This is a genomic window from Corynebacterium sp. HMSC059E07 (assembly GCF_001814395.1).
In the GTDB taxonomy this organism is placed as follows: domain Bacteria; phylum Actinomycetota; class Actinomycetes; order Mycobacteriales; family Mycobacteriaceae; genus Corynebacterium; species Corynebacterium hesseae.
Genome location: NZ_KV816335.1, coordinates 1 through 56,721 on the forward strand (window position 1 = coordinate 1; position 56,721 = coordinate 56,721).

At 62.9% G+C, this 56,721-nt stretch carries 52 protein-coding genes and 1 pseudogene (1 of these 53 only partly in view); 26 read left to right on the top strand and 27 right to left on the bottom strand.

What is annotated here, in order from left to right:
* Positions 1-168: 168 nt before the first annotated feature.
* Positions 169-621 (top strand): hypothetical protein, encoded by a 453-nt coding sequence (locus HMPREF2967_RS11095; RefSeq protein ID WP_158014721.1) that lies wholly within the window; start codon positions 169-171, stop codon positions 619-621.
* Positions 622-686: 65 nt separating this feature from the next.
* Complete coding sequence (locus HMPREF2967_RS11100) at positions 687-2,360, top strand: relaxase/mobilization nuclease domain-containing protein (protein ID WP_158014727.1); 1,674 nt, start codon at positions 687-689, stop codon at positions 2,358-2,360.
* Positions 2,361-2,485: 125 nt separating this feature from the next.
* On the opposite strand, the gene HMPREF2967_RS11105 is transcribed toward HMPREF2967_RS11100, so the two are convergent.
* Positions 2,486-3,658: a tyrosine-type recombinase/integrase gene (locus HMPREF2967_RS11105; RefSeq protein WP_070686481.1), complete on the bottom strand. Its 1,173-nt coding sequence runs from the start codon at positions 3,656-3,658 to the stop codon at positions 2,486-2,488.
* Between the two features lie 308 nt (positions 3,659-3,966).
* Here HMPREF2967_RS11105 and HMPREF2967_RS11110 point away from each other — a divergent pair, with 308 nt between their 5' ends.
* Positions 3,967-5,592, top strand: a complete 1,626-nt coding sequence (locus tag HMPREF2967_RS11110; RefSeq protein ID WP_070686483.1) for a histidine-type phosphatase — start codon at positions 3,967-3,969, stop codon at positions 5,590-5,592.
* 35 nt (positions 5,593-5,627) lie between these two features.
* On the opposite strand, the gene HMPREF2967_RS11115 is transcribed toward HMPREF2967_RS11110, so the two are convergent.
* The 3 genes from HMPREF2967_RS11115 to HMPREF2967_RS13155 all read right to left on the bottom strand — a co-directional run bounded on the left by HMPREF2967_RS11115 (position 5,628) and on the right by HMPREF2967_RS13155 (position 7,772).
* Entirely contained in the window at positions 5,628-6,290 is a 663-nt protein-coding gene (locus HMPREF2967_RS11115; RefSeq protein ID WP_070564804.1) for a DUF1707 SHOCT-like domain-containing protein, read from the bottom strand.
* A 90-nt stretch (positions 6,291-6,380) separates the two neighbouring features.
* Positions 6,381-7,538, bottom strand: coding sequence for a non-hydrolyzing UDP-N-acetylglucosamine 2-epimerase (gene wecB, locus HMPREF2967_RS11120; protein ID WP_070686485.1), 1,158 nt, complete (start codon positions 7,536-7,538; stop codon positions 6,381-6,383).
* Between the two features lie 96 nt (positions 7,539-7,634).
* Positions 7,635-7,772: a hypothetical protein gene (locus HMPREF2967_RS13155; RefSeq protein WP_158014729.1), complete on the bottom strand. Its 138-nt coding sequence runs from the start codon at positions 7,770-7,772 to the stop codon at positions 7,635-7,637.
* A gap of 207 nt (positions 7,773-7,979) precedes the next feature.
* Between HMPREF2967_RS13155 and HMPREF2967_RS11125 the strand changes: the two genes are divergently transcribed.
* A complete protein-coding gene (locus tag HMPREF2967_RS11125; protein WP_070519625.1) occupies positions 7,980-8,255 on the top strand; it encodes a hypothetical protein in 276 nt (91 codons plus the stop codon).
* Positions 8,256-8,305: 50 nt separating this feature from the next.
* Here the strand turns inward: HMPREF2967_RS11125 and dnaG are convergent, their stop codons facing one another.
* Positions 8,306-10,234: a DNA primase gene (gene dnaG, locus HMPREF2967_RS11130; protein WP_070686487.1), complete on the bottom strand. Its 1,929-nt coding sequence runs from the start codon at positions 10,232-10,234 to the stop codon at positions 8,306-8,308.
* 157 nt (positions 10,235-10,391) lie between these two features.
* Between dnaG and HMPREF2967_RS11135 the strand changes: the two genes are divergently transcribed.
* Both HMPREF2967_RS11135 and HMPREF2967_RS11140 read left to right on the top strand, forming a co-directional pair.
* Positions 10,392-10,919, top strand: a complete 528-nt coding sequence (locus HMPREF2967_RS11135) for a guanyl-specific ribonuclease (RefSeq protein ID WP_070686489.1) — start codon at positions 10,392-10,394, stop codon at positions 10,917-10,919.
* A 3-nt stretch (positions 10,920-10,922) separates the two neighbouring features.
* Positions 10,923-11,156 (top strand): barstar family protein, encoded by a 234-nt coding sequence (locus HMPREF2967_RS11140; protein ID WP_070686491.1) that lies wholly within the window; start codon positions 10,923-10,925, stop codon positions 11,154-11,156.
* Positions 11,157-11,219: 63 nt separating this feature from the next.
* Here HMPREF2967_RS11140 and HMPREF2967_RS11145 read toward each other — a convergent pair whose 3' ends face one another.
* From HMPREF2967_RS11145 to HMPREF2967_RS11155, 3 genes are all read right to left on the bottom strand, one after another.
* Positions 11,220-14,531 carry a LamG-like jellyroll fold domain-containing protein gene (locus HMPREF2967_RS11145; RefSeq protein WP_070686493.1) on the bottom strand — a complete coding sequence of 1,104 codons (3,312 nt, stop codon included), beginning with the start codon at positions 14,529-14,531 and terminating at the stop codon, positions 11,220-11,222.
* Positions 14,532-14,784: 253 nt separating this feature from the next.
* Positions 14,785-16,059 carry a deoxyguanosinetriphosphate triphosphohydrolase gene (locus tag HMPREF2967_RS11150; protein ID WP_070686495.1) on the bottom strand — a complete coding sequence of 425 codons (1,275 nt, stop codon included), beginning with the start codon at positions 16,057-16,059 and terminating at the stop codon, positions 14,785-14,787.
* Positions 16,060-16,070: 11 nt separating this feature from the next.
* A complete protein-coding gene (locus tag HMPREF2967_RS11155; protein ID WP_070686497.1) occupies positions 16,071-16,655 on the bottom strand; it encodes a YdcF family protein in 585 nt (194 codons plus the stop codon).
* A gap of 44 nt (positions 16,656-16,699) precedes the next feature.
* Between HMPREF2967_RS11155 and HMPREF2967_RS11160 the strand changes: the two genes are divergently transcribed.
* Positions 16,700-18,748 carry a TPM domain-containing protein gene (locus HMPREF2967_RS11160; protein WP_070686498.1) on the top strand — a complete coding sequence of 683 codons (2,049 nt, stop codon included), beginning with the start codon at positions 16,700-16,702 and terminating at the stop codon, positions 18,746-18,748.
* A gap of 520 nt (positions 18,749-19,268) precedes the next feature.
* On the opposite strand, the gene HMPREF2967_RS11165 is transcribed toward HMPREF2967_RS11160, so the two are convergent.
* The 3 genes from HMPREF2967_RS11165 to HMPREF2967_RS11175 are packed head-to-tail and all read right to left on the bottom strand — an operon-like array spanning position 19,269 to position 21,585.
* A complete protein-coding gene (locus tag HMPREF2967_RS11165; protein WP_070686500.1) occupies positions 19,269-19,688 on the bottom strand; it encodes a hypothetical protein in 420 nt (139 codons plus the stop codon).
* Positions 19,688-20,206 carry a hypothetical protein gene (locus tag HMPREF2967_RS11170; protein ID WP_070564776.1) on the bottom strand — a complete coding sequence of 173 codons (519 nt, stop codon included), beginning with the start codon at positions 20,204-20,206 and terminating at the stop codon, positions 19,688-19,690. The genes HMPREF2967_RS11165 and HMPREF2967_RS11170 overlap by 1 nt, the downstream gene beginning before the upstream one ends.
* Entirely contained in the window at positions 20,206-21,585 is a 1,380-nt protein-coding gene (locus HMPREF2967_RS11175; protein ID WP_070686502.1) for a glycine--tRNA ligase, read from the bottom strand. Before HMPREF2967_RS11175 ends, HMPREF2967_RS11170 begins: the two co-directional genes overlap by 1 nt.
* A gap of 177 nt (positions 21,586-21,762) precedes the next feature.
* Between HMPREF2967_RS11175 and HMPREF2967_RS11180 the strand changes: the two genes are divergently transcribed.
* The 4 genes from HMPREF2967_RS11180 (at position 21,763) to HMPREF2967_RS11195 (ending at position 23,364) form a co-directional block, all read left to right on the top strand.
* Entirely contained in the window at positions 21,763-22,062 is a 300-nt protein-coding gene (locus HMPREF2967_RS11180; RefSeq protein WP_070686550.1) for an ArsR/SmtB family transcription factor, read from the top strand.
* 36 nt (positions 22,063-22,098) lie between these two features.
* A complete protein-coding gene (locus HMPREF2967_RS11185; protein WP_070686504.1) occupies positions 22,099-22,518 on the top strand; it encodes a Fur family transcriptional regulator in 420 nt (139 codons plus the stop codon).
* A gap of 198 nt (positions 22,519-22,716) precedes the next feature.
* Positions 22,717-23,166, top strand: coding sequence for a hypothetical protein (locus HMPREF2967_RS11190; RefSeq protein ID WP_070686506.1), 450 nt, complete (start codon positions 22,717-22,719; stop codon positions 23,164-23,166).
* A 3-nt stretch (positions 23,167-23,169) separates the two neighbouring features.
* Entirely contained in the window at positions 23,170-23,364 is a 195-nt protein-coding gene (locus HMPREF2967_RS11195; RefSeq protein WP_070686508.1) for a helix-turn-helix transcriptional regulator, read from the top strand.
* Between the two features lie 5 nt (positions 23,365-23,369).
* On the opposite strand, the gene HMPREF2967_RS11200 is transcribed toward HMPREF2967_RS11195, so the two are convergent.
* From HMPREF2967_RS11200 to hemW, 10 genes are all read right to left on the bottom strand, one after another.
* Positions 23,370-24,122, bottom strand: a complete 753-nt coding sequence (locus HMPREF2967_RS11200; protein WP_070686510.1) for an isoprenyl transferase — start codon at positions 24,120-24,122, stop codon at positions 23,370-23,372.
* Between the two features lie 10 nt (positions 24,123-24,132).
* The gene (gene recO / locus HMPREF2967_RS11205; protein ID WP_070686512.1) at positions 24,133-24,849 is read right to left on the bottom strand and encodes a DNA repair protein RecO; all 717 of its coding nucleotides are present in this window, start codon (positions 24,847-24,849) and stop codon (positions 24,133-24,135) included.
* Positions 24,850-25,845 carry a GTPase Era gene (gene era / locus HMPREF2967_RS11210; protein WP_369816042.1) on the bottom strand — a complete coding sequence of 332 codons (996 nt, stop codon included), beginning with the start codon at positions 25,843-25,845 and terminating at the stop codon, positions 24,850-24,852.
* 421 nt (positions 25,846-26,266) lie between these two features.
* Complete coding sequence (gene pdxY, locus HMPREF2967_RS11215; protein WP_070686514.1) at positions 26,267-27,115, bottom strand: pyridoxal kinase PdxY; 849 nt, start codon at positions 27,113-27,115, stop codon at positions 26,267-26,269.
* A 50-nt stretch (positions 27,116-27,165) separates the two neighbouring features.
* The gene (ybeY, locus tag HMPREF2967_RS11220) at positions 27,166-27,741 is read right to left on the bottom strand and encodes an rRNA maturation RNase YbeY (RefSeq protein ID WP_039676349.1); all 576 of its coding nucleotides are present in this window, start codon (positions 27,739-27,741) and stop codon (positions 27,166-27,168) included.
* Positions 27,738-28,703 carry a PhoH family protein gene (locus HMPREF2967_RS11225; protein WP_070686516.1) on the bottom strand — a complete coding sequence of 322 codons (966 nt, stop codon included), beginning with the start codon at positions 28,701-28,703 and terminating at the stop codon, positions 27,738-27,740. Before HMPREF2967_RS11225 ends, ybeY begins: the two co-directional genes overlap by 4 nt.
* Positions 28,704-28,713: 10 nt before the next feature.
* Positions 28,714-29,454, bottom strand: coding sequence for a 16S rRNA (uracil(1498)-N(3))-methyltransferase (locus HMPREF2967_RS11230; protein ID WP_070686518.1), 741 nt, complete (start codon positions 29,452-29,454; stop codon positions 28,714-28,716).
* Positions 29,454-30,599 carry a molecular chaperone DnaJ gene (gene dnaJ, locus HMPREF2967_RS11235; protein ID WP_070686520.1) on the bottom strand — a complete coding sequence of 382 codons (1,146 nt, stop codon included), beginning with the start codon at positions 30,597-30,599 and terminating at the stop codon, positions 29,454-29,456. Before dnaJ ends, HMPREF2967_RS11230 begins: the two co-directional genes overlap by 1 nt.
* Positions 30,600-30,653: 54 nt before the next feature.
* A complete protein-coding gene (hrcA, locus tag HMPREF2967_RS11240) occupies positions 30,654-31,688 on the bottom strand; it encodes a heat-inducible transcriptional repressor HrcA (RefSeq protein ID WP_070686522.1) in 1,035 nt (344 codons plus the stop codon).
* A 630-nt stretch (positions 31,689-32,318) separates the two neighbouring features.
* The gene (gene hemW, locus HMPREF2967_RS11245) at positions 32,319-33,455 is read right to left on the bottom strand and encodes a radical SAM family heme chaperone HemW (protein ID WP_070686524.1); all 1,137 of its coding nucleotides are present in this window, start codon (positions 33,453-33,455) and stop codon (positions 32,319-32,321) included.
* A gap of 142 nt (positions 33,456-33,597) precedes the next feature.
* On the opposite strand from hemW, the gene HMPREF2967_RS11250 reads away from it, so the two are divergent.
* Positions 33,598-34,971: a hemolysin family protein gene (locus HMPREF2967_RS11250; protein WP_070686526.1), complete on the top strand. Its 1,374-nt coding sequence runs from the start codon at positions 33,598-33,600 to the stop codon at positions 34,969-34,971.
* Positions 34,971-36,038, top strand: a complete 1,068-nt coding sequence (locus HMPREF2967_RS11255) for a CNNM domain-containing protein (RefSeq protein ID WP_070686528.1) — start codon at positions 34,971-34,973, stop codon at positions 36,036-36,038. The genes HMPREF2967_RS11250 and HMPREF2967_RS11255 overlap by 1 nt, the downstream gene beginning before the upstream one ends.
* A gap of 181 nt (positions 36,039-36,219) precedes the next feature.
* On the opposite strand, the gene HMPREF2967_RS11260 is transcribed toward HMPREF2967_RS11255, so the two are convergent.
* Both HMPREF2967_RS11260 and HMPREF2967_RS11265 read right to left on the bottom strand, forming a co-directional pair.
* On the bottom strand, positions 36,220-36,900 hold the full coding sequence (locus tag HMPREF2967_RS11260) for a hypothetical protein (protein WP_070519581.1): 681 nt from the start codon (positions 36,898-36,900) through the stop codon (positions 36,220-36,222).
* 125 nt (positions 36,901-37,025) lie between these two features.
* Positions 37,026-38,867: an AMP-dependent synthetase/ligase gene (locus HMPREF2967_RS11265; RefSeq protein WP_070530199.1), complete on the bottom strand. Its 1,842-nt coding sequence runs from the start codon at positions 38,865-38,867 to the stop codon at positions 37,026-37,028.
* A 93-nt stretch (positions 38,868-38,960) separates the two neighbouring features.
* On the opposite strand from HMPREF2967_RS11265, the gene malQ reads away from it, so the two are divergent.
* Positions 38,961-41,060 carry a 4-alpha-glucanotransferase gene (malQ, locus tag HMPREF2967_RS11270; RefSeq protein ID WP_198531053.1) on the top strand — a complete coding sequence of 700 codons (2,100 nt, stop codon included), beginning with the start codon at positions 38,961-38,963 and terminating at the stop codon, positions 41,058-41,060.
* Between the two features lie 63 nt (positions 41,061-41,123).
* Here malQ and HMPREF2967_RS13290 read toward each other — a convergent pair whose 3' ends face one another.
* Positions 41,124-41,279, bottom strand: a complete 156-nt coding sequence (locus tag HMPREF2967_RS13290; RefSeq protein WP_167595632.1) for a hypothetical protein — start codon at positions 41,277-41,279, stop codon at positions 41,124-41,126.
* Positions 41,272-41,430 (bottom strand): hypothetical protein, encoded by a 159-nt coding sequence (locus tag HMPREF2967_RS13295; protein WP_168164014.1) that lies wholly within the window; start codon positions 41,428-41,430, stop codon positions 41,272-41,274. The genes HMPREF2967_RS13290 and HMPREF2967_RS13295 overlap by 8 nt, the downstream gene beginning before the upstream one ends.
* A 23-nt stretch (positions 41,431-41,453) precedes the next feature.
* Between HMPREF2967_RS13295 and HMPREF2967_RS11275 the strand changes: the two genes are divergently transcribed.
* On the top strand, positions 41,454-42,725 hold the full coding sequence (locus tag HMPREF2967_RS11275) for a carboxylesterase family protein (protein ID WP_070561464.1): 1,272 nt from the start codon (positions 41,454-41,456) through the stop codon (positions 42,723-42,725).
* Here the strand turns inward: HMPREF2967_RS11275 and idi are convergent.
* Entirely contained in the window at positions 42,722-43,246 is a 525-nt protein-coding gene (gene idi, locus HMPREF2967_RS11280) for an isopentenyl-diphosphate Delta-isomerase (RefSeq protein ID WP_070519572.1), read from the bottom strand. The two genes, HMPREF2967_RS11275 and idi, sit on opposite strands and share 4 nt — an antisense overlap.
* Positions 43,243-43,779 (bottom strand): hypothetical protein, encoded by a 537-nt coding sequence (locus tag HMPREF2967_RS11285; RefSeq protein WP_070519571.1) that lies wholly within the window; start codon positions 43,777-43,779, stop codon positions 43,243-43,245. The genes idi and HMPREF2967_RS11285 overlap by 4 nt, the downstream gene beginning before the upstream one ends.
* A gap of 90 nt (positions 43,780-43,869) precedes the next feature.
* On the opposite strand from HMPREF2967_RS11285, the gene HMPREF2967_RS11290 reads away from it, so the two are divergent.
* The 11 genes and pseudogenes from HMPREF2967_RS11290 to HMPREF2967_RS11340 form a co-directional block, all read left to right on the top strand.
* On the top strand, positions 43,870-45,702 hold the full coding sequence (locus tag HMPREF2967_RS11290; protein ID WP_070686532.1) for an ABC transporter ATP-binding protein: 1,833 nt from the start codon (positions 43,870-43,872) through the stop codon (positions 45,700-45,702).
* Positions 45,703-45,712: 10 nt separating this feature from the next.
* Complete coding sequence (locus tag HMPREF2967_RS11295; RefSeq protein WP_070597419.1) at positions 45,713-46,810, top strand: MalY/PatB family protein; 1,098 nt, start codon at positions 45,713-45,715, stop codon at positions 46,808-46,810.
* Positions 46,811-46,848: 38 nt separating this feature from the next.
* Entirely contained in the window at positions 46,849-48,189 is a 1,341-nt protein-coding gene (gene brnQ, locus HMPREF2967_RS11300; protein WP_070561458.1) for a branched-chain amino acid transport system II carrier protein, read from the top strand.
* Positions 48,190-48,192: 3 nt separating this feature from the next.
* Positions 48,193-49,173 (top strand): LLM class flavin-dependent oxidoreductase, encoded by a 981-nt coding sequence (locus HMPREF2967_RS11305; protein WP_070561456.1) that lies wholly within the window; start codon positions 48,193-48,195, stop codon positions 49,171-49,173.
* 77 nt (positions 49,174-49,250) lie between these two features.
* Positions 49,251-50,006, top strand: coding sequence for a GntR family transcriptional regulator (locus HMPREF2967_RS11310; protein WP_070561454.1), 756 nt, complete (start codon positions 49,251-49,253; stop codon positions 50,004-50,006).
* Positions 50,003-51,421 carry an ABC transporter substrate-binding protein gene (locus HMPREF2967_RS11315; RefSeq protein WP_070561452.1) on the top strand — a complete coding sequence of 473 codons (1,419 nt, stop codon included), beginning with the start codon at positions 50,003-50,005 and terminating at the stop codon, positions 51,419-51,421. Before HMPREF2967_RS11310 ends, HMPREF2967_RS11315 begins: the two co-directional genes overlap by 4 nt.
* A complete protein-coding gene (locus HMPREF2967_RS11320; RefSeq protein WP_070564712.1) occupies positions 51,418-52,323 on the top strand; it encodes an ABC transporter permease in 906 nt (301 codons plus the stop codon). The genes HMPREF2967_RS11315 and HMPREF2967_RS11320 overlap by 4 nt, the downstream gene beginning before the upstream one ends.
* A complete protein-coding gene (locus HMPREF2967_RS11325) occupies positions 52,320-53,078 on the top strand; it encodes an ABC transporter permease (protein WP_070686554.1) in 759 nt (252 codons plus the stop codon). Before HMPREF2967_RS11320 ends, HMPREF2967_RS11325 begins: the two co-directional genes overlap by 4 nt.
* Positions 53,062-54,282: an ABC transporter ATP-binding protein gene (locus HMPREF2967_RS11330; RefSeq protein WP_070686534.1), complete on the top strand. Its 1,221-nt coding sequence runs from the start codon at positions 53,062-53,064 to the stop codon at positions 54,280-54,282. Before HMPREF2967_RS11325 ends, HMPREF2967_RS11330 begins: the two co-directional genes overlap by 17 nt.
* Positions 54,254-55,891: an FUSC family protein gene (locus HMPREF2967_RS11335; RefSeq protein ID WP_070686536.1), complete on the top strand. Its 1,638-nt coding sequence runs from the start codon at positions 54,254-54,256 to the stop codon at positions 55,889-55,891. The genes HMPREF2967_RS11330 and HMPREF2967_RS11335 overlap by 29 nt, the downstream gene beginning before the upstream one ends.
* Positions 55,892-56,131: 240 nt before the next feature.
* A pseudogene (locus HMPREF2967_RS11340) lies at positions 56,132-56,721 on the top strand (BCCT family transporter); it runs 1,191 nt beyond the window's last position.

Genomic DNA, 56,721 nt, shown 5'->3' on the forward strand with positions numbered 1-56,721 from the left:
CGCCCCCGACTATCACCAGTGCAGGACTAACGCGCCAGCGCTAGGACTGACGGTGATAGCTCGGGGAGTGCAAAGAAAGTCAGTCAAGGTCAGAGCGCGACAGTGCTTTGACCGCCTCGCCTCGGTAGAGGCGATACGAAGAGTAACGAGATGAAAGCAGATTTAGTTATGACAGACCAGAACTTAGATGCATGGCAATTTACTTGCCGACTGAATGCAGACCGCGCCGACTACGTACGCGCACTGTCTGACCGTTTGGAGATTTCGGCTGCTGAGACTGTGCGCCTAGCACTCGACTACGTATGCGACCGCGTACCTTCATCGCTGTTTGAAGAACTGCGAGAGTTACCGCCGGAGACTCGTAAAGAACTCGCGCGACTCACGCAGGAAGTTAACCGTATCGGGGTGAATGTCAATCAGGCGGTGCGTGCTATCAACACTCGCGCTGTAGACGAGATGTTCATCCGCGAAGCTGAAGAAGACGACGTAGACCGCGATGAGATTGAGCAGATGCGTGCGGAACTCGAAGATTTGAGAATCGTGCTCAAACGAGAGATGCAGGAAGTGTTTCTCGAATTGGTGGAACTCGGAGAGCGGGTGAAAAACGTATGTCGGTCGTGAAAAATCAGCGAACCCGAAGCGTAGGAGCGGCCACCGTATACGCGGTGTACGGCACGTACGAGAATATGCGTAATGGCGATGTGCGCGCCGCCGCCTACAGTGTTGTGAGCGCGACACCTGACGTGACACCGAAGCAGTTCATCAGCGAAACTGTCGCGGAGATTGCCCGGCACCCTGAGCGCGAAAATCAGGCGGAGTTGATAATTCAGTCCTTTCACCCGGATGAACTCGACAAAGATAACCCCTTCGATGTTCAACTCGCACATCTCGCCGGTCTGGAACTCGCCCGCCGTATCGCGCCGAACAGCGATGTTGTAGTAGCGACGCACATAGACAGCGAGAGCGGCCACTTGCACAACCACATCATCATTGCGAATCACGACAGAGTGACGGGCAAGACACCGCGTAATGCCCGTAATTTTTACGCTGTGAAGCGCTCCAACGATGCCGTGATGCGTGACCTTGGCCTTGAGGTCTACGAACCTGAGCCTGCACCAGAGCGACTGCATGACTACTCGCATCTACGCGGTGCGTCATTGCCAGAAATCACGAAAGATAATTGGCGTGCGGAGATGCAACAGCGCGTAGATGCCGTGCTAGCGGATGTGCGCGTAGCCGCTGCGCCCTCGGTCTCAGACGGCCTCGAAGTAGCGCAGGCTATCGCCGCCGACTATGCCGTTTCTTTCCGCGTCACAACGCACAAGAAGCAAGACCGCGACGATGTAACGGTCACTAGCTACGCCCTGGTCGATGATGAAGGTGGGCCGATCCGCTACGCGACTTCTCGCGGCTCGCGGTCTACCAAACGAGCAGGCTCGCGCCTTGGTGAGGATGACTACACCTTTGAAGCCGTGGAGGAGCGTATAAAACAGCTACAACAGCAGTACCAGCAGCAGTTAATTCAACAACAGCAACTCAAACAACAGGAGAGCTATCATGCCCAAGAAGCGCAAGAGGAACGTGCAACCACACCAGAACCCTCAGCAGTCACGGCCGGCGGTATCGAAGGTACCGGCGGAACCCAATCACTCCGAGAAAAGTACGCCGGAATCCTTGCCGACGAACCCGACACCGCCGAAACCTCAGCCGCAGCGTCAGGAGCCGGAGACGAACACGCCGACATTGTTCACCGAGACGGAACGCGACGAACTGTTTACGATGACGAAGAAGGACGCGCAGACGGTAGCCCGCGCTCGGATGAGCGAAACCTTCCCGGACGACCCGGACGAGAGCATCAAGCAGCAATTAGCAGCGGCGGAAGCGCTGTACAGCCGGAATCAGCGGGGCAGGCTAGCCGACAACGGCAGGCTACTGAGCGAAGCAGCCCGGCCGCAACGTGGTCGCCCTCCCCTCGACAAGCCGGTGCGCCCGCGCCGTGGTCGCCCGATGACTCGGTAGGGGATATGCGCCAGGTGGACTTTGACTTTCTCGAACAGCGCGTGATGGACGACGAATTTCGGCAATTCCAGCGCTCGGAGTTTGACGGTACTGACGCTGAGTACTTCGCGCACCTTCTCGATGACGACGCCGTCGTAGCCGCCAAACACAAGGATTACGCGCACGCACGTACGCGACTGTTCGACCCCGTAGGTGGTCAACGGGAGCGCATGCAGCGAACTGTAGGCGAGAACCGCCGCCGCGCGGCAGCCATTCAACGGCAGCGACAGCAGCGACAAAATCAGCAACAACAGCAGCAAAACGAGCAAAACGAGGAGCAACGCGACAAGCAGCGGGACTAGAAGCCGATGTTCTAGGGCCTTCTCACTGAGTCCGATTTGCGGCAAAGTCAGTACTTAAGTGCTGGCTTTGCCGAATTTGCCCGGGAGTCGGGAAACTCGCCTCAGCATTCGTTCTGAGGGTTTTGCTAGTTCCTGGCGGCACGGCGCGCCAGCTCTTCCATTCTACTCTGAACGGCCTTCTGGTAGACCATGGCGCTCTTAACATCTGAGTGCCCCAGCCACGCCATAATCTCTTTCAATGTGGCACCCGCTTGCGCAAAACGTGTACCGCTGTAATGCCTGAGAGAGTGAAAGTGCAGGTCTGGGCGCCCCGCTTTCTCACGCGCCTTCATCCAGTGGTACCTAACCCCTGCATACGTCCGCGTGGTCAGCCGCTCCCCTGGTCTAACTGTCTCCATGTGCTTAGCCACGTCCGCAGCGTCTTTGCCAAAGAAACTCACGACACGAACGCCAGCTTTCGACTTTGGTGCCTTGACTTCCTTTTGGCCTCCTTTGAGCCTGACTTCTGCCTTAGTCACGTGGATGCGTACAGCGTCCACCTCGCCCGTCTCAGGCGATAAAATCACTTCCACGTCTCCGGGTGTCAACGGCGCAATTTCACCCCACCTCAGGCCCGCCGCTGCCGCTATGAGCACCACGTGTTTCAAGTCCTCAGGCATCTCGTCGATGATGATTTGCAGCTCTGCATCGGTTGGAGCTTTCACTTTAACTTCGGTGCTGACCTTCGAACCGCCTGTGACTTTGCAGGGGTTTGACGGAATCAACTCGTCTTCCACAGCCGATTTGAAAACAGACTTCATAAAGTCGTATTGGCGTCCCACACTGGTCTTTTTGCCTGTGGAAATCTGCTCTGCGTACCAGGTACGTACCTCTTTGGGTGTAATACGTGCCAACGGCTTGTCGGCAAACTCTGCTAATCGATCGTCCAGATACCTGAGGTATTCTTCACGCGTCCTGCTCGCTAGTAACTGGCCGTCTCGGTTGGTTCTGGTCCGAATCCATCCCTCGGCATAAACCTTGAACGGGATTAACCCTTTGGCTTTCTCGGCTTCCTCGCGTGCCTGCTCCTCGGCTTCGCGTGCTGCCACCGCTGCCCGTTCATCTGGGTGCAGCCACTTATCTTGCGCAATGAGCACCCTTTCCTTCGCCAGCCACTCCTCGGCCTCGTCCTTGAGTCCGAACGTGTGCGGGGCTTTGATGCGCATTGACAGGTCGCTGTTCTCGGGGTGTGGGTAGCTCGCTTGGTAGTTCCCTGACGGCAACTTCTTGATGCTCCCCCAACGTGCTTTGCGTGCCATGACTTTCTCCTTCGTGCCATATACGTGCTATATCGCGTGGCATTAATTGACATTAGCGGGCATTAGTTGGCGGTGCAATCTGCCTCTGACCTGCTCAAAAGTGATTCTACCATAGATAGCTTAACTGGTTCGAGCCCAGTTGGAGGAGCAAAATCAACCGCCTGTTCGCAGGCGGTTTTTGCGTTTTGCAGTGAATCTGCGGAGCATTGCGCCGTGCTACAGTTCACGGTTTCGCAACCTCCGCGCAAAGTCCTTCTTCTACCGTGGGGTGGTCCCCTTTCCACCGTTTCTCACGAAGGACTTTTCTCATGCGTATTAGTGCTCTCGCCGTCGCTACTGCTGTTGCTTGTGCCGTAACCCCGGTGCCCGCGCTGGCGGCTGACGGCGCCACCTACTACTCCACCAAGCAGCACTATGAGCCGCAGGGCTCCGAGTATGCCTCGGCGCCGGAGGGCTTCCACCAGATTTATACGTCCACTGTGGGCCGCCACGGCTCCCGCGGGCTGTCCGGATTCAAGTACGACGACTTGGCGCAGCAGATGCTCACCTATGCCCAGGAGCATGGTCAGCTCACCGAGTTGGGTGAGAAGCTTATCCCACAGGTCGAGGCCATGATCACCGTGAACAAGGAACTGGCCGGCGGCATCGGTCAAGAGCCCGGTTACGGCAACTTGACGGTAGTGGGCCGTGAGGAGCTGCAGGGTGTGGGCGAGCGCAATGCCCAGCGCAACGCCGCACTGTTGGAGGATATTGACAAGGAGAACCTCAAGGTCAAGTACATCTCCTCCGGTGCGGACCGGGCCAATGACTCAGGGTGGAACTTTGGCCAGGCGTGGCTGGAAGAGGAGCCAGAGCTCGCAGACAACCTAGTAGACGGCATGGAGGACGGCCACGTCAACATTGAGGCGCGTACGGACCTCATGCACGCGCACAAGGACAAGAATGCGCCGTCCTATGAGAAGTATTCCGAGTGGAAGGACTCCGATGTACTGGAGGCCAAGGTGGATGAAGCCTACGCCAAGCCGGCCTCTCAGAACGCATCGCGCAGCCTTTTGCGCAAGATCTTCACCGAGGACTTCATCGCGGGCCTAGAGGATGGTTCCATCAGCTTTGTGGGGCGCGAGAACGAGGAGAAGACGGTGGAGGGCATCGTGGATGCGGCGCTGCAGTTCTACAACCTCTACATCATTGCTCCGGCCCTGGCACACGAGGACAAGGCGCCGGCCGAAGGCTGGATTTTTGACCAGTACATGGATGACGCTAGCGGCCCGACGTTTGCCTACCTGCTCGACGTGGAGGACTACTACGAGAAGGGACCGGCTATTGAGGGGCAGACGGTGTCCTACGACAACTACGAGCCACTGCTGAAGCACATGATCCAAGGCGTCAAGGACCGCGCAGCAGGCGGCGACGTGGCCGCCGAATATCGCTTCGGGCACGCGGAGACCATCATCCCGCTTGCAGCCCTGCTCAAGCTTCCGGGCTCTGAAAAGGGCACGCCTGCCGGCGAGTTGTACTCCTGGGAAAACTCCGACTGGCGTGGAGACACGGTCGCCCCCATGGGCGCGAACATCCAGTGGGATGCCTTCCAGAACGAGCGTGGGGACACCCTGGTGCGCATGCTCTACAACGAGAAGGAGATCGCCTTCCACGACGGCTGCGAGCCCATCGAAGAGGGCTCGACCTTCTACACCCTGGACGAGTTGGAGGCTTGCCTGCCGCTGGGGGCAACTTCAGATCACTCCAAGGCGCGCCTTGAGCAGCCGAAGCACCAGCAGGCCTCCCACTCCAGCTCCCTGTCCTCTAGCGCTACCATCTGGGGCATCATCGCCAGCTTGATCGGTTCTATTGCTCTCGCCGCGGGCGCGGTAGTCACCTTTGAGCCGCAGATTCGGGCTCTGGCTAAGCAGCTCGGCATTCCCCTGCCCTTCTAGCCGGTCTAGGCAGCCGAGCCACGTGTTGTAACGGCCTAGCGCTTGGTCACGTGCACGTCCACGCCCCCGAAGAGGCTGAAGCAGTTCACCACAATTTCGGGGGCGCTGGAGGGAAGGTCGGCGGGGTCGATTGCGCCGCCTTCAATGTGGATGTCGTGCCCGCCGAAGAGGTTGAAGCCGTTCACGCGAACGCGAAACCCTTCGGGCACCCACACGTCTACCCCGCCGAACGCAGCCACAGCCTGGATGGTGGTGACGTTCTCTTTGAAGGTGGCACCGCGCAGGTCCACGTCGGTGCCGCCGAAGATACCTAGCGTGGTGTGGTGGGAGGCAATCGGGGTGCCGCGGACAGTGGTACCGCCGAAGAGACCGATAGAAAGGCCCTGCGCGCCGTGAACGGAAGGATTGACCTGTGCTAGTGAGCTCTGCACCGGTGTTGCTGCCTCCTCGCTGACTTCGGTGGGCTCCTGTGCGGCACGCAGAGCCGGTGCGGACGTACCGAAGAGAATCTTGTCAGGGTCTTCCACCAAGTCCGCAAGGAGGTCAACAAGTTCGCCGCGCGTGGTGGCCGCCGCGCAGGCGGCGGAGCGTTCGTCAAACTCTGCAATCTTAAGCTGCCCCACCGAAAGGGCATCTGCCAAGACCTGTGAGGCCGTCAGTCGCTGCGTATCCGTGCACTTAATATCCCGTGTTCCCATGTCCCGTATTCTACGCAGCGTGCTGGGGTTTTACCGGGGTTGTGGGCCCAGACCGAGCCCCAGACGAGCCGGGGATGTGCCTGAAACTGCTTAGGACTCCGCGGAAGGATCGAAGTCCGGCAGGCGCTCCCCTACTTCTAGAAGCTCAGCAATAGCTGCCACGGCGCGCTCGGCAGCCTTGCCATCACCGTAGGGGTTTACGGCGTTGGCCATGGAGTGGTACGCGGCGTCGTCATCAAGCAACAGCTTGGCTTCCGCCACGATGAGGCTGCGGTTGGTTCCTACAAGCTTCACAGTGCCGGCAACAACAGCTTCAGGGCGCTCAGTGTTCTGTCGCATGACTAGGACCGGCTTACCCAGAGCCGGCGCTTCCTCCTGGACCCCGCCGGAATCCGTCAGGATGATGGTTGCGCGGTCAAGAAGCTTGGTGAACCGGTCATAAGGAAGTGGATTCGTGATGACGACATTGGGCAATGACTCCACTTCCGGAAGCACAGCTTCACGAACCTTTGGGTTCAGGTGCAGTGGAAGGACAAAGTTAATGTCCGAGTAGCTTTCCGCAAGGTCCTTGACCGCCCCGCCAATCTCCTTCATCGCTTCAAGGTTTTCACGGCGGTGGGTGGTGACCACCACGAGGCGCTTGCCAGATTCGGCTGCTTCCTGCAGGGCGGGATCCTCAAATTCGGTATCCCAGCTGGCGGCCTCCAGCAGTGCATCAATGACGGTGTTGCCGGTGACCGCAATGTCCTTGGAGCGCACATTCTCACGGCGCAGGTTTTCCATCGAGCCTGCAGTCGGCGCGAGGTGCAGCTCTGCCACCTGGCCAATGAGCTTTCGGTTGGCTTCCTCCGGGAACGGAGAGTGAATGTCACCGGTACGCAGACCGGCTTCGAGGTGAACGATCTTCACGCCTCGGTGGAAACCAGCCAGCGCTGCGGCCATCGCAGTCGAGGTATCACCCTGGGAAATGATGACATCAGGCTTTTCGGCATCAATGATCTCATCTAGCCCCATCAGCGCACGGGAAACAATCTCATTGAGCCCCTGACCAGGCTTCATAAGGTGAAGATCCAGCTTTGGCTCAATGCCAAACATGGTATTAACCTGCTCCAGCATTTCCTTGTGCTGACCAGTGGAGACGGCAACGGATTCGAAACGCTCATCCTTCTCCAGAGCCTTGATGACCGGTGCCACCTTGATGGCTTCAGGGCGGGTACCGTACACGGTCATTATCTTTGGCTTAGACATAGACTTCCTTTGTTGACTACTGGGAGAGAATCTCCATAAGAGTCTACAATGCCCTTGCTTCGCGCACATGGCCCGGAGGTATCGAGGAGATGAACGTTAGTCCTCGCTCACGGTGACTTCGCGCGGCTCTTCAAGGCAACTGGTGCGGGGTTCAGCTGCCGCCACGCTGGCTGTTAGCAGCGCTGACATGGCCACGGCTGCCGATACCGCATGCGTACGCTTCGAAGTCTTCACAGGTATTAAGTTAACTGAAGCGAATGCATTATGGGAAGAGTTCCTGTCATATCTATTCGGCATCCCTGTTCGCTCCGCTGCCAGAAGGCCACCTGCCCCGGACTGGTTTGGCAGGTAGGCTATTCATGAGAATTGCACGTTGCCCGTACGTTGTACGCAAACGCCGGCTGTTGCGCTGGCTTGAAGTAAGGGGATGACTAGTTTCCAATGATCCAATTTGTTGTGGGTGCTGCCGCCGGATACGTCTTTGGAACCAAGGCGGGGCGCAAGCGCTATCACCAAATTAAGGGTGCCTACGAGAAGGCCGTCAACTCCCCCGCCACCAAGGCCGCGGTGCGCTCCGCACGAAAGGCCGTGGCTAACCGTCTAGACCCGGAACCGCGCATGCGTGAGCTTAAGGATTACAACAAGGGGCGCCGCGGCAAGCGCGGCACCGCGGATGGTGTGCAACCGGATCGGATTTACGAGCCGGACGAAGATTAGCGCGTACGCTACAACGCGTGCGCGCGGCGGCGGATTAGCGGGGGCGTCGGTTAGCGCACGCCGCGGAAAGCGCGGTCGTTGAGCTCGCGGCGGGCTTGCTCGAGGGCGACGAGGTCCGCGAAGAGCGAGTTGTAGGATTCCTCGTCGTCGGAGGGGCGCATGCGGCCCAGCTGTGCCTTGAGTTGGGCTACCTGGTCGCCCACGCGTGCCTCTTGGAGGCGGGAGAGCACGGAATCGGCGTAGGCCTCAAGGTCGGTATCGGGATTGCCGGTCTCCCCCAGCTTGATGGGCTCCACGGCGAGCTCAGAGACGAAGTTGCGGGCCATGAGGTCCGGCATCTCACCTGCCACGCCGGCCAGCCATTCCACGCCGGGCTGTTCGGCACCGGCGGTCACGCCGCCGAGGGTCGAGATGGCGCGGCGGATGGTGCGGTAGGCCTCGTTGGAGTAGGCATCCTCCGTAATCCCGTCGAAGTAGCTGCCGGCGATCTGCGGGAATTGCAGGGCCAGCTTGAGGGCCTCGCGCTGCGGCCATAGGTGCGGCTCGCGGGGGCCGGGGATGTGCATAACGGGGGCGTTGGTCTGCGCGGGCACAGACGAGGTCTGCTCCAGGGAGGCAAAGCGCGGGCGCTGCTCCTTCTTCGGCTTGCGCGCCTCTTGGCGCACTTGGTGGAGTACTTCCTCCGGGTCGGGCCAACCCACCCAACCAGCAAGGCGGCGGGCGTACTCGCGCTGCAGGGGTTCATCGCGGATCTGGGCCACCACGGGCACCGCACGCCGCAGGGCCTGGAGGCGACCCTCCGCGGTATCGATGCTGAAGTCTGAGATGACGGAGCGGATGACGAACTCGAACATGGGGATGCGGTCCGCCACCAAGTCACGCACCGCGGCATCACCGCGCGCGAGGCGCAGATCGCACGGGTCCATGCCATCGGGGGCTACGGAGACGAAGGACTGGCCGGTGAACTTCTGCTCGCCCTCGAAGGCACGCATGGCGGCCTTCTGGCCGGCCTCGTCACCGTCGAAGGTGTAGATGAGCTCGCCGTGGAAGTAGGAATCATCCAACATCAAGCGGCGCAGCACCTGCAGGTGATCCGCACCGAAGGCGGTACCACAGGAGGCCACGGCGGTCTTCACGCCCGCGGCGTACATGGCCATGACATCCGTATAGCCCTCCACCACCACTGCTTGGTGCTGCTCCGCAATGTTGCGCTTGGCCAAATCCAGGCCGAAGAGCACCTTGGACTTGTGATAGAGCATGGTTTCGGAGGTGTTCATGTACTTGCCCAGCTTGTCGTCGTCGAAAAGCTTGCGCGCACCGAAGCCGATCACGTTGCCGGACAGGTCCTTGATGGGCCACAGCAGACGCCGGTGGAAGCGGTCGATGGGACCGCGCTTGCCCATCTTGGAGATGCCGGCGGCGTCGAGCTCCTCGAAGGAAAAGCCCATGCGCAGCAAGTGCTTGGTGGCGGTGTCCCAGCCCTCCGGGGCATAGCCGCATTCGAAGGCGTAGATGATTTCCTTGGAGAAGCCGCGGTCAAGGAGGAACTCACGAGCAGTGGCGGCCTGCGGGGTTTCCAGCTGCTGGCGGTAGAACTCGTGCGCGGCTTTGTTGGCGGCGATAAGCCGGCGGCGCGTGCCGGGCTTTTCATCGCGCGCACCGGTGGAGCCACCTTGGTAGTTGATGTGGTAGCCGATCTTCTGGGCTACTGCCTCGACGGCCTCCGGGAAGGAGACCTGCTCCATTTCCATGAGGAAGCTGAAGACATCCCCGCCCTTGCCGGTGGAGAAGCAGTGATAATAGCCGCGCTGCGGGCGCACGTGGAAGGACGGAGTCTTCTCATCCTTGAAGGGGCTCAAGCCCTTCAGCGAGTCATAGCCAGCGGGTTTGAGCTGAACGTACTCGCCCACGATTTCATCAATAGGCGCGCGTTCACGGATAGCTTGGATATCGCTGTCCGGAATTCTGCCTCGTGCCATGCGTACAGACTACCCCGCCCGCCGGAGCTACAGGTACCCACGGCTGGGTGGATCAGTGGCGCCAAGTCCCACATCCCCAAACAACCTGCAGTGGGGATTGGGAAAAGGCCTGGTCCGGATTTCTGGTTCAGGCCCTATACCTGCAATGATGGGGGCCATGTCCCAATCCTCCCCCTCCAAAAAATCGCTGCCGGCCATCATCGGTGGCGCGGTTCTAGTCCTCGTCGCGGGCTACTTCGGCATTGACCTCGGTGGCTCCGGCAATGGCGCGGACCAGAAGGCAGCGCCCTCATCCGCTGCGTCTGCTTCGTCCGCTGCATCCGGCGCATCCGGTGGCGGCGATAGGGATAAGGGGGACGTCGCAAAGCAGGCCGAGACAGACCTGCCTACCTGCGCCATGGACTCCCTGCCGCAGGAGGCCCACGAGACCGCCGAGGATATCCTGGCCGGCGGGCCCTATGACTACCCCGATAACGACAACGTGCGTTTCGGCAACTATGAGGGCGCGCTGCCGCAGCAGTCAAAGAATTACTACCGCGAATACACCGTGGAAACCCCGGGGATTGGGCACCGCGAGGCAAAGCGCATCGTCACCGGCGGCGGCAGTGAGACCGACCCGGATGTCTGGTACTACACCGACGACCACTACGACAGCTTCTGCAGTATCCCGGACGCGGAGGACTAAGGCATGCAACGCATTCTCATCACCGAACCCATCCGCACGCGCGAGGACTTCTATAGCGCGCTCGGCCGCCTGCACGGCTGCACGTCCGGTGCCCCGCGCAACCTCGACGCCCTGGCGGACTTCCTCCGCGAGCAGCACATCGTGGCGATTATCGCTGCGGACTTCGACATGGTGGAAGAAGATTTAGCGCAGGTGAGAACCGTGTTGGAGGACCAGGGCGTCGCGCTGGTGCGCTAGTGAGGTTGTGGGCCGGCTGCGGTGATGGGCCGGCGGGTGGTTAGCCCGCCGAGGCCTTAGGCCTTAGAGGCCGAGGGCGCGCTTGACGGTGTCGCGCACTTCCGGTGCGAGGTAGTTCAGCAGGCCGGCGATAACCGCGGTGGCGCCTGCGGCGCCGAAGAGGGCACCGAGGATGGCGGGGAGGACGCTTCCACGGCTCGAGTTGTTGCTCGAGTGGTCGCTCGAGCTGCTGGATCCGCTTGAGCTGTTATCGCTGCTGCTGTCGCTGTCGCTGCTGGAGTCGGTGTTGTCGTCCGTGCTGCCGGCGGTGACTTCCACGACGCGGGAGGCAAGGGCCTGGTTGCCGGCGGAGTCGGTCACGGCGTAGGTGACGGAGTAGACGCCCGGCTTGGCGGTGTCGATGTTTCCAACGACCTTCACCTTGTCGGTGAGGTCACCGTCCTTATTGTCCTTGGCGCTAACGCCGTCGAGGAGGTTGGCCTCGGCACCCTTGGTGATGGTGAGTTTGTCGCTGGGGACAGTGAGCTCAGGTGCCTTGTTATCCTTCTCCTGCTGCTCCGGCGCGGTGAAGACGCCGAACTGGCGCACGATGCCAGGCTTGGTGTCCTCCTTGGAGGAGGCATCGGCGGAGGTGGCGTACCAACCATAGGCCTGGCCGGCCTTGACGCCCTTGTAGGTGACGCTGGCGGGCCAGCCGGACTTGGCGGTGTCTTTGCCAATCTCCTTGCCGGTATCGGTCAGGGCGAGCATGGAGTTCGTCGCAAAGCTGGTCTTGCGGGTCTGGAACTGGATCGGCACACGGAACTCATCCTCGTGGCCGTTGTAGCGGTGGCGGTCGTCGTACTCGGTGGCATTGTGGTCGTCGAGAAGCGGCGAATACGTATCCACGACCATCTCCGAGTTCTTCAGGTCAAACTGCAGGAGGCGCAGGTAGCTGGAGCCAAAGCGCAGGCCGGTGTCGCCGTCATACTTGCCTAGCTCCGTCAGGCCCAGCTCATCGGAGCCGACCTCGTAGAACTGGTAATCCGCGAGCAGCTCCACCACGTGGTTGTTGGTGTGGCCGACATCCTTGCGGGTGACAATGGATACGCCGTGCTCGTGGCCGGCCAGCACCAGAGCCACGTTGGGGTTCTTTTGGATGACGTTCTCATAGACCATCACGCCGTCGTGGGAGAAGTCCGAGCCGCGGCCATCCGGGTTGGCGGAAGGCTTGAGGTAGGCGTGGGTGAGCAGGATGGCGTTGCGGTCGGAGTACTGCTTGAGCACCTTATCGGCCCACGCGGCTTCCTCCTCAGTGACGTCATAGCCCAGGTGCAGGGCGATGAAGTCCATGCCGTTGGTGGAGAACAAGTCGTAGTGGTTGTCGTTATCGCCCTCAGCATAGGGGTGGTAGGAGGCATCCTGCTCAGCCCACTTGCCCGTGCCCTGCTGTGCTTCGTAGCGCTCCGGGCCGAAGTACTCGTTGTAGAGGTTGTCGGCGCCGACATCCGCACCGCTTTGGTTGTCGTGGTTGCCGGGAAGCACACCGTTGACCACGCCGGCGTCCTCCAGAATCTTCTGGGCGTTGGAGGCTACCTCGAATTCCTTCTTGGCATTGGGGCGGTCATTGTCCTTGCCAATCCAGTTCTCGATGATGTCGCCGGTGTGTGCGGAGTAGGCGATCTTGCGCTCGTCGGCGTTATCGGCAATCCACTGGGTGGCGGCGGTGTATCCGTTCTCCCACTTCTTGCGCTCCTCGGCCGTGGCCTTCTCTACTGCGCCTTCGGAGAGGTACTGGGTATCGGTGTGGTGGGCGATGGAAAAGTCATAGTCGCCTGCGTCGGCGAACTCTTCGTTGACGGGCTCGTTGAGGTCATCGGCAAAGACGTCATAGCCCACCAGCATGGTGTGGATGCTTCCGCCGTCGACGAAGTCCTGGTTAACTTCCGCGCTGAGGCTTACTTCGGTATCGGCTGCGCCGCGGGTTTCGGCTAGCTTCTCCCAGCTATTGGTCTTGGTATTCCAGGCCATAAGGCGCACCGAGCGCTTGGGGCCCACGGTACCGGACCAGGCGAGGTCGTGGGTCTTCTTCTCTGCGTCCTTGACCTTCAGGTCAAAGCGCTGGAAGGGCATGTCCTCCGTGGAGCTGGTCTCCTGGGCGTCCTCGTTATCCGGGTTGAGGGACTTGTTGAAGTCCTCGCCGTCTTCGTACTCGAAGTCTAGGGTCTCAGGGATATCGGTGACGGTGCCCTGGAAGCCCTTCTCCGCTACCGCCACGTCTGCTTCGGTGAAGGTGGTCTCCACCTCCCCGCCGCTCGGGTTATCCGCGCGGGCGGAGATGGTCACACCCTCGCCGCTCGGCGTGGAGTCGGTGCCGGCGGCACCCGGGAGATTGCCGGAGGTGAAGTCGATGGCCTGGGAGATGGGGTTGCCAAAGACATCGCGGCCCTCGACCTGGATGGAGTGGTTTCCTTCCTTGAGGCCGGTGCCGATTTCCTGCCCGCGCTCGATTTCCTCGCCATCCAGGGTGTAGGTGAGCTCGCGGGAGATGAGGGCGGCGTCGTTGAACTGGACGTCGAAAGTCACCGGGCCCGTCAGGTGCTGGCCGGCACTCGGGGTGGAGCCGGTGATCTCCGCCTTCTTGTCGGTGCTTAAGTTGGAGTCCTCATAGAGGGCGGAAATCTCCTCCTCCCCGAGCGGATCGGAGAAGATGCGGGCTTCGCTCACGACGGCATCGGAGTAGAACTGGGCGGCGTTATCCCGGCCGGAGTCCGCGCCGATCATCACGGCGGTGGAATTGGACTTGGGCTTGGTCACCTCACCGTTGATCTCGGTGTTCTCAGCCACCTTGACGCCGTTGACATAGAGCTCGCTCTTGGTGCCGTCGTAGACGCCCACCGCGTGGTACCACTGGCCCGGTTCCACTTGCTGCTGGGCCTTCTTGTAGCCATCTCTGCCGTTGACGGTGAAGGTCAGCTGGTCGCCGTAGATGACCATGGCCCAGCCGCCGGCTTCCTTGTTGGCGCAGAGGCTCTTTTCGTTGCCGTCGAACTCTCCGTCGTAGCGGAAGACGCACTCGACGGTGAAGCCGTCCTTGATCTGGTCAAACTTGTCTCCGATGTCGAAGCCGACGGCATCCTTGCGGCCGTCGAAGTGGGCCACGGGGCGCTCAAGCACGCTGTCTTGCTCCACGGTGGGCGCGCCGATGCTCAGCGGTGCGGCATCGGATGCGGAGTTGCTGATGGTCCCGTTCTCCAAGGACAAGTCCAGGATGTCTGCCTTGGGCAGGTTCTGGGCGGAGGCGAATGCGGGAGCAACAAGGCTGGAGCCAACGAGGCTGATGGAGGCGATCAGCGCGGCTTGATGCAGCTTTTTATGAGACTTCTTTTGAGACACAAAAATTCCTTGACAGATAGCAAAAATGAAGAGACTTCCGCTTCTGAGGGCTCCACAGGAGCCGCACAGCTTACGGCCCGCCCGAGGCTAGGCCGCTCGTTTAACAACGAGTTGTCAGGTGTATGACGTCAAAGTAAACGGTGTTCAACTATCGAGTGACGGGTGTCTCCCGCTTCGCCCGGCCGTTGCGCGCAGCACGGCCCTTCCCCGCCTTCTGTCTGTGGGCAGGGTGCGTTGGTGCGCTAGCTCAGCCTTAGCTCAAGAAGCCGAAAAGCTCGGCGCTGCGCTGCGCCAGGCGCTCAAGGCGGGATTCCGTCATGGAGGCGATCTGGTCGATGATGGCGCGGTCACGCTCCAGGTCCGTCTCAGCTTGGTTCCACCACAGGGCGAAGGTGGCGTCCAGCGAGCCCGGCGCACCGGCCACAAGGTAATCATAGACGCGGTAGATGCGCTCGCGCTGGCGGTCCTGGCGGGCCAGGTGGGCGGGCTCATCCATGACGTAGAGAACGGCGATGGTCTTGAGCAGGGTTACCTCCGCCACCGCGTCCGGCGGGACGGCGAGGTCGCCGTTCATGCGGCCAAGCGGTTCGGCGTTAGCCGCGAGCGTGGCGGAAACGGTGGCTCCCACATAGCGGCCGACGAGCTCCGAGGTCATCTTCTTCAAGTTGGCATAAGAGCGCAGGGAGTAGTCGAAGTTGCCGATGGCATTGATGACGTCCAGCTGGCGCAGGCGGTCGGCGGCCTCGAGGAGCTCGTCGGCAGTGCCGCCGAAGGCTTTGGCGCCTTTGTCCGCGAGGTTGGCCAGCTCCACCAGGTCCCACAGCACGTTCAAAGAGATGCGGCGGGAGATGATGCCGTCTTCGACGTCGTGGACGGAATAGGCGATGTCATCCGACCAGTCCATGACCTGCGCCTCCATGGACTTGCGCTTATCGCTATGCCCCTGGCGCAGCCACTCCAGGATGTCTACGTCCTCGTCATAGGCGCCGTATTTGCGGTTGGTGGTGCCATCCGGGTTGGTCTTGGTCCAGGGGTATTTGCAGGCCGCATCAAGCGAGGCGCGGCTGAGGTTGAGGCCATAGCTGCGCGGGCCCGCCGGGGTATCCAGGACCACCTTGGGCTCCAGCTTGGCCAGGATGCGCAGGGTCTGGGCGTTGCCCTCGAAGCCGCCGAGGGCTACCTCGTTGAGTGCATTCTCGCCGTTATGGCCGTAGGGCGGGTGGCCGATGTCGTGGGTTAGCCCCGCCATGTCGCACAGGTCCGGGTCCAGCCCTAAGCCCGCACCGATGCTGCGGGCAATCTGGCTGACCTCCAAGGAGTGTGTCAGCCGGGTGCGCGGGGTATCGCCATCGCGCGGGCCCACCACTTGGGTCTTATCCGCTAGGCGGCGCAGGGCCGCGGAATGCAGGACACGGGCGCGGTCGCGGGAGAAGGCGCCGCGGTGCTCCTCGCTTTTGAGCAGGGCCGAACCTTTGGGTGACTCGGAGGCAAGGCGGGCGACGTCTTCTTCGCGATAGGAATAGCTCACGGGTATTAAGCTTAGGCGGAGTCCTGGTCTTCCTGGGTCTGCCTCGCGCCAATGACGCGGTGGCGCAGGGCCTGGTTGGGACGGATGAGGCGCTCGATGCGGTAGAAGGCCGCGCGCACGCCTTCGCTGCGCTTCTCCCCTAGCAGGGTGCGCAAGCCCAGGTAGGCCAGGCCACCTAGCTCGTGCGCCAGGTAGCGCCACCAGGGGATGGAAAAGCGCGGGGAAGGATAATAGGGCGTGCCCAGCACCGTGGCTGCAATCCCCTCTTGGCGGGCGATGAGGAAGGTACGCAGGCGGTGGAGCGGATCGGTGATGATGACGGCCTCTCTCACACCCAGCTTGTCGCGGGCAGCGGCCAGCTCACTGCGGGTGTCCAGGCCTTCTTCGAGGGCGGTGACGGTGAGGGGTTCGTCGGCAAGCAGGCGTTTCGCCACCCCGGCTTCGGTGAACCTATCGCCGGGCAGCTTCCCACCGACTGTGATGATGGGCAGGTCGTGCGCGGCGGCGTACTCGGCGGCGAAGCGCACACGGCCGGACAGGATGCGGGAGGGGCGCCCGTCGTATTGCGCAGCGCCGAGGACAATAACGTACTTCACTGTCTGACCACTCTAGCGCTAGGTGGGAAGGTATCGTGGTGCGCATGACTACTGCTGCTCGTTTTGGTCGCGCCGCCCTTGCTGCTCTTGTGTTGGGGTTGGCCACTGCTAGCCCCGCTATGGCTGCGGATTTCGTTCTTGCCGCGCCGGAGGCGGCCTCGCTCACGGATAAGGTAACGGATGAGGCGGGGGTGCTCTCGGACTCGGAGAAGGCCGAGTTGGAGGACAAAATTAGCGCACTGCAGCAGGAGCACCACGTGGTCATTTTCGTGGTCTTTGCCTCAACGCTCCCGGAGGGCGCGGAGAGCTATGCGGACAGCATTGTGAAGTCTAAGGGGCCGAACTCCGCAGCCTATGTGGTGGGCGTGGATGATTCCACCATAGGCGTGCAAACGGGTAATGAGTGGCCGCGCGGGCGTCTAGACGTGATGTATGAGGCGGCTTATACCAAGCTTGCCGACGGCCGCCAGTTCGGCGCCTCCGCGCTCGCGCTTGTCGACGCTGCCGCGACCGGTTCTTCGGGGTCCTCTTCTGGCTCAGCTGGTTCATCCAGCTCTTCTGATTCCGATGGGTCGGGTGGTCTATGGCTGGCTGGCGGCGCAGGTGCCCTGGCGTTGGCCGGCGGTGGCATCGCGGTGGCAAGCCGGCGCAAGACCAAGAAGGACTCGGCGGCCACGCTGGAGTCCGCGCGCCAGATTGAGCCGAGTAATACCGCACAGCTGGACCGCCTGGATTTGGACACCTTGGAGAAGCTCGCACAGGAAGAGCTGGTCTCCACCGATGAGTCGATCCGCCGCGGCAAGGAGGAGCTCGACATCGCGGTGGCCGAGTTCGGTCCCGAGCGCACCCGCCCGTTTACGCGCGCGATGAACCACTCCACGCTAACACTGCAGAAGGCATTCCAGCTGCGGCAAAAGCTGCAGGACAACCTGCCGGAATCGACTTCGGAGCGCCGCCAGATGCTGGTGGAAATCATCTCTTCCTGTGGGCAGGCCGATGATGCGTTGGATGAGCAGGCGGCGGACTTTGCCAAGATGCGGGACTTGCTCATCAACGCCGGCTCCAAGCTGGATGAGCTGACCCGCCGAACGGTTGATCTGCGCGGGCGTCTGCCGCAGGCGCGCACGACATTGTCCTCCCTCAGTGCTTCTCATTCCGAGGAAGCGTTGTCCTCGATTGCGGATAACCCGGAGATGGCGGAGGTCTCGCTCAACGAGGCCGAGAAGCTGCTTTCGCGCGGCCGCGAGCTGCAGTCCCAGCCCGCCGGGCAGCAGGGGCCGTTGGTGGGCTATATCCGCGATGCCGAGCACGCGCTCGAGGTCTCCGACCGCCTGCTCAGTGCCGTCGAGAACGCCGAGAACTCGATCACCGCGGCGCAGGATAACCTGCCGGCGCTCATCGATGAGGTCGAGGAAGAAATCGCCGAAGCACAGCAACTCGAGCAGCAAGGAAAGGCGCAGGGCTCCCCTGCCGATTGGTCCGCGTTGTCGTCACTGCTTGCGGAGGCGCGGGAGGCGCTCAGTGCGGCTCGCCAGCAGGGCAAGACCGACCCGCTGGGGCAGTACACCGCGCTGACGGCGCTCGATAGCAAGCTGGACGAGCAGCTCGATACCGTCCGCGAAACCAACGCCACCCGCGAGCGCCAGATTGCGCTCTACCGCCAGCAGATTGCCGCGGCCGAGTCCGCCATCCAGGCGGCGGAAGACTTGCTCTCCTCGCGCGGCCGCGTGGTGGGCCCCGATGCGCGCGTTGCGCTTGCCGACGCCTCCCGCCTCTTCGCCCAAGCCCAGAACTCCGCCTCCAAGGATCTGCGCGCGGCGCTCAACTTCTCCCGCGATGCTGCTGCGGCCGCGCAGACCTCGCTCAACCGCGCGAAGGAAGACCTGGAGGCCTACCGCCGCCGGGAGCAGCGCCGCCAGGCCACCGATGCCGCGGGCAACATCCTCACAGGCATGGTCATTGGCCAGATTCTCGGCGGCGGCAGCTCCCGCGGTGGCGGTTTCGGCGGCGGCTTCTCCGGTGGTGGAGGCTTCGGCGGCGGTGGCTTCTCGGGCGGCGGAGGCGGAGGCGGTTTCCGCGGCGGCTCCTTCTAACCGCCCTCTCCCCTGCTCCGATTCCTCGCCTTCTCCCCTTTTCCGCCGGCGGCTCCCCCAGCCGCCTTCCTACTTCTCCCCTGCCCGGCGCCTAGGCCTCGAAGCCCGCGGCCCACACCCGGCATCTCATAACCGGGGCGGGCCCACATGGCATCTCACGAAAGGCAAGCACCGCATTTCGCAAAAGGCGCCTTGCACAAGGCATCTGTCAGATACCTTCTGTCGGATGCCGTTTGCGAGATGCCTTCGGCCGGATTTCCTGTGCACGCATCCGGCGATTGGACCCCGGCTCGGTAGCCGGCCAATCAGCTCCTCGGATACGGGGTGGTGCGAATGCACGGTAGGCGTAAACCAGTCATGCACATGGTTCTCGTCAAAAGGCTTCTCTCACAAGGTTGCAACCATCTAACTAGAACCCTCTACTGGCATACCAAGCCGAGCAAGGAAGCTAGAAGAGCTCCCCTTTTAATGAAATCACCCAAGTTTCCACGCCAGTTCTGGCTATATCGCGGAAGGTAGGTTAGGTGCGAAAGGGGCGGGTGGAGCCGTCGAGAAGCAGGCAACAGTAGCTGGTGAAGGCGGCGTCCGCGAGGGGGAGCTCGCCCACCGCAACCTCGAGGTCGCGGCCCCGCGGGGCGGTGCGAGCGACCTCGACGGCGTCTGCGAGAGCGAGGATGCGGCGCTCGCGGCGGAAAGGGTTCGTGCGCTCGAGCACGTACTCGCGGCCCTGACAGACCGCACGTAGCTTTTTCACCGTGAAGCTGGTCTGCTCCGCCGAAAAGTCGGGCCCGCGCACAGTAAAGCTGCGAGCACCCGGGATGTGTTCGAAAGCGATGGTGGCGCCCGTTCCAGGCAGCAGCAGGCCCGTCGGCCTCACGCGGGCGATGACCTCACCCGCGCCATCCGCCAACGCCCCGTCGCGCCACACCCAGCGCTGCATCAGAGCAGCACCACAATGACCGCGACGATGGTCAGCAGCACCAACGTCGCGATGATCGGGATAGCGGTGCTCTGCGTCCGCGCCTCCAGAATCACACGCGTAAACCAGCTCAGCGCCGCAATCTCCGAATGGTTGAGGTCATCGGAATCATCGCTCTTCTCGCCCTCAAACTCCAGGATGGCCTTGCGCACACCCGAGTTCTTCGAGGAGAACTGCGCGATTTTCAGCCCGTCGTGGTCCTCAACAATCCAGTCGCCGCCGGCCTCGTTGATGAAGGCAAACGTGCGCCCATCCAGAGAAGCCTCCAGACGCTTATCGCGCTTGGGGTTGCCCGCCAGGCGGTAGACGCGGTCATCCTCCAGCGTCACCGACGCGCCCAAATCATCGAGCCCCAGGCGCCAGTGCTCGCCTTCCACGTCCGCCGAGCGCTCCTGGAACATGCCAAGCGACGCCGGCCCCTCCCCCACGAGGAGCACCGGGTTCTTGCGGTCGCTGCGGTCCCAGCTGGTGTAATGCATTAGCAGCCGATCAGTCGAGCGGCCAGGTAAGCCTCAAGCTCATCGAGCTTGACGCGCTCCTGCTCCATGGAGTCACGCTCACGCACGGTGACCGCGTTGTCCTCCAAGGTGTCGAAGTCATAGGTCACGCAGAACGGCGTGCCGATCTCATCCTGGCGGCGGTAGCGGCGGCCGATGGCGCCGGAGGTATCGAACTCCACGTTCCAGTTCGCGCGCAGCTTATTCGCCAGCTCTCGAGCCGGGGTGGACAGCGCTTCCTTCTTCGACAGCGGCAGCACGGCCACCTTCACCGGTGCCAGGCGGCGGTCGAGGCGCAGCACGACGCGCTTGTCGGTGCCGCCCTTGGCGTTGGGGGCCTCCTCCTCGTCATAAGCGTCAACGAGGAAGGCCATCATGGAGCGGCCCAGGCCGGCAGCCGGCTCGATGACGTACGGGGTCCAGCGCTCGCCGGACTCCTGGTCGAAGTAGGACAGATCCTCGCCCGAGCCCTTCGCATGCACGGACAGGTCGTAGTCCGTACGGTTGGCCACGCCTTCTAGCTCGCCCCACTTCGTGCCCTTGAAGTTGTAGGCGTACTCCACGTCCACAGTGCGCTTGGAGTAGTGGGAGAGCTTCTCCTGCGGGTGCTCGTAGAGGCGCAGGTTTTCTTCCTTGATACCGAGGTCGATGTACCAGTTGAAGCGGTCATCGATCCAGTACTGGTGCCACTCTTCGTCCTCGCCCGGCTTGACGAAGAACTCCATCTCCATCTGCTCGAACTCGCGGGTGCGGAAGATGAAGTTACCCGGGGTGATCTCATTGCGGAAAGACTTACCAATGTTGGCGATGCCAAACGGTGGCTTCATACGCGCCGAGGTCATCACGTTCTTGAAGTTGACGAAGATGCCCTGCGCGGTCTCCGGGCGCAGGTAGTGCAAGCCCTGCTCATCGTCGACCGGGCCAAGGAAGGTCTTGAGCAGGCCGGAGAAGGCCTTCGGCTCAGTCCAGTCACCCGGCTGGCCGGTCTCCGGATCGTTGATGTCAGCGAGGCCATTGGCCGGCTCGTGGCCGTGCTTTTCCTCGTAAGCCTCGATGAGGTGATCCGCGCGGTAGCGCTTACCGGTGTGCTTGGATTCCACCAGCGGGTCGGTGAAGACCTCGACGTGGCCGGAAGACACCCACACCTGGCGCGGCTGGATCACGGACGTATCGACGCCCACGACATCGTCGCGGGACTGCACCATGTGACGCCACCACTGGCGCTTAATGTTCTCCTTGAGCTCGACACCGAGCGGGCCGTAGTCCCACGCAGAGCGGGAACCGCCATAAATTTCACCTGCCTGGTAGACCAAGCCGCGGCGCTTACACAGGCTGACGACAGTATCAATGACGGATGCCATGGTTAGTGGGACTCCTCTGGTAGGGGACAGTCTTTTTCAATGCGGACTAGTCTAGCGTGCACGTGCACGCTCCGCGCCGTCACCCCACAAGTGTGGTGTATTTTATACACATTTTCGCATCCTTCGGCTATAGTATGTATATCTCTACCTCTATAGAAACGATCGAAAGTGAACGGCGTGAATACCACCCCTGAAGCCCCTCTCTCCTTTGATATCAGTGCCGCCGCGACGGTCATCAGCGCTTTAGATTCACCTTTGCGGATCGATATCATTCAGCGCCTAGCTGAGCGCGATCACTACGTGCACGAGCTCGTTGCCGCAACGGGTAAGTCGCAGCCACTTATTAGCCAACACCTGCGCGTTCTCAAGCGCGCGAATATTGTGGATAGCGAGCGCTTAGGGCGCGAGGTGCGCTACAGCTTGGCGGCTCCTAAGGTGTTGCCGCTGCTTGCCGACGCTGCCCTGGCCACCACCTAATACCCTTATTGAAAGTGTATTGATAGGCTAAGCAGCATGGCCATCCACGACAGCATCCCGAAGCTCGGCGCGCGCAATACCCGTCAGCGCACCGCTGTGGTCGAGGTCCTTCGGAAGCTCGACAAGTTCGCGTCCGCCAAGGACATTCACCAGGCGCTTATCGACGACAACCAGAAGGTCGGCCTCACCACCGTCTACCGCACGCTGCAATCACTCTCTGAGATCGATGCGGTCGATGCGCTCCATATGCCTTCCGGCGAGACGCTGTACCGACATTGCGACACCGATGCCCATCACCACCATTTGGTGTGTACCAAGTGTGGCCGCACCGAAGAAATCGACGGTGGCCCCATCGAGCAGTGGGCCTCCTCGGTAGCCAAGGAACACGGCTTTGAGCTCACCGGGCACGATGCCGAGATCTTCGGCACGTGTGCCGAGTGCTCCGCAGCATCCTGAGCACACCTTCTTAACAGAGAACCTTCCACCTCAGCCCGCCCTATCGTTGTGGCGGAGCTGAGGTTTTTCTTTGCCCTTTACCTGCGGCAACTCCACTTCCTCCATCAAATAAAGTCAAGCACGCTTTACAGTAAAGCTTGCTTGACATATGATGTGCGTAAAGCACGCTTTACAGCCTTCACTGATAGGAGGAATTTCATGCCCACTTCTCGCTTTGGCCGCCCCAAGTGGGGCGGTACCCAAACCACGCTCATCGCCCTATCCCTAGCCGTGGGTCTACTTATTGCCGCGGCCGCCGGAGTTGCCCTTGGAGTCTTCGTACACCGCGACGCGCCGTGGCTCGCCGTTGCGGTATACACCTTGTGTCTCCTGCCCATTGCCTCTGCAGCTAGCTGGGCTTTCATGGTGGATCGTTCCACTATTGATGGAGCCACGCCAGACCCAGAGAATTCCATCGAGTCCCACTGGTATTCACAGGCTTCCGAAAACACCCTGCATGCCATGCTCTTTGCCATCGGTGGCCTAGGCATCATCTCATCCATCTGGGACTTCAGCGTCTCCGGTACTCTGCTCACCATCATTCTGGGCGCCTTCGTTACTGGCACCTTTGGCATTAGCTATCTCGCTCACAAGCAGGCGGCGAACTAAGCCGTGGATAACCGCCTCAAAGAGATACGCGAACAACGCGGGCTCTCGCAACAAGGCCTCGCCACCGAATTGGGAGTCTCGCGCCAAACCATCATCAGTATTGAAAAGGGACGCTACGATCCTTCGCTTCCCCTCGCCTTTCAGATTGCGCGCCACTTTTCCTGCCGCATCGAGGACATCTTTATCCCAGATGTCTAGGCGGGCTATTTGACACCGCCGAAGCGACGGTCACGCCGCGCGTACTCTTCCACCGCAGCGAACAGGTCTTCCGGCGTGAAATCCGGGAAGAGCTTGTCTTGATAAATCATCTCTGCGTAGGCCGACTGCCAGAGCAGGAAATTGGAGGTGCGCTTCTCACCGGAGGGGCGCAAGAACAGATCTACGTCCGGCATATCGGGGTCATACATCACCGAACTCACCGTCTTCTCGTTGATGGAGCGTGGGTCGAGCTCGCCGCGGGAGACCTGCTCGGCGAGTTCCCGGATGCCGTCGACAAGCTCGGCGCGCCCTCCGTAATTCACGCACATCACCAGGGTCATCTTGGTGTTGTCCTTGGTGAGCTCCTCGGCGGCCTCGAGCTCCTTGATAACTGAGCGCCACAGACGCGGGCGGCGGCCGGCCCACACCACGCGCACTCCCCTCTCGTTGAGCCAGTGGCGCTGGCGGCGCAGCACGTCGCGGTTAAAGCCCATGAGGAAGCGGACCTCCTCGGCACTGCGGCGCCAGTTCTCCGTGGAGAAAGCATAGGCAGACAGGTAGGGAATGCCGAGGGCGAGGCAGGCATCGACGACGTCGAGAAGCACTGCTTCTCCCCTACGATGGCCCTCGGTGCGCTTCATTCCGCGCTCCTCTGCCCACCGGCCATTTCCATCCATGACCAGCGCGATGTGGCGCGGCAGGAACTCCTGCGGGATAGCGGGCGGGTGGAGCACTCGGTTCGGGTCAGGCGTAATCACGCATTACAGTCTACTGTTCCATGATTCCCAACGCGCCAACGCTTCGCTCAAGATGCCATTGCAGGTGGGCGCGGGTCAGGCGGTGGGCTTCCTGCGCCTGGGCGTGGGTGGGCTGGCTAGGGTGACCGTGGGCGATGAGCCACATGTGGTGCAGGGTTTCCGGGTCCACCTCGGCGGCTCCCGGCGGGCGGCATTGGTGGCAAGCAGCCCCGCCCACGGCCGGGTGGAAGGCGTGGTGGGGGCCGGGCCTTTGGCACTGGGCGCAATCGAACAGGCTGGGCGCCCAGCCGGCGTGGGACATGGATTTGAGGAGGAAGGCGTCGAGAAGCAAGAGCGGATCTCCGTGCTGGAGTTGGTTGAGGACGTCAACACACGCCTCGTAGAGGTAGGGATCCCCAGGGGCGTCGGCGGCGGCGAGGCGCTCAGCGGACTCGAGGGCGGCGCAGGCGGCGGTATAGCGCTCATAGTCCTCGATGATGCGCGCTCCGAAATAGTCCACCGTGTCTGCCTGCGCGATGGTGTAGAGGTTGCGGCCGGGGTAAAGCTGCACGTCAAGGTTGACGAAGAGCTGCAGGCGCGAGCCGAAGCGCGACTTCGCGCGGCGCACCCCCTTCGCCACGCCGCGCACGAGGCCGTGGTGTCGTGTCAGCAACACGATGATGCGGTCCGCCTCCCCGAAATCATAGGTGCGGATGACGAGGGCGCGGTCGCGAAAATTCTCGCGCATCTAGAAGCCCAGGCGGCCCAGCGCCTTCGGGTCCGACTGCCAGTTCTTCAGCACCTTAATGCGCAGGTCAAGGTAGACGTTCTGGCCGAGGAGCTGGATGATTTCCTTGCGGGCAGTGCCAACGATGCGGCGGAAGCGGCGGCCGTCCTTGCCTTCAATGATGCGCTTTTGGCCGGGACGCTCGAGGTAGAGCACGGCGTGGACGTTGAGGACGTCGGGGCGCTCCTGGTCAGGTAGCATTTCATCGACTTCCACGGCCACGGAGTGCGGGAGCTCGTGCTTCAGACCAGACAGCGCGGCCTCGCGGATGAGCTCAGCGATGCGCTCGGTCTGGTCCTCGTCGGTGACGTGGTCATCCGGGTAAAACTTCGGGCCTTCCGGCAGGTGGTCGACGATGACCTGCGTGAGCTCCTCCAGCTGGACGCGCTCGGTAGCGGAGACGGGGATGACTACGGCGTCAGGGTTGTCCTCGCTAAGCAGTGCATGTAGCGCAAGCAACTGCGCGCCGACTTGGTCTTTGGAGGCTTTGTCCAGCTTGGTCACAATGCCGATGATGGGGGTCTTCGGCGCGACTTTGCGGACGTTCTCCAGAATCCAGCGGTCACCGGGGCCAATCTTTTCATCCGCGGGAATGGTTAGACCGATGACGTCAACGTCCGCGTAGGTGTCTTTGACCACTTCGTTGAGGCGCTCACCCAGCAAGGTGCGCGGGCGGTGCAGACCAGGCGTATCGACGACAACAATCTGCGCATCGTCGCGGTGCACGAGTCCGCGGATGGGGTGGCGGGTGGTTTCGGGCTGGTCGGCGGTAATAGCGATCTTCTCGCCCACCAGCGCGTTAGTGAGCGTGGACTTGCCGGTGTTGGGGCGGCCCACGAAGGACACGAAGCCAGAGCGGAAGCCCTCTGGCGTGTTGGTGTACTGCGAATAATCCGCGGCGGTGGCCTCGCCTTCTTCAGGCAGGTCCGCGAAGGCGGCGTCGAAATCGGTGCTCATATTGTTTTTCATCATAGCTCACGATTTCTGAATTCCCGCTCCCGCTGCGTGCAGGACGGAAGGTCCTTTTGGTTTGCCGCAGGCGTCGGGTGGTTTGGTCGCCAGTGACGGGTGGTTTGGTCGCCGGTGGTGGGTGGTTTGGTCGCCGGTGGTGGGTTGGTTCGTAGAGGGCATCCGCTAAAAGGCATCTTCCGGGGTGAAAACGCCCTTTAGACAACGCAAAAGGCGTTTTCAGCCGTGAAAACGCCTTTTGGCTAATGCCTTATGCACGATGCCCTGTGGCAGATGCCCTCTGCACGCGGTACATCTGCCGGTGAAGCCTGCGAAGCCGCAGAGGCCAGATAGAGGCGAGGCAGATGCTAGGTAGAGGCCGGGTGGGGCCCAAGTAGAGGCCAGGTAGAAGCTAGGAAGAGGCCGGAAGCTAGAGTTCTTCGACGTGGAACTGCAGGCGCGGGTTGGCAAAGACGTCCTGGGACTCAATGAGCTGCAGCTCACGAGCGTCGGCCTCGTAGGTGTTGTGCAGCAAGTCGTACACCGAGGAGGCGGTGCGCTTCAGCGCTTCCTTCGCATCGTGGGTTTCCACGTAGTGGCCAGTAAACAGCGCCGCGGTGACATCGCCCGAGCCGTTGCGCTTGAACGGCAGCTTCGGGGTGGCCACGAGGTAAGCACGCTCTCCATCGACGGCGAGCATCTCGATCTCGTCCTCGTCGGTTTCAGGGCGCTGCACCGAGGTGACCAGCACGGTCTTCGGTCCGATGTCCTGGGCCTTCTTTACCGCGGCGAGGGTTTCCTCGAGGGTGTTGACGGAAGAGTCGGTAAGGTAGCCCAGCTCAAACTGGTTCGGGGTGATGATATCGGCGACCGGTACTACCTTGTCGCGCAGCAGCGGCGGGATGTCATCAGAGACGAAGCAGCCGGATTTGGCATTACCCATGACTGGGTCGCAGGCGTAGAGGGCCTTCGGGTTCACAGCCTTGATGCGATTGACGGTCTCCACGATGGCACCGGCGATGTCCGGTCCGCCCTGGTAGCCAGAGAGGATTGCGTCGATGTGTGGGAAGGCACCGCGCTTTTCAATACCGTCCACGATGGCGGTGACATCACTGGCCGGAATCATCGGTCCGCCCCAGTCACCGTAGCCGGTGTGGTTGGAAAAGTTCACCGTGTGAATAGGCCACACTTCGTGGCCAGCACGCTGAAGCGGGAAGACGGCGGCGGAGTTGCCAACGTGACCGTAGGCAACATGGGACTGGATGGAGAGGATGTTCATAACCCTCCATTGTGCTACGCCCCTGAAAGCACCTCAACGTTGGGCCGGATTTAGATTCCGCCGCCGGGCACTTCCTTATCCAGCTCGGCACGCTCGGCAGCATCCGGGAAGGCCTTCGGGCCAGAGGGCTTGGGCTGGTAGGAAACACCGCGGGAGTCTAAGTCCTCGTACCAGTCAGCGAGCAGCTCGTTCTGCAGGCCGAACATCTCCTTTTCCTCCGCGGCGGTGGTGTGGTCATAGCCCAGCAGGTGCAGGCAGCCGTGGACGGTAAGCAAAGCCAGCTCGTGGCCTAGGGAGTGACCAGCGGCGTTGGCCTGGCGCTGGGCGAACTCGGGACAGAGCACGATATCGCCCAACATGGCGGGGCCAGCCTCAGGCGCGTCAGGGCGCCCGCCGGTTGCGCCCGGGGTGAGCTCGTCCATGGGGAAGCTCATCACGTCAGTCGGGCCTTCCAGGTCCATCCAGCGCACGTGCAGGTCCGCAATGGTCTGCAGGTCCACGGCGGTAATGGTGCACTCCGCATCCGGGTTCACGTCAAGGCGGCCGAGGGCATAGGAGCAGACGTCGATGAGCATCTCCTCGTTCACGCCATCAAAGCCGGATTCATTGATGAATTCGATGCTCATTTCTTCTCCTCCTGTTCAGCAAAGTTATCGTAAGCGTCCACGATACGGCCCACCAGCTGGTGGCGCACCACATCGGCAGAGCCCAGCTCCGCAAAGTGGATATCCGGAACACCCTTGAGAATGCGGCGCACCAGGCGCAGGCCGGAGACCTGGCCGCCAGGCAGGTCCACCTGGGAGATATCGCCGGTCACCACAATGGTGGAACCAAAGCCCAGACGGGTCAAGAACATCTTCATCTGCGCTGGCGTGGTGTTTTGGGCCTCGTCGAGGATGACGAAAGCGTCATTGAGCGTGCGGCCACGCATATAGGCCAAGGGAGCGACCTCGATGATGCCGGCTTCCATGAGCTTCGGAATCATCTCGGGGTCAATCATGTCCCGCAGGGCGTCGTACAGCGGGCGCAGGTAGGGGTCAATCTTGTCGTTGAGAGTGCCGGGCAAAAAGCCCAGCTTCTCCCCTGCCTCCACCGCGGGACGGGTCAAAATAATGCGGCTGACCTGCTTGGCACGCAGGGCCTGCACCGCCTTGGCCACCGCCAGGTAGGTCTTACCGGTACCGGCGGGTCCGATGCCGAAGACGATGGTGTTCTCATCAATGGCCTGCACGTAGCGCGATTGTCCCAACGTCTTTGGCCGCACCGACTTGCCGCGGCGGGAGACAATGTCCGCCGCGAGGGCCTCAGAAACGGATTCGGGGGCATCGACTGCGACGAGGTCAAGTGTGTGCTTGACCGTGTCGGTGCTGACCGGGTGGCCACGGCGCGCGATGGCCTCGAGCTCTTCCAAAACCTTGCGCGCGCGGGCCACGTCATAGTCGGGACCGGCGGCTGTCACGGTGGTGCCGCGGGCAAAAAGGTCCACGCCGACGAGGTTGCCCAGAACGCGCAGATTATCGTCCGCCGGGCCCAGCACGGTGGCCAGGTAGGCGGAGTCGAGATCAAACTTGGTGGTGATAATAGGCACGCCCAAAAGGCTACCAGCGCGAGGTCAACGTGCCGATGCTAGCCAGCGCCACCATGCTTGCCGACGCCGTTCTCAACACCTCCGGCCCCAGTTTGATCGCCGTCGCACCGGCTGCGGTGAGCCGGGCGAGTTCCTCCTCGCCGATTCCCCCCTCAGGCCCCACGAGCAGGTAGATCGTCTCAGCGGTATCGAGGTCATCCAAGTCTTTGAGACGCAGAGTGGCGTCCTCGTGGAGGACCAAGGCCCGTGCACCGGAAATCTCCTGGCACAGCTGACGGGTGGTCACGGGCCCGCGCACGGCCGGGATTCGGGTACGGCGCGATTGCTTCGCCGCCGCCACGGCCGCCGATTCCCACTTGCTCAGAGCCTTCGGCGCCTTCTTCGCATCCCACTTGGACACACAGCGATCTGCTTGCCAGGCGAGGATCTCATCCGCGCCGGCCTGCGTAGCCAGGTCAACGGCGAGTTCGGCGCGCTCCGACTTGGGAATGGCCTGGACCACGATGACGCGTGGGGAGGGTTCGGGGGAGGTCGCGATGTCGTCGACACGCGCGGCGAGGGTGTTCTTGCCCTGCACGTCGGTGATGGTGGCGGTGATGCGGAGCCCGGACCCATCGATCAGGACCAGGTGCTCCCCTGGTCCCATGCGCTTGACGGTGACCGCATGGCGGCCTTCCGCGCCGTCGAGGCCCACGGGCTGGCCGATCTCAGCGTGGGACAGGTCCGGGTGGAGGAAGACGGGCAGCGACATTAGCGGCGGAACTTATCGCGGAAGCGGCTAAAGAGGGACTCGCCCTGGTTGTCCCCGGCGTGGTGGACCTCGGTGCCGCTGTGGCCAGCGGCGCGGACCTTCTCGAGGGCCTCGCGGGTCTTCTTATCCAGGTCAGTCGGGATAACGACGTCCACGTGGGCGTGGAGGTTGCCAAAACCATCGGTACGCAGGCGCGGCATGCCCTTGCCTTGGAGGGTGATGGACTCGCCCGGCTGGGTACCCGGCGCGATGTCGAGGGTGAGCTCTTCGCCATCGAGCTGTTCGACGGTGCAGGACGCACCGAGAGCTGCATCCACCATAGGAACGCGAACGGTCAAGTGCAGGTCATCGGCATTGCGTTCAAAGACTGGGTGCGGTTCGGTGTGGACCTCGACGTAGAGATCGCCGGCGGGGCCGCCGCCGTGGCCGACCTCGCCCTGGGAGGCCATGCGGATGCGCATGCCATCGCCGATACCCGCCGGGATGGTCACGGTGATGTCGCGGCGCTTGCGCACGCGGCCATCGCCGCCGCAGTGGCCACAGGGATCGGTGACGACCTCACCGAAGCCGTAGCACTTCGGGCAATCGCGGGTAGTCATCATGTTGCCCAGCATGCTGCGCTGGACTTCCTGGACCTGGCCCATGCCGCCACAGTGATCACAGGTAACTGGCTTCGCCTTGGACTCGGAACCGGTTCCCTCACAACGGTCACAGAGCACGGCGGTATCAACCTTAACCTGCTGCTTGACGCCACTGTAGGCCTCTTCGAGGGTAATAGTGGTGCGCAGCAAGGCATCATCACCCGGCTGGACGCGGGAACGCGGGCCGCGGGAGGCGGCCCCGCCGCCAAAGAACTCGGCAAAGAGGTCGCCCAAACCGCCGCCACCAAAGCCGCCGAAACCACCGCCGCCCTGTGCGGCGCGGTCCTCCATGGGATCTCCGCCCATGTCGACTACCTGGCGCTTCTGCGGATCCAGAAGAACTTCCTGGGCAAGGGAGGCCTCGCGGAACTTCTCCGCGGCCTCATCATCACCCGGGTTCACGTCCGGGTGGTACTTGCGCGCCAGCTTGCGATAGGCCTTCTTAATCTCGGCATCAGAGGCCGACTTATCTACACCAAGAATGCCGTAGTAGTCACGAGCCACGTACTGTCATCCTTCTATATCTCGTTGATGCTAAATCTAATCCGACCGGCTAGCTTACTCGCCCGCCAAAATTTCACTCACATAGCGTGCAACGGCAGAGACCTTGGAGATTGTTCCCGAATAGTCCATATACGTTGGACCCACCACGCCGAGCCCGCCAAGTGCTGCAGCCTCCGAGCCAGTGCCGAAGCCATATCGCGTGGCCACCACTGAGGTTTGGCGCAGCTCATCGGCTTCGTTTTCCTCACCGATGGACACCGAGACATCGCCTAGGTCTGGCACACGCGCCAGCAATTTCAGCACGACGACCTGCTCCTCGAGGGCCTCGATGATGGAGGGCAAGCCGTCCGGGAGCACGACGCGGGTGAGGTTCGACGTTCCGGCCAGAATGAGGCGGTCGGAGGGCTGCTCGACGAGGGTTTCGATGAGCGTCGTTGCGGCTTTGAGGACGTGGGGGCGGATGTCGGCCGGGGAATCGTCGACAAGCGCGGCGAGCTCCACCGAGGCTTCCGTGAGAGTCTTTCCCTCCAGGGTGGTGTTGAGGATATCGCGCAGGCGGTGGGTCTGCTCGGGGTCTATCACGTCATCGAGCTCGACATTGCGCTGATCGACGCGCCCATTGTCCGTAATAAGCACCAACAGCAGGCGCACTGGTGAGAGTGCCACAACCTCGCAGTGTTTGACGCGCGAAACCTTGAGGTTCGGCAGCTGCACGACGGCTGCCTGCTTGGTCACCTGGGCCAGCAGTTGTACCGAGCGGCGCAACACGTCCTCCAAATCCACTCCGCCTTCGAGGAAGGTGAGCATGGCGCGTCGCTCGGCCTTGGAGAGCGGTTTGACGTCGTGGAGCGTATCGACGAACTGGCGGTAGCCCTTCTGCGTGGGCACGCGCCCGGAGCTGGCGTGTTCCTGGGCGATGAGCCCCTCGGCCTCGAGCACGGCCATGTCATTGCGAATCGTCGCCGAGGACACGCCCAGCTGGTAGCGCTCGAGCAGGGCCTTGGAGCCGACGGGCGATTGCGAGGCGATATAGTCCGCGACGATGGCGCGCAGGACCTCTTGGCGGCGGGCATCGGTGGAGCTAGACATGTCTTTAAGGCTATCCGTTCTGGCGGGCAGGTGTGGAAGCTGGTGCCAATCTGCCTAAGTGCTCTGGCAGCCCGTCACCACTTCCAGGTGGTTCCATAATGTGCTTCTAGAAGGGCTCATCATGCGCTTCCAGATAGCTCGAATACTGATGCTCCCTTTAGTCTGGTCTCTTTTGAGAACAAAGAGACCATCTGCGGGCACATTTCCTATGATAGATGGCCTCTTTTCGCCGTAAAGGGACCTAACTAGAGGGGCCAATTAGCAAAGACTAACCGTAACGAGAGCGACTAACAGGTTTCACAACGTGGAGAGAGAAACTAACACCGACTAACACCGCTATCAAACTTCGCGGCGACACGAGAAAAACTAACAAATTCCCGGCGGGGCTATTTCTAAGTCACTATGCCTCTTCGACATCGGAAGGCCAAGGCCCAGCCACTTCTTCGCAGCTTCGCGGTTGCACCACACAGATGGTTCTCCTCAGATGTTTCAGGTCATACGGTTTCCTTGGCCCCAAACAAACCTTATGACTGGAGCCTTTCTACTGGAACCATCTACGAGCGTCGAGGCCAGCCGCTAATGAGCCAGCTGATGCGGACTCGGAGGTCGGCCCGCAGGCGGAACAAGCCCCTAGTGGGCGGTTTCTTCAGCGACAAGGAGGTCGGTGATGATGCCATCTGCGAGCAGGCGGCCCGCCTTGGTCACGCGAAGGCGGTCACCAACCTGTTCAAGCAGGCCGCGCTCGATGAAGCGCGCGGCGACGGGCTCTGCCGCCGGCGCGAGCCAGGAAGCAGGAATGCCCTCGCGCAGGCGCAGACCCAGCATGATGCGCTCGGTGTGGCGGTCAGCCTCCGTGAGCTGCTCGCAGTCCTTGATGGGCAACTCCCCCGCTTCAACCGCCTTGATATAGGTCCGTGGATTCTTCACGTTGAAGAAGCGCTCGTCGCCTAAGTGCGAATGCGCGCCCGGGCCCGCGCCCCACCAATTGCCGTCCACCCAGTAGATGCGGTTGTGCTGGCACTCCCCGCCCGGCTTGGCCCAGTTGGAGACCTCGTACCACTCGAAACCAGCGGCTTCGAGGGTGGAAGAAATCATCTCGTAGCGCCGAGCCAGCACATCCTCATCCGGTGCGGGCAGCAGTCCCTTCGATACCTTGCGGGCCATGCGCGTGCCGTCTTCCACGATGAGCGAATACGCACTGATGTGGTCGACCCCGGTGTCCAAGGCGCGCTCGAGAGTCAAGGCAACATCGGCGTCCTCTTCTGTCGGCGTTCCGTAAATCATGTCCAGGTTGACGTGCTCGAAGCCCGCGGCAACAGCCTCGCGGGCGGCATCGAAGGCGCGGCCCGGAGTGTGGGCCCGCTCCAGCACCGCAAGCACGCCTGGCGAAGCGGACTGCATGCCGAGCGAGAGGCGGGTAAAGCCGGCGTCGAGAAGCCCGGCGAAGTACTCCGGTGACGTGGACTCCGGGTTGGATTCCGTGGTGACTTCCGCGCCTGGGGCCAAGCCAAAGGTGTCGCGAACGCGGCCCAAAATTCGGCCAAGCCCGTCGGCGCCTAGCAGGCTCGGCGTGCCGCCACCGATAAAAACGGTCTCCGCTTCGCGGCCGACCTGGGCCGCGGCCATCTCCAGCTCTTTTTCCAAGGCTGAAAGATAATCGCTGGTCAGATCCCCTCCCAGCTCACCCGGCGTATAGGTGTTGAAGTCGCAGTAGCCACAGCGCGAGGCACAAAAGGGCACGTGAATGTAAAGACCAAAGGGATCCATGGGGAACAAAATAACCGACTGAACCGTTGAAGCGGTAGTCTATAGTGCAGATTTGCTTCCCCGATATTGAAAGAAAGGCCCCCTTTTCGTGGAACCTCCGAGTCGATGTCCCCGCCGCCAACCCAAGGCGGTGGGGTAAGCCGTGTTATCTGCCATCCTGATGATTGTGGCGGGTTTCGCCGTCATCGCTCTCATTATCGTGGCCAACGCGTACTTCGTGGCGCAGGAATTCGCCTTCATGTCGGTAGACCGCACGCAGCTGCGCCAGCGCGCTGCAACCGGGGATAAATCGGCAGAGCGCGCACTCAAAATTACGCAGAAAACATCCTTCATGCTCTCCGGCGCGCAGCTGGGCATCACGATTACGGGCCTGCTCATTGGTTATGTGGCCGAGCCCCTCGTGGGTCAAGGCTTGGGCCAGCTGCTCGGCGGCGTGGGCGTGCCGGTCGGTGTGTCCGTCGCCGTGGGTACGGTAACCGCACTGGCGGTATCGACGGTTCTCACCATGCTCTTCGCCGAGCTCTTCCCCAAGAACTACACCATCGCCGCACCCATGAAGTCAGCCCTGTGGCTCTCCGCGTCCACCATGTGGTACCTGCGGATTTTCGGCTGGCTGGTCCACTTCTTCGAATACTCCTCCAACGCCCTGCTCAAGGTCTTTGGCATCGAGCCAGTGGAGGATGTCGATTCTTCCGCCACCACCGATGACTTGGAGTCCATCGTGGATGCCTCCCACGAGGCGGGTGACTTGGATGAGGACACCTACCTAGTCCTCGACCGTCTCCTCGACTTTCCCGAACATGACGTCGGACATGCCATGATTCCGCGCTCACGCGTGGATGTCATTGAACCGGACACCACCATCGGTGAGGTCCGCGAGATGATGTCGGAAAACCACACCCGCTACCCCATCATCGATGATGAGCACAATCCCATCGGCGTGGTCCACCTCTACGATGTTCTGGGCACCGAGCTGCCTGCGGCTACCCCAGCCCGCGAAATCATGAAGGAACCCGTGGTGGTGCCGGAGCTCATGCCGCTTCCCGACGTCGTCACAGAGCTTCGCGACGCCGACGAGAAACTCGCCTGCGTCATCGACGAATACGGCGGCTTCGTGGGGATTGTGACCATGGAAGACCTAGCCGAGGAGATTCTTGGCGATGTCACCGACGAACACGACATCGAAGAGACCGAAGAAATCACCGAGCAGGACGAGACGCACTGGATCGTCGACGGTGATACACCCATCGACGAGGTAGAGCGCGCCATCGGCCACGACCTGCCCGAAGGCGATTTCGAAACCGTCGCAGGCCTACTCATCGCGCATTCCGGCACGCTGCCGGAGGAAGGCGAGGAGCTCGCCATCGAGCTGGAGGCTGAGCCTGACGATTGGGTCGACGGCGACGAGGCTCCCATCCGCACGCTCAACGTGCGCGTCGAGGAGATTGACCGCCACGTGCCCTCCGTCCTAGCGCTGGAACTGGTCGAGGAATTTCCGGAAGGAGAGGATGACTAATGACTGATACTTGGTGGTTTAACCTCATCGTCACCCTGCTCATCATCGCTGCTTCCGCGTTCTTCGTGGTCATCGAGTTCTCCCTCATGGGCGCTCGCCGCAACCGCTTGGAAGAAACCGCGGAGTCCTCGGCGGCCTCGCGTGCGGGTCTGCGCTCGCTCAACGAGCTCACCATCATGTTGGCCGGCGCCCAACTGGGCATTACCGCCGCGACGTTTGTCCTTGGTGCCGTGACCAAGCCCTGGGTTCATCACCTCCTGATGAGCCCGCTCGAAGCGCTGGGCCTGCCGTTGGGCGTTGCGGACGTCGTCTCCTTCCTCCTTGCGCTGTTCGTCGTGACCTTCCTGCACTTGGTCATCGGCGAGATGGCGCCGAAGTCTTGGGCCATTGCACACCCGGAGACAGCCCTGCAGCTCATCGCGGTGCCTGCCCGCGGCTTTATTTGGCTCTTCCGCCCGCTGCTGATCTGGATCAACAAAATGGCCAACAAGCTGGTCCGCATGACTGGCGAAGAGCCGGTGGACCGCGCCGGTGCAGCCGGCTATGACGCAGAAACCCTGCGCCATCTGGTCGAGCACTCGCGCCTAACGGGCACGCTTGACGACGACTCCGCCAACCAGATCACCGGCGTCATCGAGCTCGAAGCCGCCACCGCAGCACAACTGGCCCGCGAACATGGCTCGGAAATCCTGCCGCTGTCCGCAGATGCCACCGTGGCCGAGCTTCACGACCTCGTAGTGCGCAAGTCCATCATGCGCGTGCTGGTCTACCCGCGCGCCTCGCGCATTCCGCGCATCGTCCACGTCCGCGATACCCTGCTGGCGGATCCGGAAACCCCGGTGCTGGAATTCTCCCGCCCCGCGTTGGCGGTGAGTTCCTCCTCCACCGTGCAGAAGACTCTGGATCAGATGCGCGCCCGCAACGAGCAGCTCGTCATGGTGGGCAAGCCCACCAAGGACAAGACGGTGTGGATCCTGACCTGGGATGACATCATGGGCCAGCTATGGCCGCAGATTACGGAGCAGCTAGACCAGGCCGCGCCGGCCGCCAAGAACCCGGGGGTCTAGCGCTTGCGCGCTAGACGGGGCACACGAAGCTAAGCGTGGTGCACGAAGCTAGACGGTGGCACGCAAAGTTATTCGTGCCACGCTAACTACGAAAAGCGCCGCCGAGAGAGGGATTCTCGGCGGCGCTCTTCTTTAGGTAATCCTTGTGTGTTGGCAACAAGGAAGTCTGTGATGCGGCTCCTTAAGCGGTCGTGGCGGCCTGCTTCTGGCGCTTAGCCCGGACGCGGGCGACGACGGCGTCGATACGCGCGCGCTCCTCTAGGAAGGGCGGCGGATTGTGCCCGCGCATGGTGCGCACGAAGGCGGGGTGTGCCTCGACGACGGTGTGACGCCAGGCTTGCACGGCAATAAGGGAGGATTCTCCCGCGCGCTTGTACAAGTTCGGCAGGGAAACCACGTCGAGGTTGCGGGCCACGGCGTCGGTTTGCGCCAGCACGTACTCGACCAGCTCGCGCAGGTAGGCAGCCACCGCGGCGGTACGGCCGCGCAAGGTTTCTGCCAGCTCGGAGACCACGACGGGCGGGCCGGAGATAGGCAGGCCCTCAGCGAGTGCGCGGGCGGTGAGCTGCTTCGGTTCCTCGACGTCATTGTCGCCGGAGGAGGCAGCCGAGATGGTGCCGGACTTCAGGCCGGAGACCAGCGCCTGGCGCAGGCCGATGAGCTCGCCGACGCAGCGCCCGGAATCCACGCGGGCGTCTTCGACGATATCCCCCAGCTCGGCCAAGCAGTCGAGGGAGAGTTCATCGTCCCAGTCCTCGATGGCCTCGATGAGGTGCTCGATGTAGTCGACGACTTCATCGCCGATGTTATAGATTTCTTGGGTCAGCTCACGGTGGCGCAGCTCGGCTGCGATCTTGTGCATAGGCCGCCCTTCCCGTGAGAACCTCTAGTTGAGGTTTAGAGTTTTTCTGACCCCGCTGACTCTATTAGAGATCCTCGCATTCGGCTGCGCGACACTCCGAAGGAATTCACAGACTCCGTCCAGCCTTATTTCTTGCCGGCGTAGAGGCGCTCAATGTCAGCCGCATAGCGCTGGGCCACCACGTAACGCTTGACCTTCAGGGTTGGGGTGAGCTCGTTGCTTTCCTCGGTGAGGTCCTGATCCAGGATGACGAACTTCTTAATACCCTCCGCGTGGGAGACGGTGGCGTTGACCTGGTTGATGGCGTCCTGAATATCCGCGCGCAGCGCCGGATCCGCAGCTACCTCGCGCATGCCCTTGGTCGCGGCGATGTTGTGGTCCGCCTTCCAGCGCTTGAGCGCGTCCTCATCCAGGGTGAGCAGCACGCCGACGAAGGGCTTGCCGTCGCCAACCACCATGGCCTGGGAGATCAGCGGGTGGGAACGCAGGATATCTTCCATCGGGCCAGGCGAGACATTCTTGCCGCCCGCGGTGACGATGAGGTCCTTCTTGCGGCCGGTGATAACGAGCTTGCCTTCTTCGTTGATCTCACCGAGGTCGCCGGTGTTGTACCAGCCGTCCTGCAGCGCATTCTCGGTGGCTTCCGGGTTCTGCCAGTAGCCCTTGAAGACGATATCTCCCTTAATCAGGATCTCGCCGTCCTCGTTAATGCGCATCGTCGTTCCGCCCAGCGGCGGGCCGACGGTGCCGATGGACTGATCCACGAAGTCCACGGCGGCAGCCGCTGCGGTCTCCGTAAGTCCATAGCCCTCGTAGATGGTCACGCCGATGCCGCGGTACCAGTGCAGCAGATCCTGCGAGATGGCCGAGCCACCGGAGATGCAGTACTTGACCTCGCCGCCCATTGCCTGGCGGATGGCGGAATAGACCAGCTTGTCAAAGGCCTTGTGCTTGGCCTTGAGAACTCGGTTGGGGCCCTCCGGGGTATCCAGCGCCTTGGAGTATTCGATGGCGACTTTCTCCGCGCTGTCGAAGATCGCGCCCTTGAACGCGGAGGAACCATGCGCCTTGGCGGACGCACCGTTGCGTACCTTTTCAAACACGCGCGGCACGCCAAGAATCAGGTTCGGGCGGGAACGAGCGAACTCAACGGTGATGGTGCTGAAGTCCGCCCAGTGGTTCTGGGACGCACCACCGATGGTGACCGCCAGCGACACCGCACGGCTGAAGACGTGTGCCAGCGGCAGGAAGGTCAGGACGTGTGCGCCCGGCACGGCGATGGCACCAATGGGGTTGGTCAGCAACCCGCGGGCTTCCGCCAGCCAGTTGCGGTGGGTCAGCATGCAACCCTTGGGGCGCCCGGTAGTGCCGGAGGTGTACACCAGGGAGGCGACGTCGTCAGTGTGCGTAGCTTCGATGCGCTGGTTGACGGTGTCGTCGCTGATGTCGCGTCCCTCAAACTTCAGCGTATCGATGGCCGAAGAGTTGATTTCTAAGACACGGCGCAGCTGGGAGGGGGAACCGTGCAGCTGCGGGGTGCCGTCCTCCTGCAGCTTCAGATGCTTGACCAGCTCGGAGTGCTCGCGGGTTTCCGTGATGGCGAGGATTGCGCCGGAGTCCTCGATGATCCACTGAACCTGGGACATCGACGACGAGGGGTACACCGGAACGGAAACCGCACCGGCGGCCCAGATGGCGTAGTCCAGCAAGGACCACTCATAGCGGGTGGTGGAAATGAGCGCCACGCGGTCACCCTGCTCCACGCCGAAGGCGATGAGCCCCTTGGCCACCGCGTAGACTTCCTCGACGAATTCCTTGGCGGTGACGTTGACCCACTCGTAATTCGCCGGGCGGGTAAACAGCACGCCATGTGGGCGGGCGTGCGCCGTAGCCATCATGGCGGTAAGGCACGTTTCGCCGTCCTTGATCTCGAATTCCGCTTTGGTGTGCGCTTCATTCAAAGTCACAGTTGTGTCCTTTCCCACAAAAACTAAATTCCAGCCCACTCTACCAACCTGATTTATTACGCGCGTGGGGAGGGCGTGGCACAATTGGGGGATGTGACTACCCGTGATCTGCTTCAAGAACTTGCCCAACGCCACGGTGTGGCCTGCGAGTACACCGCCCAGAACGGACAGCCTGTGTACGTCAGCGAGGAGACAATCACCTACACGCTGCGCGCACTCGGCGTCTCTATCTCCGACCGTCCGGACGATGAGGAGCTAACCCAAGCCCTCTTCGAGGACTACCTCGCTCGGGCTTCCCGCCCACTGCCGCCCTGCGTGGTGGCCCGCGAAGGCGCCGAAAAGTCCTTCGCAGTCCACGTCCACGACGGGGATCCGGTCTCCGTCACGATCGAATTGGAAAGCGGCGAGACCCGCCCGACTTACCAGGACCCCAACGATGCCCCGGCTGCCGACGTCTCCGGAACCATGTGGGGCGAGGCAAGCTTCCACGTCCCCGGCGACCTGCCTCTCGGATTCCATAAGCTGCTCCTGTCCTCTCCCGGCATCGGAGAGCACGAGTGCCCGCTCATCGTCGTGCCGAACCACCTGAGCACGGCGGATCGCTACCTTGAGCGCCCCGCGGCGGGTGCGATGGCGCAGCTGTACTCAGTGCGTTCCGAGAAGTCCTGGGGCATGGGTGATTTCGGTGACTTGGCAGAGCTGGCGGAACTGCTGGCGCCGGACTACGACTTCCTCCTTATTAATCCGCTGCATGCTGGCGAGCCGATTCCGCCGGTGGAAGACTCGCCCTACCTGCCCACCACGCGGCGATTCATCAATCCGATCTATATCCGCATCGAGGACGTCCCGGAGCTGAAACTACTCAGCCCGGAACTCCAGGATGACGTGGCCGAGCTGGCCGCCGAGTTCCGCGAGCGCAACCTGTCTGCAGAAGAGATTGATCGTGATTCCATCTTCGAGGCCAAGCTGCAGGTCCTCCAGGAGCTCTTCAACAAGGGGATGACCCCGGAGCGCCGCACCGCCTTTAGCGAGTACAAGCGCCGCGAGGGCCGTGGCCTGCGTAACTTCGCGCTGTGGTGCGCCGAGACCGAGCTCGAGCGACACAGCGGCCGTCGCCACGCGCTGAGCCTCGACGTCAGCGAGTTGGCCGAGTTCTATTCCTGGCTGCAGTTCCTCTGCGATGAGCAGCTGGATGCCGCCCAGCGCCGCGCGCTCGACGCCGGCATGAGCATCGGGCTTATCACCGACATGGCCGTGGGCATCCACCCCGCCGGTGCCGACGCCGTCAATCTGGCGGAATACCTCGCCCCGCAGTGTTCGGTGGGCGCCCCGCCGGATGATTACAACCAGCAGGGCCAGGACTGGTCTCAGCCGCCGTGGCACCCGGTCCGCCTGGCGGAATCCGGCTACCAGCCGTGGCGTGACTTGCTGCGTACGATGCTGGGCAACGCCGGCGGCCTGCGCGTTGACCACGTGCTCGGCCTGTTCCGCCTGTACTGGATCCCGCGCCACTCCACCCCGCTCAACGGCACCTACGTGTCCTATGACTGGGAGGCTATGCTCGGCATCCTCGCGCTCGAGGCTGAGCGCGCCGGCGCAGTGCTCGTGGGCGAGGACCTGGGCACCCTGGAGCCGTGGGTCCAAAACGCTCTGCGCGATATGGGTGTGCTGGGTACCACGATCATCTGGTTTGAGCACGCCGAGGACGGCCCCACCCCGCGCCCGCAGGATCAATACCGCCAGATGGCGATGTCCTCGGTGGGCACGCACGATCTGCCGCCGACGCTCGCCTTCCTGCGTGGCGACCACATCGCGCTGCGCGCCCGCTTGGGCCTGCTGACCCGCCCAGTGGCGGAAGAAGAAGCCGAGGACCGCGCGTGGCAGGAAAAGGTCAAGGACAACCTGCAGGCCTATGGCATGTTGGACAACCGCGAGAGCGAAGAGGACATGCTCGTTGCCCTGCACCGCTACATCGCGGGAACCCCGTCGGCGCTGACGGTGACCAACCTGGTGGACATGGTCGGTGACGTGCGCGCCCAAAACCAGCCGGGCACGACGAAGGACCAGTACCCCAACTGGTGCATCCCGCTGTGCGATACCGCCGGCAAGCCGGTGTTGTTGGAGGATCTGCCAAAACAGGAGCTCTACCAGCGCCTCGCCCAGGCCGCCACGAGGCCGGGTGCCGGGCGCTAGGGCTAGGAGGGGCGTCGGCAAGCGCGGCGCCCCTAGCGGCGTCTTCCCTTCGGGAAGACCCCCTTAAAAGACAACGCCGACGATGGCCACCACGACGATGAGCGCGATCATCAGCCAGAGGGTCACGCTCACTCGGGACTTGGGCAGTGCGCGTTTGCGGTGGGGAGGCTGCGGGCGCTCGGGGTCCCACAGGCCTTCGCGGTGATCATCGTCAGTCATGTTTCTTCATCCTAGTCGCGGGTGCTAGCCACGAATTCACACGGTCGATAACCCACATCAGCACCCACCCCATGACGGTCGCGGCCGGCACTGCGGTCACGGCGAGCACCGCCATCTGCGCCCACACTGGCGCCTGCACGAGCCATTCCATGCCCTCAGGGTAGCCTGTTGTCCATGAGCAGTGCACCTTTCGACGTCACCTGCCCCGCGGGCACCATCACCGGCTACCTCGATGGGGACGTGGCCCATTTCCACTCCATCGAGTACTCCCACATCCCGGGAGATTTCGATAACCCCGAGCCCGCCCCGCCGCGTGACCAGGACGCGCGCGAACCGCATCCGGAGAAGGTCGCGCTGACCATCACCGCCCCCGCGCCCGGCAAACGCACCGCCGCCCTAGCCCCCACGCTGGTCTACATCCACGGCGGCCGCTACGAGCACGGCTCCCACGAGGACCCCCGGGCGGAGGGTACGCCGACCGCGGAGGCGGGCATCGTCCACGTGCAGCTGGACTACCGCGTGGGGCTGCCGGGCCTGGCCCGTTTCCGCGATGATGAGCCCAACCACTACCGCGCCATCGAGGACCTACAGCTGGGCTTGGAATGGATTCAGCGCAACATCGAGTCCTTCGGCGGCGATCCCACCAACGTCACCGTCGTGGGCCAGTCCGCCGGCGCCAATGCCGTTCTCTGGCTGTGTCGGCGCGACCACTACCGCGGGGCTTTTCGCCGCGCCGTGGCGCTCTCCCCGGGCTTCCCTCGGGAGAGCTTCGAGGAGCGCAAGGCCACGCTGCGCCAGGTGATGAAGAAGCCCATCACGCGCTCCTCCCTCGCGGCGATGAGCCAAGAGGAGCTCGCGGCCGGCTACGCCAAGTTCCGCAAGAAGTACAGCCTCGATATGGCGCTGGGCCCTACCCCACTGGAGTGTGGGCAGCTTGCCGACGTCCCCCTCATCCTCGCCAGCACCCGCGACGAGTTCTACAACATCCCGGCCACGCAGAAGATCGATCGCTCCCCTTTCCGCAGCCTCATCCTGCGCTATGTGGCCCCGCGCTTTGGATTTCCCCGCAATGGTTTCAAGCCGTGGTATCAGGTGGCACAGCACATGGATAAGGACCGCCCTATGGGCCGGTTGGTGGGTGATGCCATCATCCGCCGCTGGGCGGCAGAGGTGGCGGAGAAGGCACCAGGTAAGACCTGGATGGTGGAGTTCACCCGCTCCTCGGGCCCGGCCTTGCACTGCGAGGAGCTGCGCCCGCTCTTTGGGGACACGGAGCTAGCACAGTGGCTGCGGGACTTCGTGCGCACCGGCGAGCCCGGTTTCGAGGCCTACCGCCCCGAGCACGCCATCTGGGAATACAACCTGGATAACGGCGAAAACCGCGTGGCCTATTCCAGCCTGGATTACATCTCGGCGGCCTTCGCCCAGGATGGCAGCCTGCTTTAGGCCAACAGGGCCTCGCGCAGCGGCTCGTGGGCCAGCTCCTCAACCATCCACGGGCTAAAGGCGAATGGCGTGGCATCGGCGGCAGCGAGGACATCGCGCACCGGGACCCACGCGAAGGAGTCCACCTCATCCGGGTTAGGCGTGGGTTCGTCGGTGGTCTCAAAGAGATAGACCGGGCAGATTTCGTTTTCCACCACGCCGGAGGAATCCACGGCGCGGTAGGAAAAGTTCGGCAGCACTAAGTGAGGGGTGCCGCTGAGGCCAAGTTCGAACTGGGCGCGGCGCACGACGGCGTCGGCAGTCGGCTCATCCGGCCCGGGGTGTCCGCAGAAGGAATTGGTCCACACACCAGGCCAGGTCAGCTTGGACAGTGCGCGGCGGGTCAGCAACAGCTCGCCTCCGCGCACCACCCAGGCGGAGAAAGCAAAGTGCAGCGGAGTATCCGCGGTGTGGACGGCGGCCTTCTCAGCTACGCCTGCGGGCTTGCCCTCGGGCGAGGCTAGAACGACGAGTTCCGTCATAGATTGAGGTCTCCTACAAAGCGCACGTTGCCGATGTTAAAGCGCGCGTTCCACAGGTTGCCGGGGGCAACGTCATAGACATACTGGAGGTTGGTGGACGCGCCTGCCCCCAGCGGGTGGTCCAAGCCCGGCGCGGGCAAGTCCGTGTTGACGGCCGGGTCATAAGCAATCGGATCCACGGTGGCCCAGCCGCCGTTGCCATCGGCGCGCTCGAGGGTGGGTTCCGGGAGGGCGTCGGCAGGCATGGGCACCTCGTTGAGGTTGTGGATCTTCACCGTGAGCACCGTTCCACCGCCGCCGGAGTACAGGCCCTGCAGCTCATACTCCACGTTGAGTCCCTTGTCCTTGACAGGTGCCGCCAGGTTAGAGGTCACCTCTTCGGCGTCCACGTCTTTAGCCTCAAAGGTCGGCGGCTCCGAGCTGGACACCACGATGTTGTCCTGCGGGCCCGTGTCCGGCGGCTGGAGGATGCTGCAGCCTGAGAGGGCAACCAGGCACAGCGGGGCACACGCTAGGGGGAGGTACTTCTTCACCGCGAATCCTTTTCCATCACGACTTCGGTTTCTCCCTTACCTTAGTCGACGGGTTGGATATTCCTATTAAGGGCGTAACATCGGCCGACGATGAACTCTATTCTCCGCATCGTCCGCAGCGCATCTGCGCTGTGGCCGTTCTATCTCGGCGTCCTAATCACCGCGTCAGTCACCGCGATTCTCTCGCTGCTGACTCCCTTCATCCTCCGCGAGGCCACCGACACCGTCGTCGCAGGAGGCCCGCTGCGCACCATCCTCTGGTGGGTCGTTGCACTCTTTGTGGCGGATGCGCTGGGCAACGTGGTGAAAAACATCGGCGGCTATATCGGCGACGTCATGGTGGCACGCCTGCGCCAGATTCTGTCCACGCGCTACTTTGCCAAGCTGCTCTCCGTGCCGCAGGGCTATTACGACAACCAGGTCACCGGCACCATCATTGCGCGTTTGGACCGCTCGATTGCGAATATCACGCAGTTCCTGCAATCCTTCTCCAATAACTTTTTCGTCATGCTGATCCAGGCCGCGGCGGTGTTGGTCATCACCGCGGTGTACTACTGGCCGCTGGCCATCTTGCTGGCAGCGCTCTTCCCCATCTATATGTGGCTCACCGCGCTGACCTCGGAGCGCTGGCAGAAGTATGAGGGGATCAAGAACGAAAACATCGACGTGGCCAATGGGCGCTTCGCGGAGGTCATCGGCCAGGTGAAGGTGACCAAGTCCTTCGTCGCTGAGGCCCGCGAGTTGGCCTCCTTCGGTTCGCGCTACCGCACGGTGGTGGATACGACGAAGCCGCAATCGCACTGGTGGCATTCCATGGATACCGCGCGTGGCGCGGCCATGGCGCTGATCTTCTTAGGGATCTATGGCCTGATCTTCTGGCGCACCTTGGAGGGCCACTTCTCCATCGGTGACATGGTCATGCTCCTGCAGCTGGTGAACATGGCCAAGCAGCCGGTGTTCATGATGAGCTGGATCGTGGATGTCAGCCAGCGCGCCATTGCCGGCTCCAAGGACTATTTCAAGGTCATGGAGGAGACCCCGGAGCCGACGGTAAACCCGCAGCTGGTCGCCGCCGCTGACGCCTCCGACGTCCCCGAGCTCGATCTCACCCCGGCCGAGCCGCTGCGCCCAACGCAAGGCCCGGTCTTTGCCTTCGAGGACGTGTCCTTCTCCTATGAGTCGGAAAAGCCGGTCGTCGCCGATATTTCCTTCGCCGCCCAAGAGGGCCATAAGGTCGCGCTTGTCGGCGAATCCGGCGGCGGCAAGTCCACCTTGGTCAACCTGCTGCTGGGCCTGTACCAGCCCACGGAGGGAAAGCTGACGGTGCTCGGACACGACGCCGCGGAGCTTACCGCCGAGCGCCTGCGCGCCTCAGTCGGCGTGGTCTTCCAGGAGTCCTATCTCTTTTCCGGCACCATCAAGGAAAACATCGCATATGGCAAGCCGGGGGCGACGATGGAGGAGATCTTAGACGTCGCCAAGCGCGCCAATGCGCACGACTTCATCGAGGAATTCCCCGATGGTTATGACACCGTCATCGGTGAGCGCGGCCTCAAGCTCTCCGGCGGGCAGAAGCAGCGCGTGGCCGTGGCGCGCGCCATGCTGAAGGACGCCCCCATCCTCGTGCTCGACGAGGCCACCTCGGCGCTGGACACCAAGGCCGAGCGCGCCGTCCAGGCCGGTCTGGACGAGCTCATGAAGGACCGCACCACGCTCATCATCGCGCACCGCCTGTCCACCATCGCGGACGTGGACACCATCATCACCCTCGACCACGGCCGCATCTCCGAAATTGGTTCGCCGGCCGAGCTGGCGCAGTCCGGCGGCATCTACGCCGAGCTGCTGCGTTTGACCCAATCCGCCTCCGCCGCCGACCGCCAGCGGCTGAAAAAATACGGATTTGTGCAGCCCACCGACGAGTAAGGTGGGGCGCATGCATTTCCCTAGCCTGAAAGAACTTAGTGCCCGCGGCACCCGCAAGTGGACCGTCTATGACGAGGACATCATTCCGCTGTGGATCGCTGAATCGGACTTCCTCACCGCCCCCGCGGTGAAGGAAGCAATACAGGAGGCTGTCGACGCCGAATCCTTCGGCTACACCCCAGCCCCCAAGGCCTCCGAGCTCAACGCGGCCCTGGCGGATTTCTATGAATCGCGCTACGGCTGGCGCCCGGAACACGTCTTCTGGATTGGGGACGTCGTGCGCGGGCTGCTGCTCGGGGTGCAGTACTTTACTGAGGGCGCGGTGGCCGTACCGGTTCCGTCTTACCCGCCGCTGTTGGAGCTGCCGGAGACCGCGGGGCGCGAGAAGATAGAGACCTCGCTGGAGCTAGACGATATCGAGCGTGCCTTTAAGGCTGGCGCCGGCTCTATCCTGCTCTCCCACCCTTATAACCCGCTGGGCATCGTCTTCGACGAGGACTGGCTGCGGGGGCTCGTGGAACTGGCGGATAAGTATGATGCCCGTATCCTCTCCGATGAGATCCATGCCCCGCTGGTCTACGAGGGCCGCCACATCCCGCTGGGTGCTTTGTCCGACCGCGTCATCACCGTCACCGCCACGTCCAAGGCGTGGAATACCGCGGGTCTCAAGTGCGCACAGGTGATCTTCTCCAACTCCGCGGACGTGGAGCGCTGGAATTCGCTGACCGGTGTGGCCAAGGACGGCACCGGCACGCTGGGCGTTCTGGCGGCGGAGGCCGCCTACCGCGACGGCGGGGAGTTCCTCGACGAGGAGATTGCGTACTTAAAGAAGACCCGCGACTGGCTGGTGGAGGAGCTGCCCAAGCGCGTGCCGGGCCTAAAGACTTCCCACCCGCAGGCCACCTACCTGCTGTGGTTGGACTTTTCCGGGACCGCTATTGGTGATGACCCGAAGCCCGCAGCGTGGGTTCGCGAGCACGCCAAGGTAGCTCTCAACGAGGGCGTGACCTTCGGTACGGGCGGCGAGCACCACGCGCGTTTGAACTTCGCCACCTCCCGCGAACTGCTCGAAGAAGCGCTGGATCGGCTAGAGAAGGCCTTCAGCTAGAGTTTACATCTCATGTCATGGGCATTATTCTTAGAAAAATGTCCATTAATGACGCTCAGGCTCCCTCTCAGTCCGCCTCGAAGACGGGTTCTCCCATCGGCATCATCATCGTTGCCTCACTCATGCTCTTCTCCATGTTCTTTGGAGCGGGCAACCTGATCTTCCCACCGGAAGTCGGTGTCTCCTCCGGCACCAACTTCTGGCCCGCCACTTTGGGCTTCCTCGCCGCCGGCGTGGCGCTGCCGGTCTTGGCTGTGGTCGCGGTGGCCATTTCCGGCCAGTCCGTGCGGGATATCGGAAACCACGGCGGCAAGATCTTCGGCGTGGCCTTCTCCGTCATTGCGTACCTGGCCATCGGTGCCTTCTACGCCCTGCCGCGTACCGGCGCGGTGTCCATGGAAACCGCCATCACCCCGCTGCTGGGCTGGGAGGGGACCTTCGCCAACGGCGCCTTCAACGTCGTCTTCTTCCTTATCGCGTTGGCTTTGGCCTGGCGCCCGAATGACATCATCGACACCTTGGGCAAGTTCCTCACCCCGGCGCTGGTCATCCTGCTCGCGGTCCTCATCACCCTCGCTACCGTGGCGAATCCCCGCATGCCCGGCACCCCAACTGAAGAGTATGCCTCCGCACCCTTCGTTACCGGCCTCTTTGAGGGCTATAACACCATGGACGCCATCGCGGGCCTGGCTTTCTCCATCGTCATCGTGACCTCCCTGCGCTCCAAGGGTTTTTCCAAGAACAGTGAGCTGCTGCGCGGAACCATTCTCTCCGCGGTCATCGCCGGCGCCCTGCTCGCCGCCATCTACCTGGGGCTGGCGTGGATCGGCCAAACCATGCCGAACGGTGCCTCCTATGAGTCCGGCGCCGCCTTGCTTGCCGACGCCTCCAATCTCACCATGGGCAACATCGGCCAGGCCGTCTTCTCCGCCATCGTCATCCTGGCGTGCATGACCACCGCCGTGGGCCTGATTTCCGCCACCTCGGAGTTCTTCGCCCTCCTTGTGCCGAAGACCACCTACCACCTGTGGGCCTGCCTGTTTACCGCGCTGTCCATCGCCTTCGCTTTCCAGGGCCTTGACACGGTGCTTGCCATCGCGGTGCCCTTCATCGTGTTCTTGTACCCGCCGGCTATCTCGCTGATTGCGCTGACCCTCCTGCAGCCGGTGGTCAAGAAGTGGGTCACCTTCTACTGGGGATTCCGCTTGGCGCTGTGGGTTTCCGTGCTGTGGTCCGCCGCCACCTCCTTCGGTGTGCCGCTTGATTTCGCCCCTGGCCAAGACGTTGGTTTGGGCTGGGTGGTTCCCACGCTCCTCGCATTTGCCATCGGCGTTATCATCGACGTTGTATCTACAGGCTCGTCGAAGAAAAGTGAGTAGCTCATGACGTCCCGCGCCGCTTTGTCCGTCCTCGATTTCTGCACCATCTACCCGGGGGAATCTCCCTCCCAGTCCATGGCCAGGTCGGTCGAGCTGGCGCAACGCGCGGAGGCATTGGGGTTTAAGCGCATGTGGTACACCGAGCACCACAACATGCCCTCCATTTCTTCCTCCTCCCCGGCAGTACTCATCGCACACATCGGCGCGAAGACCGAGCGCATCCGCTTGGGCTCCGGCGGCGTCATGCTGCCGAACCACGCGCCCTATGTCATCGCCGAACAATTCGGCACCCTCGCCGAGCTCTACCCCGGCCGCGTCGACCTTGGCCTGGGCCGCGCCCCCGGCACCGACATGCAGACCTTAGGCCGCGCCCTGCGCCGCGATGGCCACGCCGCCGAACGCTTCCCCGAGGACGTCAAGGAGCTACAGGGCTACCTCTCCGGAAAGTCCCTCATCCCCGGAGTGAAGGCCATCCCCGGCCATGGCACCAACGTCCCCATCTACATCCTGGGATCCTCGCTGTTCGGCGCCTCGCTCGCCGCCAAGTACGGGCTTCCCTATGCCTTCGCCTCGCACTTTGCCCCGCAACACCTCGAGGCCGCCACGGCCTACTATCGCGAGAATTACCAGCCTTCCGAAGCCCACCCGGAGCCCTATGTCATCGCGGGTGTCAACGTCACCGCGGGTGATGACGCCGACGAGGAATTTGAAAAGGTCTGCTTCCGCCGCGTCAAGGCCTTTGCAGGTCGTGGCAAGCAGCTCAGCGACGCCGACGTTGCCCGCATCATCGATTCCCCGCAGGGCCAGCAAATCATCGGCATGCTGAAGTACTCCGCCGTGGGCAGTATCGAGCACGTGCGCGACTACCTCACGGAATTCCAAAATCTGGCCCAGGCGGATGAACTCATGATCTCCCTGCAATCCACAAGCCACGAGGCCGCCTTGGGTAACATGGTTAACCTGGCTCAAGCGTGGCAGCTGTAGGCGGACGCGCCCTCGCGCATCCGCGCTTCAACACATCACTACCCATCACAGCGTTTTCTACATAGAGGAGCATCACCGTGGCCCTTCGCGGTACACAGCAGCACAGTATTATCGCTGACTATCTGCGCAATCTCATCCGCAGCAAGAAGCTTTCTCCCGGTGATTTTCTGCCCAGCGAGGCCGAGCTGTGCGAGCAATTCTCCTCATCCCGCGGTCCCGTGCGCCAGGCCGTCGCGGCGCTGCGCTCGGAAGGCCTCATTTCCTCCGGCCGCGGCCGCCGCTCTGTCGTTCTCGGCCGTTTCACCTCGGAGTCCTTCGACTCCATCTACTCCGTAACACACTGGCTGCGCGAGCGCGGATTCGAGCCCGGCGCCTCCACCCTGTGGCTGGGCCGCTGCCCCGCTACCGAAAGGGAGGCCGAGTTCCTGCGGGTAGAGCCCGGCTCCCCGGTTATCTTTGTGCACCGCGTGCGCAGCGCCAATGGCATGCCGATCGCCATCGAGCGCATGTTCTTCCCAGTCGACGTGGGCAGCCACATCCTCAACTTCGATGCCGATAATGAGTCCATCCACGATCACCTGCGCAAGCAAGGCGTGGAATTCGACAACGTCAACCGCGAGCTCTCGCTGGCTTCCGCCAGTGAGGAGGATGCGCGCTCCCTCAACGTCGAGCCCGCCACCCCGCTGTGGCGCCTGCACTTGGACATCTCGGATCACTCCGGGCATCCCGTCGAGTGCACCGAAATCCTGTACCTCGGGGACCGCCTCACACTTGGCATGACGAGTGTGCGCGGCACCACCTCCCCGCTCGAGGTCAAGTTGTCCGAAGGATGAAGGCCTGGTTAGGTGCGCTGGGGGTGGTGCTGGGGGCGTCGCTCAGCGCCTGCTCCGCCGGTTCCACGGCGCTTGTTGATTCTGATTCCTCCGCGCTGACGCTGGCCACGACGACGCCCGCGACGTCCCTGGATTTCACCACCGTCGGCGGCGCCGCCATCCCGGCCGCGCTCATGAGCAACGTTTACGAAACCCTCGTGCGTATCTCCGCGCAAGGCGACATCGAACCGGGACTGGCCGAGTCCTGGGAGGTGGACTCCACGCGCTACACCTTCCACCTGCGCGAGGCCTCCTTCTCCAACGGCGAGGCCTTCACCGCGCACACCGCCGCGTGGTCCATCAACGCGGTGAAAACGGAGTGGACCAACGGGCTCAAGAAGCAGATGGACGTGGTGGAATCCGCCACGGCGGTGGATGATCACACGCTCGTCGTCGAGCTATCCCGCCCCTCCGCCGGCTGGTTGTGGTCCATGGGTACCGTCATCGGCGCCATGCGCACGCCCACTGAAGCTGTGGGCACCGGCCCCTTCGCTGTCGCCGGCTTCTCCCCCAACGAGTACATCGCGCTGCGCGCCCGCCCGGACTACTGGGGAACCCCGGCGAAGGAAGACATCACCATCCGCTACTTCCCGGATTCCCTCACCGCGGTCAACGCCCTGCGCTCCGGCGGAGTCGACGCCGTGTGGGGCGTGCAGAACCCCGAGCTGCTCGACACCCTCGATGACTCCATCGAAACCGCCGTGGGCACCACGAACGGCGAGGTGCTGCTGTCCATGAATAACCAGGCAGCGCCTTTCGACGATCCCCGCGTGCGCCGCGCCGTGGCTTATGGAATCGACCGCCAGGCCGCCAACGACATCCTCTGGGAGGGCCGCGCGAAAGACACCGGCGGCGCTCCGGTGCCGCCGACCGACCCGTGGTTTAGCGCCAAGGACTACTACCCTTACGACCCCGCGCGCGCCCGCGCGCTGATGGAGGAGGCCGGGGCCGTGGGCACGCCGCTCACGCTCACCGTGCCAAGCCTGCCCTATACGCAAACGCTCTCCGAGTTCCTCTACTCGCAGCTGACGGAGATGGGATTCGAGGTCACGCTGGAAACCGCCGAGTTCCCAGCCGTCTGGCTGAGCCAGGTGATGGGGGCCAAGGATTATCAGATGTCGCTCGTCGCGCACGTCGAACCGCGCGATATCCCCACCATCTTTGGCAACCCGGACTATTACATCGGCTATGATTCGCCGCAGACCCGCACGTTGTTGAAGCAGGATGACATGAAAGGGGCGGTCGACCAGATCATGGAAGATATGCCCGCCCTGACCTTAATGAACATGCCCAATATCGTGCTCTACCGCGAGGGCCTGACCGGCCTACAGCCTAACCAGATCACCGATGCCATCGAGCTTAAAGGTGTGCAATGAGAATCCTGCGCTTCCTCGGCACGATGTGGGCCGCCTCCATCATCATCTTCCTGCTCATGCGGGCCGTGCCCGGCAACCCGGCGCGCGTGGCCTTGGGCGTCAACGCCACCGATGAATCCGTGGCGGAGCTGACCCACGCCATGGGCCTAGACCGCCCGCTTCTCGTGCAATACCTGGAGTGGATGAAAGGGCTGTTGACCGGCAACTTCGGCGTCTCGCTGTCCTCGCAGCAGGACATCACCCCGCTCGTGGTTGACCGCGCGCAGGTCACGCTGTTGCTCATCGGGCTGGCCATCGCCCTCGCACTAGCCGGGGCTATCCCCATGGGCATCCTGCTGGCCCGCTTTAGGCTCCCCGTGCTCAACGCGGCCACGCAGCTGGGTATTGCGGTGCCGAGCTTCCTCGTCGGTATTTTGCTCGTCGCCGTGTTCTCCGTGCACCTGGGATGGCTGCCGGCGAATGGCTGGCAGCTGCCGCGCGAGGGCCTCAGCCACCTTGTCCTGCCGGTTATCTCGCTGGCACTGGTGCAGGGCGCGATGCTCACCCGCTACGTGCGCGCCACCCTCCGCGAGGAGATGGACAAGGACTACATCCGCACCGCCCGCTCCCTGGGTGAATCCCGCACCGGGGCGCTCATCCGCCACGGCCTGCGCAACGCCGCCCTGCCGGTGCTCACCGTCACCGGCGTGCAGCTGAGCACCCTGGTGGTGGGCGCGGTGGTCATCGAGAACGTCTTCGTCATCCCCGGCTTGGGCTCGCTGCTTCTCGACGCCGTCTCCACCCGCGACCTCACCACCGTCCAGACCCTCATCATGGTCTTCGTGACCTTCACCCTGACCGTCAACCTGCTCACGGACCTGGCCTACCGGGTCATCGACCCGCGGCTGAAGGAGGCGCGATGAAACCCGGCTATATCCTGGTGGGCCTGACCATCCTGCTTGCGCTGGTCTCCCTGGTGTGGACGCCCTATGACCCCAACCTCATCTCCCCCGACCGCCTGGCCGGCCCCAGCCTGGAGCACCTCATGGGCACCGACCGCTTCGGGCGCGATACCTTCTCCCGCATCCTCGCCGGCGCCCAGATCACCGTGCTGGTGGGCGTCGTGGCGGTGGCCATCGCCGCACTCATCGGCGTACCGCTCGGCATCGTCGCCGGGATGCGCGGCGGCGGTTTCATCATGGCGGCCACCGACCTGCTGCTCGCCTTCCCGGCGCTGTTGCTGGCCATCGTCGCCGGCGCGGTGTGGGGCTCCTCGACGCTCACGGCCACCATCGCCATCGGCATCGCCGGCATCCCCTCCTTCATCCGGGTCACGCGCTCGGGCACGCTGCAGATCATGACGCAGGACTATATCGCCGCCGCGCACATCTCGCGCGTGCCGCCGGCGCTCATCGCGTGGCGCCACGTCCTGCCGAACCTCGGCGGCATCGTGGCCATCCAAGCCTCCGTCTACTTTGCGCTGGCCGTCCTCGCCGAAGCCGGTCTCTCCTACCTCGGCCTGGGCACTGCCCCGCCGACCGCCTCGTGGGGCCGCATGCTTCACGACGCCCAGCCCCTCCTGGCCACCCACCCCCTCCAGGCGCTGTGGCCCGGGCTGGCCATCGCCGGCACCGTCCTCGGATTCAACCTTCTAGGAAGCCATGCTGACCGTCACTGATCTGCGCGTGGGCCCCGTCGGCCCCCTCTCCTTTTCCATCGCACCCGGCGAGCGCGTCGGCCTCGTCGGGGATTCCGGCAGCGGCAAGTCCCTGACCGCCCTGGCCATCATGGGGCTGTTGCCCGATCACCTGCAAGCCACCGGATCCATCCAGTTCAACGGCCAGGAGCTGCTGGGCATGCGCGACCGCGATCTGCGCACGCTGCCGCTGGCCATGGTCTTTCAAGAACCCATGACCGCGCTCGACCCGCTGATGAAGGTGCCCGGCTTCAACCGCTTCCCGCACCAGCTCTCCGGCGGGCAGCGCCAGCGCGCACTCATCGAGATGGCCATGGCCCGCCGCCCCAAGCTCCTCATCTGCGATGAGCCGACTACCGCACTGGATCCCTTCACCCAGGAAGAAATCCTGACCGCCATCGTGGATGCCGCCGATAACGAGGACACCGCGCTGCTGTTTATTAGCCATGACCAGGATGTCGTCAAGCGCGTGTGCGACCGCGTCGTGCGCATCGGCGAGCTCACCACGCCCGATCTCACCCCACCACCCGTACCTACCTTGGGCGAGCCCGTCATCACGCTCAAGAACGTGACCAAGACTTACCGCGGGGTGACCGCGCTGGACGACGTCTCCCTCACCGTCCGCGAGGGCGAGCGCCTCGGCATCGTCGGCGGCTCCGGCTCCGGCAAATCCACGCTGCTCAAGCTGCTCACCGGTTTGGCGGAGCCGACCTCGGGAACGGTGGACGTCGCCAAGCGCGTGCACATGGTCTTCCAAGACCCCAAAGCCTCGCTCAACCCGCGCATGCCTATTTGGAAGATCGTGGCCGAGGGCGGCGGGACCCGCGAGGAGGCCGAGGCCGTGCTGCGGGAGGTCGGCATCGAAGGCTTCGAGCGCTATCCGCGGGACTTCTCCGGCGGGCAGCGCCAACGCATCTCGCTGGCGCGCGCCGTGGTGGGTAAGCCGGATATTCTGCTGGCGGATGAGGCCGTCTCGGCGCTGGATGCGACATCGCGGGCCCAGGTCCTGGAGCTACTGCAGCGCGTGACCAAGGACATGACGCTGGTGTTTGTCTCCCACGACATCGACGTCGTGCGTCACTTGTGCCCCACGGTGGCGGTCTTGCAGGACGGCCGGCTGGTCGAGCGCGGCGAAGCGAGTAAGGTGTTCTCCCGATATGGAACACCCACTGCCGCAACGCCCTAACGCCCTTCAGCTCTTTACCGCCTTCAACACCTCCGCGCGCCGTTGGCCCGGTGCCCTGCGCGCGGCATTGGCGATCATCATCCCGGGCGGGATTGCTGTTTTAACGGGCCACCCGGATGCGGTGCTGCTCATTTCTGCCGGCGCCTTCTCCGTCATCTACGGCGAGGGGCACCCCTACCGCACGCGGCGCCGCGTGATCCTGACCGCCGGCGCGCTGCTAACACTCGCGGCTACGGCCGGTTCCCTGGTCGGCGTGCATGGCCTGGCGCTGTCCGCGGTGTTTACGGTGGCACTGGCGACGACCGGCGCGTTCGTGCAGAATGCGCTGCGGCTGCCGCCGCCGGGTTCCTTCTTCATCGTGATGGTGGCCGGTGGTTCCACCATGCTGCGCGGGGTCTCCCCGTGGGAGGTGGCCGCGTGGAGCCTGGCCGGCGTGGCGGCAGGCTACGTGCTGGGCATGGTGCCGCGCTTTAGGGATCCGCACGGCCCGGAAACGCGCGCGGTAGCCGCGCTAGAGAAGGCCGCCGATGCCTTCCTTCACTCGGACACCGATTTCTTGGCCCGCCACCACCAGGCGCAATCCGCTATCTCCACCGCCTGGCAAGCGCTTGCCGACGCCGGCGTCATCCGCGGCCGCCGCATCCGCCGCCCCGCCCAGGCGGAGCTGGTCCACCGCGCGCTGGCCGCGCAACAGCGTATCGTGGCGCACCACAAACAGGTGGGCGGCAACTCGGATCAACTCTCTGATTCCCCCACCTACGTCGACCCTGACCGCACCGCCATCCCGCACACCAAGCCGACGATGCGCTACCGCTTCTACCGCGCTGCGGTAGGCAATTCCCACGCGGTGGTGACGGCGGAGAAAATCGCGCTCGGCGGCCTGGTCACCGCGTTCATTGGCTTGGCGCTGGGGCTTAACCGCCCGGACTGGGGCGCGGTGTCGGTGCTCCTGGTCTTGCAGTGGGGGCCCGACCGGGTGCCGGGGACGATTCGCGGCGTGCAGCGCATGCTGGGATCGGTCTTGGGCGTGTGCCTCTTCGCTCTCATTGCGTCCTTGAGCCCGCACGGCTGGGGGCTGGTGCTCGCGTTGGCCTTCTGCCAGTTCTGCGCGGAGATTCTGGTGGTGAAGAACTACGCGCTATGCGTTATCTTCTCCACCCCACTGGCGCTACTGATGGGCAATTCCTCGGAGCATTTGGCCCACACCATCGGCTCGCGCATGGCGGAGATTGGGCTCTCCGTGGTCGTGGCGATGCTCTTCCTGTGGCTGTGGAAACCGCGGGCCCAGATGACGAACCACTACCGCCTGCAAACGCGCTGCTTCGAGGCGATGGCAGCCTTGCTCGGCTCCCTGCTTATCAAGACCCCGGAGGAGGCGCTGGCGCAGCGCCGCGACCTGCACTACGAGCTGCTCTCGGAGCGGCGCAGCATCCAGTCGCTGGCCACCAACCACTCCGATATCAGCCAGTTCTGGCAGCGCCACACGGCTCTGCAGACCGCCGGTTACTTCCTCCTCGACTTCTGCGTGGTCAACCCGCTCTCACAGCCCAGCCGCGCGGAGCTCGACACGCTCATTGAGAAGATCACCGCGGCGGAAATGCGGTCCTGACCTCATAGTGCGCACCCGCCGCGGAGTACTCGCGTGCGCACAGAAGAGGCGGATTATTTCACCGTGAACAACAGGTTCGGGTCGAGGACGTGTTCCTCCACGAGCTCGAAGAGGGCAAAGGCTTCCTCCAGCTCACGGACATTCTCATCAAAATTAGGCAGCGGCATGGCATTCCAATCGACGCAGAAATAAGTGCCTTCATCCTAGCTCACAACGCTGTCATTTCGCGCACCTGCGATAATGGTTGACGTGAACACTCGAAAATCTACCGGTCCACCCGTTGGCCTCTACCCCCACAACATGCACCCGGGCTTGGTTCCCGGAATCGGTGTAGAAGACCAACGCAACGCTTTCACGCTGGACAAGGTCACCTTCTTCAGCACGGCTACGTTCGTCGTAGCCTTCATCATCTGGGGCATCACCTCACCGGAGTCCGTCTCCGCCGCCTCCTCCGCGGCCTTTTCCTGGGCCGCATCAAGCTCGGCACGGATGACGAGGAACCCGAGTTCGGCTGGTTCAGCTGGGTGGCCATGATGTTCGGTGCCGGCATCGGCGTTGGCATCTTCTTCTACGGTCCTTCGGAGCCGCTGTCGCACTACATCACCCCGCCTCCCCACACTGTCGACGGCAACAGCGTCGAAGCCCTCCACCAAGCAATGGCCCAGGCGCACTACCACTGGGGTGTCTCGCCCTGGGCGGCCTATGCCCTCGTCGGCGGCGCGATCGCCTACTCTTCCTACCGCCGCGGCCGCGTTCCGCTGGTGTCCTCGATTTTCAAGCCCCTGTTTGGCTCCCGCGATACCGATGGGCCGCTGGGCAAGCTTATCGAC

Excerpts from the sequence above, each read along its gene's own strand:
- HMPREF2967_RS11275 (WP_070561464.1), top strand. The coding sequence starts at position 41,454 with ATGAGCAGTGCACCTTTCGACGTCACCTGCCCCGCGGGCACCATCACC.
- HMPREF2967_RS11165 (WP_070686500.1), bottom strand. The coding sequence starts at position 19,688 with ATGCAGCGCTGGGTGTGGCGCGACGGGGCGTTGGCGGATGGCGCGGGT.
- HMPREF2967_RS13290 (WP_167595632.1), bottom strand. The coding sequence starts at position 41,279 with ATGACTGACGATGATCACCGCGAAGGCCTGTGGGACCCCGAGCGCCCG.
- HMPREF2967_RS11170 (WP_070564776.1), bottom strand. The coding sequence starts at position 20,206 with ATGCATTACACCAGCTGGGACCGCAGCGACCGCAAGAACCCGGTGCTC.
- HMPREF2967_RS11100 (WP_158014727.1), top strand. The coding sequence starts at position 687 with ATGCGTAATGGCGATGTGCGCGCCGCCGCCTACAGTGTTGTGAGCGCG.
- HMPREF2967_RS11260 (WP_070519581.1), bottom strand. The coding sequence starts at position 36,900 with ATGCACAAGATCGCAGCCGAGCTGCGCCACCGTGAGCTGACCCAAGAA.
- dnaG (WP_070686487.1), bottom strand. The coding sequence starts at position 10,234 with ATGGCACGAGGCAGAATTCCGGACAGCGATATCCAAGCTATCCGTGAA.
- HMPREF2967_RS11125 (WP_070519625.1), top strand. The coding sequence starts at position 7,980 with ATGATCCAATTTGTTGTGGGTGCTGCCGCCGGATACGTCTTTGGAACC.
- HMPREF2967_RS11295 (WP_070597419.1), top strand. The coding sequence starts at position 45,713 with ATGCATTTCCCTAGCCTGAAAGAACTTAGTGCCCGCGGCACCCGCAAG.
- HMPREF2967_RS11140 (WP_070686491.1), top strand. The coding sequence starts at position 10,923 with ATGCAACGCATTCTCATCACCGAACCCATCCGCACGCGCGAGGACTTC.
- pdxY (WP_070686514.1), bottom strand. The coding sequence starts at position 27,115 with ATGAACATCCTCTCCATCCAGTCCCATGTTGCCTACGGTCACGTTGGC.
- HMPREF2967_RS11190 (WP_070686506.1), top strand. The coding sequence starts at position 22,717 with ATGCCCACTTCTCGCTTTGGCCGCCCCAAGTGGGGCGGTACCCAAACC.
- HMPREF2967_RS11095 (WP_158014721.1), top strand. The coding sequence starts at position 169 with ATGACAGACCAGAACTTAGATGCATGGCAATTTACTTGCCGACTGAAT.
- HMPREF2967_RS11325 (WP_070686554.1), top strand. The coding sequence starts at position 52,320 with ATGAAACCCGGCTATATCCTGGTGGGCCTGACCATCCTGCTTGCGCTG.
- HMPREF2967_RS11290 (WP_070686532.1), top strand. The coding sequence starts at position 43,870 with ATGAACTCTATTCTCCGCATCGTCCGCAGCGCATCTGCGCTGTGGCCG.
- HMPREF2967_RS11135 (WP_070686489.1), top strand. The coding sequence starts at position 10,392 with ATGTCCCAATCCTCCCCCTCCAAAAAATCGCTGCCGGCCATCATCGGT.
- HMPREF2967_RS11110 (WP_070686483.1), top strand. The coding sequence starts at position 3,967 with ATGCGTATTAGTGCTCTCGCCGTCGCTACTGCTGTTGCTTGTGCCGTA.
- HMPREF2967_RS11320 (WP_070564712.1), top strand. The coding sequence starts at position 51,418 with ATGAGAATCCTGCGCTTCCTCGGCACGATGTGGGCCGCCTCCATCATC.
- brnQ (WP_070561458.1), top strand. The coding sequence starts at position 46,849 with ATGTCCATTAATGACGCTCAGGCTCCCTCTCAGTCCGCCTCGAAGACG.
- HMPREF2967_RS11335 (WP_070686536.1), top strand. The coding sequence starts at position 54,254 with ATGGAACACCCACTGCCGCAACGCCCTAACGCCCTTCAGCTCTTTACC.
- HMPREF2967_RS11315 (WP_070561452.1), top strand. The coding sequence starts at position 50,003 with ATGAAGGCCTGGTTAGGTGCGCTGGGGGTGGTGCTGGGGGCGTCGCTC.
- wecB (WP_070686485.1), bottom strand. The coding sequence starts at position 7,538 with ATGTCTAAGCCAAAGATAATGACCGTGTACGGTACCCGCCCTGAAGCC.
- HMPREF2967_RS11175 (WP_070686502.1), bottom strand. The coding sequence starts at position 21,585 with ATGGCATCCGTCATTGATACTGTCGTCAGCCTGTGTAAGCGCCGCGGC.
- HMPREF2967_RS13295 (WP_168164014.1), bottom strand. The coding sequence starts at position 41,430 with ATGGAATGGCTCGTGCAGGCGCCAGTGTGGGCGCAGATGGCGGTGCTC.
- HMPREF2967_RS11115 (WP_070564804.1), bottom strand. The coding sequence starts at position 6,290 with ATGGGAACACGGGATATTAAGTGCACGGATACGCAGCGACTGACGGCC.
- HMPREF2967_RS11160 (WP_070686498.1), top strand. The coding sequence starts at position 16,700 with ATGACTACTGCTGCTCGTTTTGGTCGCGCCGCCCTTGCTGCTCTTGTG.
- ybeY (WP_039676349.1), bottom strand. The coding sequence starts at position 27,741 with ATGAGCATCGAATTCATCAATGAATCCGGCTTTGATGGCGTGAACGAG.
- HMPREF2967_RS11105 (WP_070686481.1), bottom strand. The coding sequence starts at position 3,658 with ATGGCACGCAAAGCACGTTGGGGGAGCATCAAGAAGTTGCCGTCAGGG.
- hrcA (WP_070686522.1), bottom strand. The coding sequence starts at position 31,688 with ATGTCTAGCTCCACCGATGCCCGCCGCCAAGAGGTCCTGCGCGCCATC.
- hemW (WP_070686524.1), bottom strand. The coding sequence starts at position 33,455 with ATGGATCCCTTTGGTCTTTACATTCACGTGCCCTTTTGTGCCTCGCGC.
- HMPREF2967_RS11255 (WP_070686528.1), top strand. The coding sequence starts at position 34,971 with ATGACTGATACTTGGTGGTTTAACCTCATCGTCACCCTGCTCATCATC.
- recO (WP_070686512.1), bottom strand. The coding sequence starts at position 24,849 with ATGCGCGAGAATTTTCGCGACCGCGCCCTCGTCATCCGCACCTATGAT.
- HMPREF2967_RS11305 (WP_070561456.1), top strand. The coding sequence starts at position 48,193 with ATGACGTCCCGCGCCGCTTTGTCCGTCCTCGATTTCTGCACCATCTAC.
- HMPREF2967_RS11185 (WP_070686504.1), top strand. The coding sequence starts at position 22,099 with ATGGCCATCCACGACAGCATCCCGAAGCTCGGCGCGCGCAATACCCGT.
- era (WP_369816042.1), bottom strand. The coding sequence starts at position 25,845 with ATGAGCACCGATTTCGACGCCGCCTTCGCGGACCTGCCTGAAGAAGGC.
- idi (WP_070519572.1), bottom strand. The coding sequence starts at position 43,246 with ATGACGGAACTCGTCGTTCTAGCCTCGCCCGAGGGCAAGCCCGCAGGC.
- HMPREF2967_RS11230 (WP_070686518.1), bottom strand. The coding sequence starts at position 29,454 with ATGTCGCTGCCCGTCTTCCTCCACCCGGACCTGTCCCACGCTGAGATC.
- HMPREF2967_RS11330 (WP_070686534.1), top strand. The coding sequence starts at position 53,062 with ATGCTGACCGTCACTGATCTGCGCGTGGGCCCCGTCGGCCCCCTCTCC.